The sequence below is a fragment of the Caulobacter sp. Root1472 genome (assembly GCF_001426985.1).
In the GTDB taxonomy this organism is placed as follows: Bacteria; Pseudomonadota; Alphaproteobacteria; order Caulobacterales; family Caulobacteraceae; genus Caulobacter; species Caulobacter rhizosphaerae.
In genome coordinates this window covers 1-57671 of record NZ_LMFX01000024.1, presented here as the reverse complement: position 1 = coordinate 57671, position 57671 = coordinate 1, and the positions used below count along the sequence as shown (strand labels likewise).

43 protein-coding genes and 1 tRNA gene (1 of these 44 running past the window's edge) are annotated in these 57671 nt (G+C 67.4%); 22 read left to right on the top strand and 22 right to left on the bottom strand.

The window, feature by feature from the left end:
* The 3 genes in view from ASD47_RS17085 to ASD47_RS17075 are tightly spaced (at most 9 nt apart) and all read left to right on the top strand, a layout consistent with a single transcriptional unit that may run on beyond the window.
* Window positions 1–1042 carry the 3' portion of a DUF262 domain-containing protein gene (locus ASD47_RS17085; RefSeq protein ID WP_162251667.1) on the top strand. Its footprint begins 116 nt before the window's first position, so only the last 1042 of its 1158 coding nucleotides appear in the window; its start codon lies off the left edge, out of view; its stop codon occupies window positions 1040–1042.
* Window positions 1039–2175, top strand: coding sequence for a DUF3696 domain-containing protein (locus ASD47_RS17080; protein WP_056759165.1), 1137 nt, complete (start codon window positions 1039–1041; stop codon window positions 2173–2175). Before ASD47_RS17085 ends, ASD47_RS17080 begins: the two co-directional genes overlap by 4 nt.
* 9 nt (window positions 2176–2184) lie before the next feature.
* Window positions 2185–3147, top strand: coding sequence for a hypothetical protein (locus ASD47_RS17075; RefSeq protein WP_056759162.1), 963 nt, complete (start codon window positions 2185–2187; stop codon window positions 3145–3147).
* Between the two features lie 158 nt (window positions 3148–3305).
* Here ASD47_RS17075 and ASD47_RS17070 read toward each other — a convergent pair whose 3' ends face one another.
* The 3 genes from ASD47_RS17070 to ASD47_RS17060 are packed head-to-tail and all read right to left on the bottom strand — an operon-like array spanning window position 3306 to window position 5735.
* On the bottom strand, window positions 3306–4535 hold the full coding sequence (locus tag ASD47_RS17070) for a hypothetical protein (protein WP_156402295.1): 1230 nt from the start codon (window positions 4533–4535) through the stop codon (window positions 3306–3308).
* An 11-nt stretch (window positions 4536–4546) separates the two neighbouring features.
* Complete coding sequence (locus ASD47_RS17065) at window positions 4547–5092, bottom strand: hypothetical protein (protein WP_056759158.1); 546 nt, start codon at window positions 5090–5092, stop codon at window positions 4547–4549.
* Complete coding sequence (locus ASD47_RS17060) at window positions 5079–5735, bottom strand: hypothetical protein (RefSeq protein ID WP_056759157.1); 657 nt, start codon at window positions 5733–5735, stop codon at window positions 5079–5081. The genes ASD47_RS17065 and ASD47_RS17060 overlap by 14 nt, the downstream gene beginning before the upstream one ends.
* 1156 nt (window positions 5736–6891) lie before the next feature.
* Between ASD47_RS17060 and ASD47_RS17055 the strand changes: the two genes are divergently transcribed.
* Complete coding sequence (locus ASD47_RS17055; protein WP_056759155.1) at window positions 6892–8205, top strand: tyrosine-type recombinase/integrase; 1314 nt, start codon at window positions 6892–6894, stop codon at window positions 8203–8205.
* A gap of 113 nt (window positions 8206–8318) precedes the next feature.
* Here the strand turns inward: ASD47_RS17055 and ASD47_RS17050 are convergent, their stop codons facing one another.
* Window positions 8319–10538 carry a TonB-dependent receptor gene (locus ASD47_RS17050; RefSeq protein ID WP_235525938.1) on the bottom strand — a complete coding sequence of 740 codons (2220 nt, stop codon included), beginning with the start codon at window positions 10536–10538 and terminating at the stop codon, window positions 8319–8321.
* Between the two features lie 479 nt (window positions 10539–11017).
* Entirely contained in the window at window positions 11018–11356 is a 339-nt protein-coding gene (locus tag ASD47_RS17045) for a MarR family winged helix-turn-helix transcriptional regulator (RefSeq protein ID WP_056759152.1), read from the bottom strand.
* Here ASD47_RS17045 and ASD47_RS17040 point away from each other — a divergent pair.
* Window positions 11345–11824: a plasmid pRiA4b ORF-3 family protein gene (locus ASD47_RS17040; RefSeq protein ID WP_056759150.1), complete on the top strand. Its 480-nt coding sequence runs from the start codon at window positions 11345–11347 to the stop codon at window positions 11822–11824. The genes ASD47_RS17045 and ASD47_RS17040 overlap by 12 nt on opposite strands.
* 223 nt (window positions 11825–12047) lie before the next feature.
* Here the strand turns inward: ASD47_RS17040 and ASD47_RS17035 are convergent, their stop codons facing one another.
* From ASD47_RS17035 to ASD47_RS17025, 3 genes are all read right to left on the bottom strand, one after another.
* On the bottom strand, window positions 12048–14243 hold the full coding sequence (locus ASD47_RS17035) for a glycoside hydrolase family 3 protein (RefSeq protein ID WP_056759148.1): 2196 nt from the start codon (window positions 14241–14243) through the stop codon (window positions 12048–12050).
* Between the two features lie 167 nt (window positions 14244–14410).
* Entirely contained in the window at window positions 14411–15724 is a 1314-nt protein-coding gene (locus ASD47_RS17030) for a cytochrome b/b6 domain-containing protein (RefSeq protein ID WP_056759146.1), read from the bottom strand.
* A gap of 31 nt (window positions 15725–15755) precedes the next feature.
* Window positions 15756–16382: a YceI family protein gene (locus ASD47_RS17025; protein ID WP_056759144.1), complete on the bottom strand. Its 627-nt coding sequence runs from the start codon at window positions 16380–16382 to the stop codon at window positions 15756–15758.
* 344 nt (window positions 16383–16726) lie between these two features.
* Here ASD47_RS17025 and ASD47_RS17020 point away from each other — a divergent pair, with 344 nt between their 5' ends.
* A complete protein-coding gene (locus ASD47_RS17020) occupies window positions 16727–17374 on the top strand; it encodes a DsbA family protein (RefSeq protein ID WP_056759141.1) in 648 nt (215 codons plus the stop codon).
* Window positions 17375–17399: 25 nt separating this feature from the next.
* Here the strand turns inward: ASD47_RS17020 and ASD47_RS17015 are convergent, their stop codons facing one another.
* Complete coding sequence (locus ASD47_RS17015) at window positions 17400–18632, bottom strand: FCD domain-containing protein (protein ID WP_056759140.1); 1233 nt, start codon at window positions 18630–18632, stop codon at window positions 17400–17402.
* A gap of 207 nt (window positions 18633–18839) precedes the next feature.
* Here ASD47_RS17015 and ASD47_RS17010 point away from each other — a divergent pair, with 207 nt between their 5' ends.
* Complete coding sequence (locus ASD47_RS17010) at window positions 18840–20597, top strand: tannase/feruloyl esterase family alpha/beta hydrolase (protein ID WP_082564663.1); 1758 nt, start codon at window positions 18840–18842, stop codon at window positions 20595–20597.
* Between the two features lie 17 nt (window positions 20598–20614).
* On the opposite strand, the gene ASD47_RS17005 is transcribed toward ASD47_RS17010, so the two are convergent.
* From ASD47_RS17005 to ASD47_RS16980, 6 genes are all read right to left on the bottom strand, one after another.
* Window positions 20615–21745, bottom strand: a complete 1131-nt coding sequence (locus ASD47_RS17005) for a M1 family aminopeptidase (RefSeq protein WP_056759138.1) — start codon at window positions 21743–21745, stop codon at window positions 20615–20617.
* 5 nt (window positions 21746–21750) lie between these two features.
* Window positions 21751–22608 carry a DUF6624 domain-containing protein gene (locus tag ASD47_RS17000; protein ID WP_056759137.1) on the bottom strand — a complete coding sequence of 286 codons (858 nt, stop codon included), beginning with the start codon at window positions 22606–22608 and terminating at the stop codon, window positions 21751–21753.
* 200 nt (window positions 22609–22808) lie between these two features.
* Entirely contained in the window at window positions 22809–23750 is a 942-nt protein-coding gene (locus ASD47_RS26205; protein WP_082564662.1) for a pepsin/retropepsin-like aspartic protease family protein, read from the bottom strand.
* Window positions 23751–23977: 227 nt separating this feature from the next.
* Window positions 23978–24916, bottom strand: coding sequence for a pepsin/retropepsin-like aspartic protease family protein (locus ASD47_RS26200; RefSeq protein WP_162251666.1), 939 nt, complete (start codon window positions 24914–24916; stop codon window positions 23978–23980).
* A 140-nt stretch (window positions 24917–25056) separates the two neighbouring features.
* Window positions 25057–25818, bottom strand: a complete 762-nt coding sequence (locus ASD47_RS16985; protein WP_056759134.1) for a hypothetical protein — start codon at window positions 25816–25818, stop codon at window positions 25057–25059.
* A gap of 144 nt (window positions 25819–25962) precedes the next feature.
* Window positions 25963–26856 (bottom strand): alpha/beta fold hydrolase, encoded by an 894-nt coding sequence (locus ASD47_RS16980; RefSeq protein ID WP_056759132.1) that lies wholly within the window; start codon window positions 26854–26856, stop codon window positions 25963–25965.
* A gap of 379 nt (window positions 26857–27235) precedes the next feature.
* Here ASD47_RS16980 and ASD47_RS16975 point away from each other — a divergent pair, with 379 nt between their 5' ends.
* Window positions 27236–29683, top strand: a complete 2448-nt coding sequence (locus tag ASD47_RS16975; RefSeq protein ID WP_056759130.1) for an alpha-L-rhamnosidase C-terminal domain-containing protein — start codon at window positions 27236–27238, stop codon at window positions 29681–29683.
* A gap of 112 nt (window positions 29684–29795) precedes the next feature.
* Window positions 29796–31094: an FCD domain-containing protein gene (locus tag ASD47_RS16970; protein WP_235525937.1), complete on the top strand. Its 1299-nt coding sequence runs from the start codon at window positions 29796–29798 to the stop codon at window positions 31092–31094.
* A gap of 105 nt (window positions 31095–31199) precedes the next feature.
* Here the strand turns inward: ASD47_RS16970 and ASD47_RS16965 are convergent, their stop codons facing one another.
* The 6 genes from ASD47_RS16965 to ASD47_RS16940 all read right to left on the bottom strand — a co-directional run bounded on the left by ASD47_RS16965 (window position 31200) and on the right by ASD47_RS16940 (window position 42486).
* The gene (locus ASD47_RS16965; protein ID WP_056759124.1) at window positions 31200–31550 is read right to left on the bottom strand and encodes a DUF2200 domain-containing protein; all 351 of its coding nucleotides are present in this window, start codon (window positions 31548–31550) and stop codon (window positions 31200–31202) included.
* A 199-nt stretch (window positions 31551–31749) separates the two neighbouring features.
* Complete coding sequence (locus ASD47_RS16960; protein WP_162251664.1) at window positions 31750–33942, bottom strand: TonB-dependent receptor; 2193 nt, start codon at window positions 33940–33942, stop codon at window positions 31750–31752.
* 463 nt (window positions 33943–34405) lie between these two features.
* Window positions 34406–37795, bottom strand: a complete 3390-nt coding sequence (locus tag ASD47_RS16955; protein WP_200945269.1) for a glycosyl hydrolase — start codon at window positions 37793–37795, stop codon at window positions 34406–34408.
* A gap of 236 nt (window positions 37796–38031) precedes the next feature.
* On the bottom strand, window positions 38032–38820 hold the full coding sequence (gene tpiA, locus ASD47_RS16950; RefSeq protein ID WP_056759119.1) for a triose-phosphate isomerase: 789 nt from the start codon (window positions 38818–38820) through the stop codon (window positions 38032–38034).
* Between the two features lie 54 nt (window positions 38821–38874).
* Window positions 38875–40170 carry an L-rhamnose catabolism isomerase gene (rhaI, locus tag ASD47_RS16945; RefSeq protein WP_200945268.1) on the bottom strand — a complete coding sequence of 432 codons (1296 nt, stop codon included), beginning with the start codon at window positions 40168–40170 and terminating at the stop codon, window positions 38875–38877.
* Between the two features lie 198 nt (window positions 40171–40368).
* Complete coding sequence (locus ASD47_RS16940; protein ID WP_056759117.1) at window positions 40369–42486, bottom strand: bifunctional rhamnulose-1-phosphate aldolase/short-chain dehydrogenase; 2118 nt, start codon at window positions 42484–42486, stop codon at window positions 40369–40371.
* A gap of 106 nt (window positions 42487–42592) precedes the next feature.
* Here ASD47_RS16940 and ASD47_RS16935 point away from each other — a divergent pair, with 106 nt between their 5' ends.
* The 4 genes from ASD47_RS16935 (at window position 42593) to ASD47_RS16920 (ending at window position 47551) form a co-directional block, all read left to right on the top strand.
* Window positions 42593–44014 carry an FGGY-family carbohydrate kinase gene (locus tag ASD47_RS16935; protein WP_056759114.1) on the top strand — a complete coding sequence of 474 codons (1422 nt, stop codon included), beginning with the start codon at window positions 42593–42595 and terminating at the stop codon, window positions 44012–44014.
* A complete protein-coding gene (lldD, locus tag ASD47_RS16930; protein WP_056759112.1) occupies window positions 44011–45180 on the top strand; it encodes an FMN-dependent L-lactate dehydrogenase LldD in 1170 nt (389 codons plus the stop codon). Before ASD47_RS16935 ends, lldD begins: the two co-directional genes overlap by 4 nt.
* Window positions 45181–45525: 345 nt before the next feature.
* Entirely contained in the window at window positions 45526–46593 is a 1068-nt protein-coding gene (gene rhaT / locus ASD47_RS16925; RefSeq protein WP_056759111.1) for an L-rhamnose/proton symporter RhaT, read from the top strand.
* Between the two features lie 172 nt (window positions 46594–46765).
* Window positions 46766–47551 (top strand): DeoR/GlpR family DNA-binding transcription regulator, encoded by a 786-nt coding sequence (locus ASD47_RS16920; RefSeq protein ID WP_056759171.1) that lies wholly within the window; start codon window positions 46766–46768, stop codon window positions 47549–47551.
* A 143-nt stretch (window positions 47552–47694) separates the two neighbouring features.
* Here ASD47_RS16920 and ASD47_RS16915 read toward each other — a convergent pair whose 3' ends face one another.
* Entirely contained in the window at window positions 47695–48180 is a 486-nt protein-coding gene (locus tag ASD47_RS16915; RefSeq protein WP_056759109.1) for a DUF3237 domain-containing protein, read from the bottom strand.
* Window positions 48181–48548: 368 nt separating this feature from the next.
* On the opposite strand from ASD47_RS16915, the gene ASD47_RS16910 reads away from it, so the two are divergent.
* The 9 genes from ASD47_RS16910 (at window position 48549) to paoC (ending at window position 57479) form a co-directional block, all read left to right on the top strand.
* Window positions 48549–49391 (top strand): IclR family transcriptional regulator, encoded by an 843-nt coding sequence (locus ASD47_RS16910; protein ID WP_056759107.1) that lies wholly within the window; start codon window positions 48549–48551, stop codon window positions 49389–49391.
* 9 nt (window positions 49392–49400) lie between these two features.
* Entirely contained in the window at window positions 49401–50096 is a 696-nt protein-coding gene (locus ASD47_RS16905; RefSeq protein ID WP_056759105.1) for an SDR family NAD(P)-dependent oxidoreductase, read from the top strand.
* Window positions 50097–50143: 47 nt separating this feature from the next.
* Window positions 50144–50890 carry an IclR family transcriptional regulator gene (locus ASD47_RS16900; RefSeq protein ID WP_056759169.1) on the top strand — a complete coding sequence of 249 codons (747 nt, stop codon included), beginning with the start codon at window positions 50144–50146 and terminating at the stop codon, window positions 50888–50890.
* A gap of 100 nt (window positions 50891–50990) precedes the next feature.
* Complete coding sequence (locus ASD47_RS16895) at window positions 50991–51953, top strand: alpha/beta hydrolase (RefSeq protein WP_056759103.1); 963 nt, start codon at window positions 50991–50993, stop codon at window positions 51951–51953.
* 291 nt (window positions 51954–52244) lie between these two features.
* Window positions 52245–52319 (top strand) — tRNA-Val (locus ASD47_RS16890).
* A 247-nt stretch (window positions 52320–52566) separates the two neighbouring features.
* A complete protein-coding gene (locus ASD47_RS16885; RefSeq protein ID WP_056759101.1) occupies window positions 52567–53475 on the top strand; it encodes a LysR family transcriptional regulator in 909 nt (302 codons plus the stop codon).
* A gap of 226 nt (window positions 53476–53701) precedes the next feature.
* Window positions 53702–54334, top strand: a complete 633-nt coding sequence (paoA, locus tag ASD47_RS16880; protein WP_056759100.1) for an aldehyde dehydrogenase iron-sulfur subunit PaoA — start codon at window positions 53702–53704, stop codon at window positions 54332–54334.
* Window positions 54331–55281 carry a xanthine dehydrogenase family protein subunit M gene (locus tag ASD47_RS16875; protein WP_056759098.1) on the top strand — a complete coding sequence of 317 codons (951 nt, stop codon included), beginning with the start codon at window positions 54331–54333 and terminating at the stop codon, window positions 55279–55281. Before paoA ends, ASD47_RS16875 begins: the two co-directional genes overlap by 4 nt.
* Window positions 55282–55286: 5 nt before the next feature.
* Window positions 55287–57479: an aldehyde oxidoreductase molybdenum-binding subunit PaoC gene (paoC, locus tag ASD47_RS16870; protein ID WP_056759096.1), complete on the top strand. Its 2193-nt coding sequence runs from the start codon at window positions 55287–55289 to the stop codon at window positions 57477–57479.
* Window positions 57480–57671: the final 192 nt, after the last annotated feature.

The following is a 57671-nucleotide window of genomic DNA, read 5'->3' as shown; positions in this document are numbered from 1 at the left end:
AGATATCGATGTTGTCACCAAATCGATGACGGTCGACCTCCTCCTGTCACGCACTCGTTCAGAAATGATCGACTTGCAGCCGGACTTCCAACGCCGCTGGGGCGTCTGGGATGCCAAGCGCCAAAGCCGCCTCATCGAGTCCCTGCTGCTCCGTATACCCCTGCCGGTTCTGTACGCTGCCGAGGACGATGACGAGCGATGGGAGATCGTGGACGGTATCCAGCGCCTCTCGACCATCGCCCGCTTCATCGACGCTTCGGTGATCGACGAGACGCCGTTGACCCTCACGGGCCTTGAGTACCTGGGCGCCTACGACGGCAAGACCTTCGCGGAGTTGAGCGCGAGACTGCAATTGCGGCTGCGCGAAACCGAACTCGTCATCCACCTGATCCGCAAGGGCACGCCCGCCGAGGTCAAGTTCAACATTTTCGCGCGCATCAACACGGGCGGGGTCGCCCTTTCGCCGCAGGAATTGCGGCATGCGATCACACCCGGGTCGGCCCGGAAACTGCTGGAGGACTGGGCCGGCCTAGCCGCATTCACAACCGCAACCGACAACAGCGTGCGGGCCGTGCGTATGGACGACCGGGAGCTCGTGCTGCGCTTCATTGCATTCTTCAAGGTCGGCCTGGCGCAATACCGCCAGCCCGAGATGGACAGCTTCCTCATCCGCGCCATGAAGGTCATCAACGGCCTGAACATCGAGGATATCGCCCAGATGCGCTCGGCATTCGTCCGCTCGATGCAGGCTGCGGCCGCGATCTTCGGCAATGACGCCTTCCGAAAGCGCTACTCGCTCGCCGCGGGCCGCCTGCCGATCAACAAGGCGCTGTTCGAGGCAATCTCGGTGAATCTCGCCGCCTTGGATGATGACCAGATCAAGGGCCTTATCGCCAATAGTGCCAAAGTAAGGGGAGATTTCATCGCTCTGTGCGGGGATCGGGCCTTCGACTCGGCAATCTCCCAGGGCACCGGCGATGTGGCGAAGGTCAATCGCCGGTTTACGCGGATCCAGGAGCTGTTCGCCGGAGCCCTGGTATGATCCACACCATCAGCCTGAAAAACTTCAAGGCCTTCCGTGATACGACGGTTCCGTTGGCGCAGTTGACGCTGTTGTCCGGACTCAACGGCAGCGGCAAGAGCACTCTCCTCCAGGCCCTGGGCTTGATCCGCCAGTCCTGGGATGCGGGCTTCCTGATGGCCGACGACCTTCTGCTGAATGGCGATTTGGTCGAACTCGGGACGGGCTCGGACGTCCTCAATCACGACTTCGAAGAGCCCGTCATCACTATCGGCATCGGCGTCGAGAGGGTCCTCGGCGGTGGAAATCTGGTTTGGCGAGCGCCGATTGAGACCGAAGCCGACGTCCTGAAATGCGACGCCTCCCCCGGCAGGGTCGGCCGGCCCAACGACAACGGCGAGATGCAGATCTTCAATCTGCTCGCTCACGGCTTTCAGTTTTTGCGGGCCGACCGGATCACGCCGTCTGTCACCTTTCCCAAATCGCATCATGCTGTTCGAAAGTGGGAGACCCTCGGTCCCAGAGGGGAATTCACGGCGCACTATTTGCTGGAATTCGGCGGCGAGCGCATCGCCAATACTGAGCTCACCCACCCCAGCGAACCGGAGGCCCAGAGCCTGCTGGCTCAGGTCAATGCGTGGCTGCAGGAATTCAGTCCCGGGGTTCGGGTCGACGCCCACTCAGTGCCGATGACCGACTTCGTCCGCCTGGCCTTCTCTTATCGCGGTCAGGGCGTGAGTTACGGCGCGCCCCTGCGGCCGACCAACGTCGGCTTTGGCCTCACTCACGCGCTGCCCGTCGTCACCGCGTGCCTTGGGGCCAAGCCCGGATCGCTGATCGTGATCGAGAACCCCGAGGCGCAACTGCACCCCCAGGGCCAGGTCGCGATCGGGCGGCTGCTGGCGCTGACGGCCGCGGGCAACGTGCAGGTGATCGTCGAGAGCCACAGCGACCACGTACTGAACGGTATCCGGTTGGCGGTAAAGGACGGCGGCCTGGATCCGACCCGCGCACGGCTCCACTTCTTCCATCGCGAGCCCGGCAACCAGAGCCAGTTCGAGTCGCCGAAGATCACCAAGGAAGGGCGTCTCACGCATTGGCCGTCGGGCTTCTTCGACCAATGGGAGAAGAGCCTGGATCAATTGCTGGATTGATCCGACCACATGGCCATCGAAGTCTTCCTGAACGATCTGTCGCTTCCGAGCGGTGCGGTTCCTCTTGAGACGGCTTGTGGGCACCTGCGATCAATCGTGAGCTCACTACGCGCCCTCAAGAAGCTCAACGGCGACGTGGTCTTGAATTCTGACCTGGGCCTGAACGCGATCACGCTGGGAGATGGTCATTCCGTCGCCGCCTTGAGGAACAGCCAGCTCTGCGTGGAGGAAGGGCAGTTCCTCAAACGGCTCCAGGACCGCTCGCCGTTCGACCGGGTTATTGAAGCGGCCGGCGGCGAGGATTTCGTACTGACCGAGTTCAAGATCTCGGAGGCAGGCGGTGATTTCGCCGGCGCGACCGCCAAGGCTCTAGGGCTATCGTGGGCCCTGGACGGCGTCGGCCTCAGTTTCGAAACTCACGCGGCCTGGCAGATCACCCCCGTGCCGCTGATCCGCTACGAGATGGATTTCGAGACCGGGGAACTCTCCGAACTCGCCATCGACGCCCGGAACATAACGGCGACCATCGGCACGGCACCGTTCGAGGCCTTCTTGCGCCAGCCCCCGCCGCCGGCCGTGGTCGATGGGGCCGATCTCTGGGCGCGCCGCGCCGAGCTATTCCCCAACCTGCTGTTTCTTCCCAGGGTCCGGGGTCAGGTTGAAGCGCTTCTGGCGGGCGATCGCGTCCTCGCCGCGGCGGTTCGCCGATTGGGGGACATCGACGCCAGTGTCGGCGCCTGGGCGGCCGATGGAACCGCCGCGCCGCAATGGACCTGCTACATGCGGCCGGAGAGCGGGACGCGGATCAACAAAGGCTTGGTTGATTTCGCCAACGCCGACGGCGTGACCGAGACTTACAGCGACCATGCCGACTTCGGGCCGGCGGAGGGCCGGATCCACATCTTGCTAAAGACCGAGCCTGCGCGATGCGCCGTCGTGGGCCATATCGGCCGAAAGCTCGGGATAGGATAAGCCTGTCGGCCTTTGGCGATCAGCGCCAACAGCTGACATTGGCATCCAGACATTCGCCTACAGCTGAAGGTGGGCGGTCTGGCGGCCAAGCAGATTTCTTGTCGGAAATCTGGAATGCTCCGACCTCTTGGTAGAGCTGGGTTGTTCGACCCAGCGACCTACCACTCAACGTGCAGATCGTCGTCGTAACGCAGCCCTTGTAGATAGCCGCCGACATAGTGATCCGGAAAGAGCTTACCGACCTTCTGGCGGCGTTCGTCGAAGCCTGGGTAGGAGTCACCCAGGATCATCCAGAGCTGATCCTGCAAATTCGGCTCCAGGGCGCCGGCGATTTCCAAAAGCATCATGTGGGTGGCTTCGTAGTCCGCTACGGCGTCCTGCGGCTTGTAATGCTTGGCGAGCGAGGCCTTGAACTTGCCGATGTGGTCACCGCCCTCCGGGTAGAGCGGCCGCTTTCCATCGAAGTACACCGTCTCGATCCCTTCGCGGGCCGGGTCGATGTTGCCGTGAATGGAATTGTTCCGCTTATCCATGACCCTTTTGAACGCCTTCGCGACATCCGACTTCATGTCGATCGGATGGGCGAAGCCCTGGCACTTGTAGGATAGGTCCGCGATCTTGAGATCAATCTGTTCCCGAACGAACGCGTCGTAACGGCGCTTATCGCTTCGCACTTCCGGACGGCAAAGAACTAGGATCACCATGTTGATGAAGGCTTCCGCCATGATGGGCGTCAGCAGGGCCAGTTGGAGGCAGGCGCCGTAAAGCGCGGCGTCGGCGGACGGAATCACCCGGCCTGTGCCCGGCTCCGTGCCATCGGAGGAATGGGCGGCTACGGCGGCGCGCCCGTCAAAGGCGAACGGGTCGCCGGCCGCCAGGACGTCGGTTATGGTGCCGTGATGGTCAGCGCAGAGACCGGCGATCGCCACGTACTTATTGGGAAACAAGGTCCACTTCTCGAGCCGATCCAATTCGGCCTTCTTCTCCGGACCAACCCGCGCGAAGTCCGCCTTGATCGCCAGGATCAGGGTTTTCCAGTCCTCGTCCGACATGGGCTCGGCGATCATGAACTGGACCTCTCGGGAGGTCGCCATGACGTAAAGATCGGCATCGCCGGCCCTCAGGTTGAAGTCCCAGTGGACGAGGTTGTCGCTGTCGTCGCGGCGAAGAAAGTTCTGAATGCCGTTAGGCGTCCCAAATCGGGCCCTAAGGTAGCAGTACATGTCGAGCGTGCTTAGGCGGTGGCGCACGACAAGCGCGCCGCCGCCAGGGCCCGTCGACGGAGTTCGAGCCTGTAGTTTAGCGATATATTCTAGATGCTCTTCGCGCGTGAACTTCCGCCAGGACGGAACGTCAAGGCAATGCGGCCTGCGCTGTGGCGATGTCATCGACGCTCTCCCTAGACGCCAAGCTCAGCCCGAAGATCAATCAGCTGGCCGCCGGTCAGTTTGAAAGAGTAGGCCTGACGCGTGCGCGCGATTTGGTCCACGATCTCGACGGACTTGGCGATCGCGTCGCCAAAACCTTCCGGAGATTGGGGCAACTTGGGTGTCGCGCTCTGGCCTTCCTTCATATGTCCGATGTAGGCGTTGCGATGCTTGACCTTCATGGTGTTGACCAGAGCCCGGTAGGCCTTGACCGCCGCATCGACGATCTCCTGGTCGGTGCCCTTCAGGATGCCGCGCGCCTTCAAGGTTTTCATCACCGACCGGAACGAACGCTGACCCTTGTCGTCGTCGTCGAGCGCGAGCAGGCGAACGACAAGGTCGCGTTGCAAAGCTTCGAGCATAAACAGTTCCTCTCCCAGACGCTGACTGGACCAGCCGCCAACACCCTCGAACTGCGAACGGCTTCGCATCACGAAGACGCCGATCAGGATCCAGAGGATGTCGTTGGTCAGGTCATCCAGCGGGTCGGTGGGATCAGAGTCCTCATGGGTGGTCACGTGGTGCTACCTTTCGCCGTGGGGCGTCGCTTGGCGGGCTTGCGTGCAGTGCTCCCGACACCGGTGGCGCGGGTCGAGGCGGCGTTATGGCGGCGTCCAGGTCCGCGACATCGAACCGCAAGACGAAATCGATCGACCCGAACGCGGTCCTGAGCCTCGGAAGGTAACCGGCCCTGGAAAAATCGACGCCGCCTGTGACGATAGCGTGGATTAGCGCTGCGCGGATCGGACTCCCGGCTTTCAGGCCCTTCACGTCGCGCGCAACCACCTCCATCAGGTAGGTCTTGAACTCGTCGCCGATCCGGTTGGACATCAGCACCGTCGATAGGGAGCGTCCGAGCGCGATGGTCGCCGACTTGGGGATGTTGCCGTTCTGGTGGCGGCCGCCGGCCTCGACCTGACGATGGGACGAATCCGCAGGCAACTCGTCGATCAGCTTGACCCAATCTCCGAGCATGTCGAACGCGTGATAGATCAGGAAGGCGCCGATCGTGGGGTGCTCATCGGAGGGATCAATCCCCTCCCCCGTGTCGTCGTAGTTGGCCTCAAGGGCTTCGACAATCAGCGGGAAATAGTAGAGCCACATATGCCAGGTCACATCCTGGAAGGCGGCCTCCTTGACCATGATGTCGAAGAAGAACAAGGGCCGCGACCATGATCTCGGACTTGGATCGTCGGGTTCGCCGAGCGGTCTCATCGAGGACTCGGGCGACCTCGCCGGGCAGAAAGACCTTGGCCTGGATCTTCATCGCCCCGGCCTCATAGCGGGATGCCGTCGTCGGGATCGAGCGCCGCCTGGCGCGCCGCGCTTCTGAACCGCCGCTGCACCTCGGCGGCCTGCTGCGCTTCGTCAGGGTCTTGTCGGCTTCCGCGTAGAGCACGTGCAGGATCACGCCGACCAGCAGGCTGTGGCTGGTCTTCTCCCAATGGTTTCGCCGCTCCAGCGCCCCTTCGGGGGTGCAAGCGGAGGGGCGGCTTCGCGGGGACCCGGCTGCAGGGCCTTGCCTGCCCGTCCAACCCGACTGTCCCGTCCGGGCCCGAAGCTGGGCGGAAGCCGATCCGAAGCGCGCCGGGGGCGGAGCCCCAAGCCCTGCGGCCAGCGGCCGCCTCTTCGCAAGATGAAGCCTGCACAGGAGCCCGCGCCAAGCGCGTGGCGGGAGGCGGCGTCGAGCGGCCGGCGGCAGGCCAAAACCTGCCCGCCAGGCGTCGCGCCCGCAGGAGCGGCGAAAGCCGCGGGACCGAGCGTGACCGCCGGCCGCTCTCCCGTCCGGGTGAAGCCGGCCGCGCAAGCGGCCGGCGAGAACCCTTGGCCGCGTCGCCGGCGCGCCGGATCGGTGCAAGGAGGCTTGACGCCTTGGCCCGGCCCCGATGGCGAGGTCGGCCAGGCGGAGCACTATTCCGTCCGGTTGTCTTTGCTTGCCTTTGTCGCCGCCGCCAAGGGGCGCGATTGCGGGCGGGCGCGGCCCGACGATAGTGCCGTCATGCGCCCGCCGAGCGAAATTTATTGGCGTCTCGCCACTGTCCCCCACGCCCGTCCCGTTCGTCTCAGGGGCGGTGACCTTCTTCGCGCCGGCCCCGACCATGCCCGGCCTTGACCGCGTCGCCGCCCGCCCACGTCCCGAGGACTGGGCCGAGGACGATCCGCTGCGGCTGGAGGAGGCCGTGGCGATCTTCGCCGGCAGGCTGCCGATCACGGTGGCCCTGCTGCGCAACGAGATCGCCAAGGGACGGCTCGTCCCGGCCAAGGTCGCCGGGAAGTATTTCGTCACGCCGCTTCAGCTTCGCGAGCTCTTTCGTCCATGCCCCGCTCCGCCAAAGGTCCCCGGCTCTATCTGCGCAAGGCCCGCCGCGATCCGCGCACCGGCCGCGCCTTGCCCGACACCTATTTCATCCGTGACGGCCAGACTGAACTTGGCACGGGCTGCGGTCCTGGCCAGCTCGCGCAGGCCGAAGCCCAACTCCTCGACTACCTGAACGGCAAGCACGGCCTCACGGCCCCGGCGCAGCCGCCCGCCCTTCCCGTCCCCGCATCGCCCCCGCCGCCGGTCCAGGACGAACGGCGCGATCCGGCCAAGGTGCTGGTGGCCGAGGCCCTGGCGCTCTATGCGACGGAGCGGGCGCGAACCTCGGGCCTGGACCCGGCCACCTTCGACGGCTTCATCGCCAAGCTGCTGGATGGGTGGGGCGAGCGCACGCTCGACCAGGTCAAGCGCTCGACCTGCCAGGCCTATGCGGCCCATCGCCAGAGCCAACCCAACGCCAATTACAAGAACCCCAGGACCGCGCCGCGGGTCTCCAGCGAGACCGCCCGGCGCGAGCTGGAAGGACTCAACAGCGCCATCGCCCACTGGGACGGCGAACACAAGCTGACCCAGCGTCCCGCCGTGTGGTTGCCCGACAAGGCGGTCAGCCCGCGCGACGCCCTGACCCGCGACCAGGCCGCCCGGCTGCTCAAGGCGGCCCTGGGCTGGCGGCGCGAGGCCGACGGCGCCTGGGTGCGGCTGGGCCCCTCGGCCCGCGCCAACCGCGCGCACCTGCGACGGTTCATCCTGATGGGCCTCTATACCGGCACCCGCCACAAGGTCATGCGGCTGCTGCTCTGGGAGGAAGCCCTGCACCAGGCCTGGGTCGATCTGGACAAGGGGATCGTCTACCGGCGCGGCCGCGGCGAGCGCGAGAGCAACAAGCGCCGTCCGGTCGTCCGGTTGCCGCCGCGCCTGCTGGCCCACCTGCGCCGTTGGCGGGCCATGGACCAGGCCCGCGAGATCGCCCTGCGGCGGACCGACGAGGCCTTCCGACTGGTCAGCGTGCTGCATCACGGCGGCAAACCGCTGGCGAGCAAGATCCGCCGAGGGTTCGAGGGCTGCGTGCGCGACGCGGGGCTGGAGGCGGAGATCACGCCGCACTGGATGCGCCACACCGCCGCCACCTGGCTGATGGAGGGCGGGGCGGACATGTGGCTGGCGGCCGGCTATCTGGGCATGAGCGTCCAGACCCTGGAAAAGCACTACGGCCACCACCGGCCCGGCTACCAGGCCGAAGCCGTCGCCGCGATCGGCCGCCGCGCGCCGCCGCGTCCTGGTCCGGAACCAGCAAGCTTGGCGCGGCGCTGACCCCGGCCGCAAGTGAGATCCTATGATCGCACGACGGCCGGCTGGCGGGCCACGGGGTCCTTGTCGGGACCTTGCGCGGCCCGCCAGTCAGCGCATCGGCGACAGGCCTGGCGTCAGAACGTCCGGCGCAGGGTCGCGCCGATTTCACGATCGTTGGTGACCGTGCCGATGCGCAAGCCCGACGGGACCCCGAAGATGGTCCAGGGACCGCCGTCGGTGTCTTCCTGCACCTTGTTGAAGATGTTCTTGGCCCACAGGCTCAGTTCCCAGTCCCGCGAGGGATTGAAGACGCCCACCGAGCCGTTGACGGTGGTGTAGCCCGAGAAGGTCCGGCCGGTCTGCGGGAAGTAGGAGCTGCTGCGCGTGAACGAGTTCAGGCGCACATAGGCCGGGAACTGGCCGAGGTTGAAGTCGTAGCTCGTATTGGCGCTGAAGCTGATGCTGGGCAGCGAGCCCAGCGGCCCGTTGGACCGGCAGAGGCTGACGAAGCGCCCCTTCTGGACCATCGGCGTGCCGTTCACGTCCAGGACGCCGTCGCCATTGTAGTCGTTGCAGGGCAGTTCGGCGTCGGCGAAGTGGGCCTTGGTGTAGGTGAAGATCCCGCCGATCCGCCAGTTGTCGGTCACCTTGGCGTTGAGCTCCAGCTCGAAACCCTTACTCACCGCGTCGCCGTTGCCGGTCATGGTGCCAAAACACAGGGGCCCGTTGGCCAGGCCGTTGTCGGTGCCGTAGGCCAGGCCGTTGGGGTTGGGCACGCCGGTGCAGGCGACGTTGAACTGCGAGGTGATGTAGCCGTCGTACTTCTGGTCGAAGTAGGCGATGTTGGCCGTCACGCGCTCGAGCCACAGGGTCTTGAAGCCCACTTCCATCGACCGCGAGTGTTCATCCTCGAAATTGCCGAAGCTGGCCGGGATGACCGGACGCGGCGCGGCGTTGGCGCCGCCCGAGCCGGGACGGAACGAGGTGCCGTAGGAGACGTAGCCCATCACGTCCGGGGTGAACTGGTGCTGATAGCTGGCGTTGCCGGTGGTGGCGTTATACGAGCGCTTGGAGCCGTTCACCCGATTGGTGATGTCGACCTTGCTGTAGCGCACGCCGACCTGCAGGCTGTCCTTGTCGGTGAAGGCGAACTTCTGGGTCGTGAAGACGCCGAAGTCCTTGGTCGTGTTCCGGTTCAGCTGGCCGGTGAACAGCGGCGGCAGGTTGGCCACCCCGTTGGTGCGCGCGTTCTGGGCGAAGACCCCGTAGGTGAAGTTGTAGAAGCCGTCTCCGTTCGACTGCACGCGCAGCTCGTTGGAATAGCTGCGGCGCTTGGTCAGGACGTCGATGTAGCGGCCGAAGTTGTTGGCCTCGCCGATGCCGGCGAAGTCGAAGTTCAGCATGGTATAGTACTTGGTGTCGTTGTAGCCGCCGACATAGTTCAGATCGATGTTGTCGGTCAGGCCGTAGCGCGCGTTGAGCGTGGCCAGCGCGCCGCGATAGGAATTGGGGTTGGCGCCCTGGGTCAGGGCGATCTTGTCCTTCAGGGTGAAGGTGCGTCCGCAGGCCACCGAGCTGACCAGGATCGCGCCGCCCTGATCGCCGGCGCAGGGCGCGCGGCCGCTGATCTGGCGGTAGAAATCGCCTTCCTGCTTGGTGTACTGCGCCATCAGGTCGGCCGAGAACCGATCGGTCGGCGCCCAGTTCAAGCTGCCGCGCAGGACCTTGGTTTCCTGGTAGGTGCTCTTGCCGTTGTTGATGTTCTTGACCTCGGTCAGGCCGTTGTGGTCGTAGACGCCGGCCAGGCGGAAGGCCAGGGTGTCGCTGATCGGTCCGCCATAGGCGGCTTCCACGCGCTGGCCGTCATGATCGCTGACCGTGGCCGTCGCATAGCCGCTATATTCCGAGAAGCTGCCCTTCTGGGTGGCGATGGTCAGGGCGCCGGACGGCGAGGGCCGGCCGCGGAGCGTGCCTTGCGGCCCCTTGAGGACTTCGATCTGGCCGATGTCCAGCGTGGCGGCGAAGGCGTCGAACACGGTGATCGGCACTTCGTTCAGATAGGTCTCGACGGTGTTGGTCGAGGGGCCGCCGCCGCTGGGCATCTTGATCCCGCGCAGCGAGATCGACTGCTCGGAGGGGGTCGTCATGGTTAGGGACAGGCCGCCGACCACCTGGGTCAGCTCGATCGTGTTCTGGACGTGCAGATCAGCGATGGTCGAGGCCGAAACGACGTTGATCGTCTGGGCGACCTTTTGCACGGGCTCGGCCCGCTTGTTGGCCGTCACGATCACGACATCCAGTTCGGTCGCCGGTCCCGAGCCCGCGACGGACTGCGCCGAGGCGGCCGAAGCCATGACCAGGAGACTCGCGCCGACCATGTAACCCACGGCCGCACGCGGCGCCAGAAAAGCACCTCTCAACATATCTTGTTCCCTCCCGAATGGGGCTTGAGCGCCCCTATTTCGATTGGACGACGCCGGTTCGACCTCGTCCCCGATTGATTATTATCGAAAATGACAAATACGCAATCATAAACGGTAAAATTCCGTCGCCCATGATGGCGCATAGCCATCATATCCGCGCCTGACCTCGCATTCCGTGGCGGTGCGACGACGCAACAATTCCTTATTTGTCAAGGGCTAACGGCCCGATTGGCCTCCCCGGCCTTACGCCGAAGACCTCTCCACCCGCACGAAATTGACGCTCAAAATAGATCACATTGGCGCACAAGGAGACGGCAAGCGTGAGCGATGAGCGCCATAAGCGCGCGGCGACACCCCCCGCTCCCGGCGATGCGGCGCGGGACGGTCGACTCAAAGACCGGGCCCCGCGCCTAGAGCGCCGCGATCCGCTTCAAGGCCTCCAGGACGGCCGGAACGTCCGCGTCCCCCAGACAGGCCAGCAGACGGCGATCGTGGCCGGCGTGGGCTTCATTGGCCAGGGCCAGCAACCGCTGGCCTTGCGCGGTCAGCGACAGGGCGCGCAACCGCCGGTCGGCGGCCACGGACGAGCGCCGCACCAGCCCCTGGCGGCGCAGCCCGTCGATGATGGTCTTCAGGTTCGGCGGCTGGATCTGCAACGCCGCGCTGATGGCCTGCTGGGTGAGGCCTGGCGTCTTGCCGATGACCACCAGCACCGAGAACTCCGTCACCCGCAGCCCATGGGGCCGCAAGGTCGTGATCAGGTCTGGCAGGACTATCACCTGTGGGAGTTCGAGATCGGGCCGCACCGCTACGGCGATCCTAATCCGGAGTATCCGACCGATCCGCCGACCCAACGCGCCGCCGGCGTCAAGCTGGCCGCCCTGATCGCGCGCGGTGACCTAGCCTTCAGCTATGTCTATGACTTCGGTGACAACTGGCGCCACGTGGTCCAGGTCGAAGGCGTCGAGCCGGCCCAGCCTCACGCCCCGTATCCTCACTTCATCGAAGGATCCCGGCGCTGCCCGCCCGAAGATGTCGGCGGAACACCAGGGTTCGAGGGCTTTCTGGAAGCGGTCACCACGCCGCGTCACCCGGAGCGCCGCACCATGCTCGATTGGTACGGCGGCCCCTACGACCCAAAGGACATCAACCGTCAGATGATCGAGTACCGGTTCGCTCAGATCGCCAAGCGGCGCATGAAGCCGAGCCCTCGCTAGCCTGATCATCAGGCCGTGGCCTCTGAACACCGCTTACGTCCTTGCGTACTTGGGCGTGGGTGCGCCGGACACGATTCGAACGGTTAGATTGCCAGAGCGTGTTCGTGTGTTCAGAAACCTGCGCGGATCCTTCAACCCGTCCGCGGATCAGCCCCGTTTTGGATCGCCCATCCGCCTGGACGCCAGCGCATCGCGCCGGCGTCCACTTTTCGTTCGCCCGCGATCAGGGCCTGATCCGGCCGGGCGAGAGCTGGGCCGAACCGGTCAGTTGCGCGTCGCCGGCGAAACGGCCGACCTTAACGCTCCAAGGACCGGCCGCCAGGGTCCAGCCGGGCTTGGCCGTGTCGAAACGCGACAGCAGGCGTCGGTCGGCGGCGAGCGTGACGCGCTGGGTCTGGCCCGGCTTGAGGGCCAGTTTCTTGAAGCCGATCAGCCGATGCGTCAGCCCCTGGCCGGCGGCGTAGACCTGCGGGGTTTCCAGGCCGACGCGCTGGCCGGCATTGGTCACGTCGAAGCTGACCGTCAGGGTCTGGCCGCCCGAGACCTTGAGGTTGGCGTAGCGGTACTGGCTATAGGACAGGCCATAGCCGAACGGGAACCGCGGCGCGGCCTGGGTTCGCTCGTACCACCGGTAGCCGACGTCCGCGCCTTCCGGATAGGGCGCGTCGAACGGCGGCGGCTTGTCGGTGACCACGACCTCCTCGCGCCGCGCGACGTCTGCGCCGGGGATTTTCTGCCGCGGCAGTTCGGCCTCGGTGCGGGGGAAGGTGACCGGCAGGCGGCCTGAGGCGTCAACCTTGCCAAACAGCACCTTGGCGATGGCTTCGCCGCCGCGCGCGCCAGGATACCAGGCCTCCATCAGGCCCGCGACCTTGTCGACCCAGGGGGTGAACACCGGCCCGCCGGTCTCCATGACCACGATCGTGCGCGGATTGGCCGCCGCCACGGCCTCGACCATGGCGTCCTGGCCGTCGGCCAGGGCCAAGGGCGCATCGAGCGCCTCGGTGGTCCATTGGGTGACGAAGACGATGGCGACGTCGGCGTCCTTGGCGGCCTGGGCCGCCTGGGCGGCGTTGGTCCCCGCATCGAAGGTCACCGCCGCGCCAGGCGCCTGTCGCCGGATGGCGTCCAGCGGCGAGGAGGCGTGATAGACCACGCCCGCGCCCCAAGCCGGCGCGCCCTTGGGCGGGGCCATGCGGATCGCGTCCTTGGGAATGACCTGCGAGGAGCCGCCGCCCGACAGCACGCCGATGTCGGCATGGCCGCCGATCACGGCGATGCGCCTGGCGCCGGCCGCCAAGGGCAGGGCGCCGTCGTTCTTCAGCAGGACGACGCCCTGTTCGGCCGCCTGTTCGGCCACCGGCGCGTCGGCGGCGATGTCCAGGCCGCCGGCCTTGACCGGATTGTCGTAGAGGCCGCTGGAGAACACCCCCCAGGCGATGCGCTGGGCCATGTCCGTCAGCCGCGCCTCGGGGATCTCGCCCGACTCGATGGCGGCCTTCAGCGGGGCGCCGAAATAGGGTTTTTCGTCGAGTTCCTCACCCGACTGCTGGTCCAGGCCGGCCATCACCGCGGCCTTGGTCGAATGGACCGCGCCCCAGTCGGACATCACCCAGCCCTTCCAACCCCAGTCGCCCTTGAGGGCGTTGAAGATCTCCGGGTTCTCGCAGGCATAGGGCCCGTTGACGCGGTTATAGGCGCACATCACCGAGCCCGGCTGGCTCTGCTCGATGACGAACTGGAAGGCCAACAGGTCGGACTCGCGCAGCGCCCCAGGGTCGATCACCGCATTGAGCACGTGGCGACCGGTTTCCTGGGCGTTGAGCGCGAAATGCTTGGTGGTCGAGACGATCTTGTTGCTCTGGATACCGCGGATCGAGGCGGCGGCGATCTGGCTGCTGAGCAGCACGTCCTCGCCCAGATATTCGAAATTGCGGCCGTTGCGCGGGTCGCGCACCAGGTTCACCCCGCCGGCCAACAGTACGTTGAAGCCCTTTTGCCGCGTCTGCTTGCCGATCATCCGTCCGCCGTCATAGGCCAGTTGCGGATTCCAGGTCGCCGCCAGCGACAGACCCGAGGGCAGGGGCGTGGCCTCGTCATCGTCGCGCTGGGCGGCGGCCACGCCTAGACTGGCGTCGCTTTCCAGCAGATCGGGCAGGCCCAGGCGCGCGATCCCGGGCACCAGGCCCGCCGACTTCTGAACGCCCGGCGGCCGCTCTTTCATGATCATCGGGAAGACGCCGTGCACGATCCGCAGCTTCTCCTCGCGGGTCATCGCCTTGACCAGCAAGGCCGCCCGCTGATCGGCCGGCAGGCGCTTGTCGCGCCAGGGCTGGCTGGACGCGGCCAGGGCCGGCGCGGCCATCACCGCCAGCGTCGCGCCCAGCATCAGGCCGGCGCGCAAGGAACGAGGCATCATCGAGACTCTCCAGTTGGGCCGCCACGCGCCATCAGGCCAGGCGGGCTTTCCGAGGGGCGCGGGCCTTGGCGGCGGCGCGCGCGGTGGGGGTGAGATCGGCCTTGGCGCCGGCCCGTCGCGCGCGGCCTTCGGCGATGGGAGCGGGGTGATCCTCATCGCCGGGTCGATCATGGAAGGGGGCGACCCGGCCGCGGCGCGGACGGCGCGGTCGAACCGCGCTTGGCCGTCAGCGAGAAGCTGACCTTCACCTTGGCGGCGATGGCGTCCGTCGAGGCCCATTCGCCCTGTCCCACCCCGAACAGGGTCCGGTCCAGGGTGGTGGCGCCGCGGGCGCTGGCCGTGTCGCCGTCGATTTTCAACGAGAACGGCAGGCTGAGCGGCTTTTTGACGCCACGCAGGTCCAGGGTTCCGTCGGCGACGAACCTGCCTTCGCCGGTCTGACGGAACTTGCTGGCGGTGAAGACGGCCTTGGGGTGCTCGGCGGCGGCGAAGAAGTCGCCGCTGGGCAGGCTCTGGTCGCGCTGGTCGTCGCCGGTGGCGGCCGAGCCCATGTCGACGGTCACCGTCAGCTTCGAGCGGTCCAGGGCCTGCGGCGAAAACAGGATGTCGGCGGTCCAGGTCTTGAATTGGCCTTCGATGGCGCTGCCCGACCAGGTGGCGGTGAAGGCCAGACTGGAGCCCTTCTGGACGGTCCAGGCGACGGGGTCCTCAAGGTCGGAGACCGGCGCGGGGGCCTGGCCGGCCGGCTCGGCCGGCGCGGCCGCGATGTCGATCGGGGCGGCGGCGGGCTGGGGGACCCTGGCGACCTCGGCCGGGGCGGCGGCCTTGAGGGCGGGCCTGTAGAGATAGCCGGCCGCGATCACGGCGACGAGCGCCACGGCGGCCAGCCAGGCGCGCGGCTCCTTCCAACCGGGGCGGGCGCCGGGGGCCATGCGGCCGAACACCGCGTCGCGGTCGAGCAGCTGGTGCTTGGCCACCGCGCCCAGGTGCAGGGCCAGCAGGACATAGGCCAGCCAGACCAGCGCCTGGTGGCCGCCCTCGCCGATCTCGCGCCAGGTCTCCTTGGCGCCGGCGGCCAGCTGCGGCAGCAGCGGCAGGTGCGGCCAGGGGACTGTCCCGTAGAGCAAGGTCGGGATCGGCACCCGGCTGGCCGAGACCATGACCCAGCCGGTCAGCGGCAGGCCGATCATGATCACGTAGAAGCCGATGTGCACCAGCTTGGCCGCGATCCGCTCCCAGCCGGGCTGGTCGTCCGGGGCCAGCGGGACGGGATTGACCAGCCGCCAGCCCAGCCGCAACAGGCTGAGGAACAGGATGGTGATGCCGATCGACTTGTGCAGCTGGAACAGGGCGTAGGTCGTGGGGCCCTTGGGACCGTCGCCCATCCGCCAGCCCAGGATGATCTGGAAGAGGATGGCCGCGGCGATCAGCCAGTGAATGACGATCGCCACCGTCGTGTAGCGCGTACGGCTCTTGGCCATGGACACCTCCCCCAGACTTCCCGCGCCCGACCTATTTCTTGTCGAATTCGATTTCGATGTTCAGCGTGACGTCGTCGCCGACCAGCGGCGCGTACTTGCTGATCCCGAAGGCCGAGCGCTTGAACGTCGTCGTCGCCGAGAAGCCGGTCTTGACGCCGGGGCCAAAGCCCGCGCCGACGCCGTTGAACGTGACGTCCAGCACCACCGGCTTGGTCACGCCATGCAGGGTCAGGTCGCCGGTGATCTTACCGGTCTGGCCTTGGCCCGGCTCGACCTTGGTGGAGACGAAGGTCGCGGTGGGGAACTTGGCCGCGTCGAACCAGGCCTCGCCGGCCAGTTCCTTGGCGAACTTGAGGCCGGCTTCGTCGCCGCCCGTGGCGGTCTCGATCGAGGCCGGATCGACGCTGACCTTCAAGGCCGCGTTCTGCGGCGCCTTGGGATCATAGTCGAAGCTCGCGTCGACCTTGGTGAACCGGATCTGGTAGAGCGAAAAGCCCAAATGGCTGATCTTGCCGACGATCGTGGTGTGGGTCGGATCGACCCCATAGTGGCCGGCGGGCAGATCGGCCGGCTTGGTCGAGGTCACGCCCGGCGCGGCCATCGCGGCGGGCGCGAGCAGCGTGGCGGCGAGCAGGGAGCAGGCGAGGCGGCGGATCATCAAAGAGACTCCAACGAAAGCGGCGCCGGGCACGATCGTCGTGGGCGCGAGCCTCAGTCGAGCTTTCGCGGCGACCCGAAACAAGGGCCCGGAATTGGACATTGGCGTTTGACGCCCAGGCGGCCGCGGCCGCCGTGGACGCGCGAGGTCCCCGCGATCGCTCGCCAGATTGGACGCCCGCCTTTCGAAAAACGCCGCGCCCAAGGCGATGACATGGCTCTGGGCGGGCGAGCGTGGGCGGCGTTGGCGGTCTGATTGTATGCCAGGGGCATACGCCTGGTCGCTTTTTATCGACCTACAGCCGCGCGGTTCGCGCCGCTATCTGACCGTCGAGAGGATTTCCCATGGGCCAAGCGGTCACCTATCTCTTCGATCCCCTTTGCGGCTGGTGCTACGGCGCCGCGCCGGCGCTTGATCGCCTGCGGCGCGCGGGCGTCGCGCTTCGAACGGCCCCCACGGGCCTGTTTTCGGGCGAGGGCGCGCGCCGCATGGATGCGGCGTTCGCCAGCTTCGCCTGGACCAGCGACCAGCGGATCGCGCGGATGACCGGCCAGGTCTTCTCGGAACGCTACCGCGACACGGTCTTGGCCGATCGCGGCTGCTTGTTCAACAGCGGTCCGGCGACCTTGGCCCTGAGCGCGGTGGCCTCCGTGGAGCCCGATCGCGAGTTCGAGGCGCTCAAGGCCCTGCAGGCGGCCCGCTACGTCGAAGGCCTCGACATCACCGCCACGCCGGTGCTGCGGGCGGTGCTGGAAACGCAAGGCCTGGGCTGGGCCGCGGAGGCCGCCGCCAAAGCCGGTCCCGCCCTGCTCGAGCGCCATCGGCTGCGGATCGCGCAGGCCCGCGGGACGATGAGCCGTTTGGGGGCCAGCGGGGTTCCGACCGTGGTGGTGGGGCAGGGCGCCCAGGCCAGGCTCCTGCCGACCGGCGTGCTGTTCGGGCCGCCGGAGCAACTGACCCAGCATATGGCCGCCGCCGGCGCCGGCGGGTGAGCCTCCAGCCCCCGCCCCGGGCCGATCAGGCGGCGGCGGCGCGCTGAGCCGGAGACCGCTCGTCCAGCACGCGCCGGGTCAGGCATTGGCCCTGCTCGGCGCCGGCCGCGTCGCCGGCCCGGATCGCCGCGACCATCACCCCGGTGGCCTGGACCATGTTGTCGAGGAAGCGCGGGTCGAGCGGCTGAGCGTCGATGGCGCTCGATCGCACCGTATAGGCCGCCAGGCATCGGGTGATCAGATGTAGCGCGCGGTTGCCGGCGTGATCGTGCAGGGTCTTTTGCAACGCGTACCAGGTGGTCATGACGCTGTCCCCCTGGGCGCTGGCCATGCGTCGATGGATGTCCTCGACCAGGGCGATCAGCTCGGGGGACCGGCTTTCGGCGACTTTGCGCGCGGCGCGGATGTTGAGCTGATGGCAGACGACCACACATTGCTCCTCGGCCGCGCCGGCGGCGGCCAGGTAGCCGTGCATCAGGGCGATGACCGCCTCGCTCTGGGGGAGCCTCAGGTTGACGCCGCCGCTTCGGCCCTTGACGCAGACCACCACCCCGGCGTCCTCGAGAATCCGGATCGCGTCGATCGCCACCGCCAGGCTGACACCGTGCTTTTCGGTCAGGTCCCACAACGACCCCAGCCGGTCGCCGTTTCGGCAGCGCTCGTGGGTGATGCCCTGGCCGATGATCCAGGCCATGTGGCTGGCGCGGTTGGCGCGGATCGTCTCCGGAAGCTGCAACTGCATGCGCAGGGCCTCGGAGGGACCGGCGACCGTGGCCAGGAACCGTTCGAAACCGGCCAGGGCCAGGGCTCGTCCCGGATCGATCGCGCCGCCGGCTTGCGACGGGGCCAGCACCTCGCGCGCCTCGCGCACCTCCTCGGGGGTCACCCCGCTCCAGCGCAGGTTGTCGGACAGGGCGGCGGCCGCGGCGTCCAGGTCCGGGCGCAGAACCACCAGGCCGCCGTTGCGGCCGCGTTGCGGCCGCCCCGCGCCCCGCGCCTGCAGGATCCGGAAGGCTTGCCGCATCAGCCGCACGCCGACCCCGAAATGCTCGGCCATGGTCTTTTCGGATTCGCAGACCGCGCCCGCGGGCCAGCCTTCGCGCTGGATCGAATCCTCGAGCGCCATGGCCGTGGCCGGGCCCAGCCGCCAGGGGGCGATCGAGCCCTTGGCGATGGCGGCATATTCGGGGCCGCGGGTTTCCAGGTCTTGCGGTTCGAGGACGAGGCGAGCGCCGCCGCCCGGATCGATCGTGCGCATGATGGCTTCCTCCCGGCCCTCTGAGGGGCGGTTTGGACGATTAGCTCTCCGGCCAGGATTTGAAGTCAAGTTATTTGGTATAACTATTTTGTCGCAGCGCTTCGCGCCAAGTCGGACAAATCCGGCGCCTGTTTTTGTCCAGGCCGCGTCCCTAGCGTGCCGCGAGCGCCTCGGAACAGCGCAGCGCCAAGTGTGGGGAGGCGGCCGATGGCCATCGTATTGAAGAGGCTGCTCTGCGCCACGGCGGCGTGCGCCGCGACGTTGCTCGGCGGCGCGGCCGCCCTGGCCCAGGGCCAGGATCAGGCCGCCGCGGCGGCGTCATCGCCCGCCTCGGCCAGCGCCTGCGCGGCGCTGGCGCAGGGGGGCCTGTGGCCCGATCCGACCACCAGAATCGACTCGGCGATCCTGCGGCCGGCCCAAGGGTCTCGCGCGCCCGCCCATTGCGAGGTGATCGGCCATCTGCAGGCTCGGACCGGCGTCGATGGACAGGGCTACGCGGTGGGCTTCCATCTTCGCCTGCCGCTCGACTGGAACGGGCGGTTCCTGTTCCAGGGCGGCGGCGGCAGCAACGGCGTCCTGGGCGACGCCATGGGCGCGGTCCCGTTCTTCGGCGGCCAGGTCGCCCTGGCCCAGGGCTACGCAGTGGTCAGCCAGGACTCGGGCCATGACAACCAGCGCAACGCCCTGGCCGAGCACGGCGGCGAGCTGTCCTTCGGCTTCGACCCGATCGCGCGCCTCAACTATGGCCACGCCTCGCTGAAGCTGACCACCGACGCGGCCAAGGCCGGCGTGCGCGCCTTCTATGGTCGCGCTCCGGTGCGGTCGTACTTCGCCGGCTGCTCGAAGGGCGGCCAGGAGGGCATGGCGCTGGCCCAGCGCTATCCCGACGCCTTCGACGGCGTCCTGGCCGGGGCGCCCGGCTTTTCACTGCCGCGCGCGGCGCTGGCCGAGGCCTGGAGCACCCAGACCTTCGGACGGCTGGTCGCCAACCCCGCGCCGAGCGTGCGCGACCTGGTCGGGACCTTTTCCGACACGGACCTGGGCCTGGTGCAAAAGGCGGTTCTGGCGGCCTGCGACCGCGCCGACGGCTTGGCCGACGGCGTCGTCGGCGCCTTTGAAGCCTGTTCGACCGCCAAGGTTCGCCCGCGGCTCAAGCGCGTCACCTGTTCCGGCGCCAAGGCCGACGGATGCCTGACCTCGGCCCAGGTGGGGGCCATGCTGCGGGTGTTCGCCGGCCCCAAGACCAAGGCCGGCGCGGCGCTCTACAGCGACTGGCCCTGGGATGGCGGGCTCGCCGCGCCGGGCTGGCGGCTTTGGACCCTGGGCCTGACCCAGCCGCCGCTGCCGGCCTTCAACGTCTCCCTGGGCATGGGCTCGCTGGCGGCGGTGTTTTCCACCCCGCCGCGCGGCCTGCCGGACGACAAGGCCAAGATGGCCTTCGCGATGGCCTACGACTTTGATCGCGACGCGGCCAAGATCTACGCCGTGGCCCCGCCGTTCACCCGTTCGGCCTGGGAGGACAACGCCGCGCGCTCATCCGATCTGGCCGCGTTCAAGGCCCGTGGCGGCCGCCTGATCGTGCCGCATGGCGCCTCGGACGCCGTCTTCTCGATCAACGACACCCTGGCCTGGTATCGGGAGGTCGATGCGCGCTTCGACGGCCGGGCGGCCGAGTTCGTTCGGGTCTTTCCCGTCCCGGGCATGAACCACTGCATGGGCGGGCCGGCGACCGACCAGTTCGACGCCTTCACCGCCTTGGTGGCCTGGGTGGAGCAGGGCCAGGCCCCGGATCGGATTCTCGCCACGGCCGGGCGCGACGCGCCGTGGCCGGGCCGCACCCGCCCGCTGTGCGCCTATCCCGCCATCGCCGTCTATTCGGGGCGCGGCGATCCCGAGCGCGCCGAAAGCTTCTCTTGCCGGCGCGGCGGGCCTGGCAAGGGGCCGCCCAACAAACGCTCTTCCTAGTCGAAGGCCCGTCCCGATCACGACGATCGGTCAGACGGGGCGGCGCGGTGACCTTCCCAGGCCAAGGGCTTGTCGAACCCCGCGGCTCGGGCCTTCTCCAATCGCCCGCGCGCCACCGCCAGTTCCGCCTCATAGGCCGCGGGTCCGTAGCGATGCTCCTTCCAGGCGGCCGTCATGAACGTCGTGACGCCTTCGTTGAGCCAGAAGTCCTTCAACGTCGCGCTGGTGACGAGATTGCCCCACCACTGGTGGGCGAGTTCGTGCGCGATGGCCCAATTCTGGCTGGGTTCGTCCGCTCGCGTCGGCAGCGCCTCGACCCCAAGCACGGAATAGGACGCCGCCTCCTGAGCCTCGCGCCCCTCGACCAGGAGCTGGCTATACGCCGCGACCGGAAGCGGCGCGCCGGCCTTGTCGGCGAAGAAGCGGACGATCCCACCGGTCTCGGCGAACCGCTGCCTCAGTTCCCCCTCGTCGGCGACGTCGCTCAGATAGACGAGTCTAGCCGCCCGGACACGCGCGTCGACGCGCTCTTCGACGCGGGCGAACCGTCCTACCGCGAAGCCGAACAGATAGGCCGAATAGGGGCGGGGCGCCGTCCATCGGTGAATTTCACGGCCGTCGGAGGTTCGGATCCTGGCGACCCTCCGGCCGACCGACAGCGTGTCTATTCCGACTGGGACCTTGAGCGCGAGCGAGAACGCGGCCTTGTCGCCGAACGTCTCCTGGGCGCAGATCATCCAGTCGCAGGCAAAATAGCTCGTGTAGAGCGACGTCGCCGAACCGGACAGGCCGCGCGCGGGGCGGCCGTGATAGGTCAGCTCCAGCCTAACGGCGCGCCCCCGCGCCAGCGGCTCGGCGAGCCTGATCGAGAGCGTCTCTTCCCCGGTTTCGACGACCACGGGGACGCCGTCGAGCGTCGCGCTGTCGATGCTGAGCGCACTACCGGAGAAGATGAGGCTCCGTAGCCGGTCTTTGGTCGCCCGCAACGTGATGACCTCACGGCCCGACAGGGTCCTGTTCTGGATGTCGGGCGTCAGCGCCAGGGCGTAGTGCGTGACGTCGAAGCCCTCGCCGGGTCTCTCGGCGCCGAGCGTGGATCCGGCCTGTAGTAACCAGGCGACCAGAACCAGGATGCTTGATGGGCGCACGTAGCCTATCCCGGCGTCTTAGGCGTCCCAGCGGGGACACAACGTTTGACGTACTCCTGGTGCGGCGGCAGGCCCACGGCCGCTCGGCGGGCTTCCAGCCCGCCGACGTCCTCGATCGCGACGACCGGCGTCCAGCCCGTCGGCAGGCAACGACCTTGCGTGCCGTATCTCTGCGGTCGGTTGTTCGCGGCCGCGACGCGATCGAACAGATAGGCGAAATTCAGGGGCTTGGTCTCTCCAGCGGCGACCAGGGGTTCCAGGAGCGTCAACACCTGACTCTGGAAATCAGGATCACGATCGGCGTGCTGGACCAACAGAAATGCCGCGCCGTCAGCGTCCGCGCCATGGGCGCTGATCTTGAACCAGCCCCGGGAGGCGATGCGATCCCGAATCCAACGAAGGTTGTCGATTTCGACGCCGCACCCTTCGCTGGAGAGACGTTGAAATGCGTAGGCAAGCGAAACATCGTTCAAGCCTGTCGCCCAACTTGCCTTCCGCATCGCTGCGGTGAAGATACTCCGGTTGAGTTGATCACGAGCGGTCCGGCGGTACAGCTCGGCGATTTCCGGATCCGTCGCTGTCTTGGCCAAGGCGCCGAACCGGCTCGCTGATCTATAGGGGTCATCGACCGGCTGCCCATCGAGAACGTTGGCATGTTGGGCCTTGCCCAGCGCGATGGCCCGGGTCGCCGCCGCAAGGTCGACATCAGGCGTTGAACTGTTGGAGAGCTGGGCTTTCGCGGCCTGCTCCCTCTGGTCCGGAGTGCCGCAGTTGACGGACAAGAAGGGCGCTCCGGAAGAGGGCGTTTGCGCGAATGCCGCGCCGGCCGACAGCGAAATGACGGCAGCCAACAGAAACTTCACCTACGCCCCCATCGATAACCTCTAGTTGCCAACCTTACCCCTTTGCGCGGTGCAATAACAACGAGGCGGCGAGCTCGTCCGGCTTAGCCGGCCGCGGCCTCTCCAGCTCTTGGGTAGAATACAGCGGCCCCTTCGCAGGTCCGCACCGGGTGGAAAGCGCTAATAGACGTTTCGGGCAGGCTTCAGTTTTATTCGCCCTATCAGGGCACCGGCACAGGACGAGCGAGCCACATCCTATTTACACCGGCATCAATGATGACCAGATACCGCTGCAGCAGCCCATAACCTATGGACCCGTCTCCTTGCGAGATAGGCCAGGGCTTGATCGAAGCGGTGACATTGTCAGCTTGTATAGGGCCGAGCTTAACCTGCGGCAGTCGCTCGATCTGAACTTGAGTTGATTTGGTGTGGTCCGTGACGTCGCGGTTTCGCACCGACACGCCGCTGTTCACGCCCTCGCCAACACGCGCCCAAGCTTCGGGCGTAAGGACCAGCATATCGTTGGAGCCGAGATCCACCTCCAGGCTGACCGGCCGGTCATTGACCAGAACCTGAATGTGCGGCCTCTCGCCGCTTAGGTCGAAGGCTGGAATTGTGGGCGGCAGCCGTGCGCCGCCGCGTGGTCCAATTCGTAGCATTCGCCGCGCCGGATCGATGGCAAGCACGTTGATCCCGAAGAAATCGGCGCCAAAAACAAAATCGATCTTCCTACCAACGATCTTAGAAAGGGCGGCCATATCCATTGTCGCCATTGCGGGCACTTCCGTCTCGAACGCACCGGGTACCGATAACGGGACCTTCGAGACGCGCCTCTTGGGCGCCGAACCATTTAGCGTAACGATGGTGCCATCGGGTGCGCCAACTTCGAGACCGGCAGCCCGCGCAAAGGCCTCATCCAATAAGCTTTGTTGCGCTCCATTATCGAGGATCGCCGACGCTTCTCGCCCCGCTACTGTGAGTTTGAAGACGATAACACCCTTCACGACTTCAAAAGGAACGGGACGCTCGGCCTCCCGCCCGGCGTAGCGCAGGCTAATTTTCGCCCTCGGCAGGGGAATGGCCGAAAGCGAAGGAGGAGAAGGCGCTGAGGTCGTTAGTTGGGCCAGCGCTGCGGCAGCGAAGATCACAGTTGGAACTGGCATCTAGCGTTACCCCGTGGCTCATCCATAAAGCCTAGCCGACGTAGAACTGGTCGGGAAGAAGACCTTCCAAAGGTCCTAACAGGGTCGGGAGCGGAAGGTCACCTCGTTCCGGAAACCGGACGCTCGCGGCACGCCGCCTCGCGCAGCTGAAGGTCGGCTTTGCGGCGGTCGGCTAATTTCCCCTCCCGCCCCAAGTCGGACCTTGGCGTTTAACCCAATCTAGGCCTTCAATCTCGCGGCATGGCAGCCCGTGGTGCGAGCCACATCTTGCCGGCTTTGGCATCGAGCACGATGAAAAGCTGATCCAGGAGATCCATGCCGATCGTCCCTTCGGTGTCGTCACTAGGCCAGGGGAATATCTTGGTTCTAACGTTCGAGTAGCGATTGGCACCAAGGCTGACGACGGGGAGGACACCGAAATCCGCAGCCTGCTTTAGCCCATCCACGCCAACGGTTTCCCCCCGCTGGACGCTAGCATTGGGTGGTCCGACCCGCTGCCAGGCATTCGGCTTGAGCGTGAGGGCGCCGGCGGCACCCAGATCAACTTGCACCACGACGGGCTTGCCATCGACGTCGATCTCAATCCGATAGCCGTCTTTGAGGGGCAGAGATGGAAAGCCCGCCGGAGGTCGCAATACGCCCGATGGGTAGAGGTCGAGGCTTCGTTTTGCCGGGTCCAGCTTGACCGAGAGCTGGGATAGATAGTCTGCTCCCAGAACGAATTCGATCTTGCGGCCCATCGCCGCCGATAGCGCGGCCATGTCAAAACCGGCCACAGCGGGGCTCTGAATCTCAAGTTGATCAGGAATCCTGATCTGGACGTCAGACACCCGCCGTTTCGGGATCGAAGACCCAGTGGACGTTCGCACCGTCCCCTGCGGCGCACCGATTTGCAGACCGGCGTCAGCTGCCAATGTTGTGTCGATCAGGCTGCGCTCCGCCCCAGTATCCAGCAGAGCCCAAACGCTGCGTCCAGCCACTACGGCCTTGAAAGTCACATGGCCATGAACGAGCTCATAGGCCGTTGGCTTGTGGGCAGCCGGGGGCTCGAAACGCGCCTTAACTTGAACGTCGGAGCTCGTCGCGGGCGGAGAAGGCGACGGATTCGGTGATGAGACGCTTTGCCCCGCCAACAATCCAATGAGGATTAGAGCCAAAACCGACACGCCAATCTCCACGATCGCCACTGCTCAGTGAGGCTAATCCGCCCGCATTTAACGTCAAGGTTGAGAGCGTCTAGGCCGACTTTCCACCCTTGTGAGACCTTTAAGGCGTCAGGTCACCGGCTTCTAACGCTCCACGAGCCTCACTTTGAGGGGTTTATCTCGGCGGGAGCTGTGAACAATCCAAAGGCCGACGCGGGAATACGGCTGGAGTGCAGGCCGTTTGTGATCCAGGCAGCTTGCAGACCAGCATCTGCCGCGAAGTTCGCCATGAACTGGGCATCCGCTTCGCTTGGCGCCAACACGCCGTCGAGCGATGGCTGACCCGGGTGAAAGCTGTGATTGTGCAACATGATCTCCATGCGCCAGCCAGCCCTGATGTCGACCATTGCGGGCGCTGTGAGCGGCGACATGCGGCCGATCCCGTCCTCATTGATTGTGAGGTAGTAGATCCGCAGCCGGTCGCGCTCGGGCGAGCGCAATACTAGAGCGGCGAACTCGGTCGGACGTTCGAAGAGGTTTACGCGTCCGTGCTGCACCGATAGCAGCAGCTTCTCCAGGCAACCGGCTGGACGAATCCATTCGCTAGCCCGGTCGGCCACCAAGGCGTTGCCCTGCTTCAGTCGTGGATTGTCCCAGGCCGGCGAGGTCCGAAGCAGCCGGACGGGATCGGTCGACGGGACGCGTTTTGCCACGTCGGCGACGAAGGTTCGAAAGACTGGATCTGCCGGGTCCGCCGTCGTCCAGTAAATCCGCGCGTCGGGAACATCCCAGACTTGAAGGAGCCGGGAGCCCTTGGCGCTGCTCACGCCCTCGTTGGCGATGACGCGAGGCGGCGTCGGAAAAGCGCAAATTTCGGCCGCCGACGCCTGCATGGCGCCCGGAGCAAGCGCTAGCAGCGCCATTGCGATCGATACGGCCCAACGGCCAACGCACCCAGTCTTCATAAAGCTAAGTACAGGCGGCTGCTGTATCGCCGTCAACGTCGCGCTTCCACCCCTGACTGCCGCTCGGAAGGGCCGCTCTCTGGCGATAGAGCGGCCCGCGCGTCAAGTCCGGACGAAATCCGTCAGGGCCTTGAGGAAGGCCTGCGGTCGCTCGACGGACGGGATGTGGCCGCTGCCCGCGATCAGGCTGAAGCGGGCGCCCGGGATCACCTGGGCATAGGCGCGCCCGCGCTCGGCGGGGAACAGCTCGTCGGCGTCGCCCCAGATCACCAGGGTGGGGGTTTTGATCTGGGCCAGGCGCGCATCGTCCAGCGACTGGCGAATGATCGAGCCGCCGACCACGCGCGAGGTCACCAGGCTGTTGTCGGGGCGCGGGCGTCCTTCGAACACCGCGCCCGCCTGGGCGCCGATCGCCGGGTCGTTGATGCTGCGCGGCGGGTTGGGGCCGGCGGGGGGCGGCCCCTTGATCTGCAGGGCGCCGTCGACGATCACCAGCTTCGAAATCGCCGGCACAGTCCCGCCCAGGCGCGAAGGCCCGCCTTGGGCCAGCGCATAGTGGCCCACCACCCAACCGCCGAAGGATTCTCCGACCATGACCGGACGGTCCAGGCCGAGCGCGGTGATCAGGCCGCCAAGATAGCTGACGAAGGTTTCGGCGTCGTAGGGCAGATCGGGCTGCGACGAAGGGCCAAAGCCGATCTGGAACGGGGCGACGACGCGGAAGTCGCGCGACAGAGGACCGATCACCCGCCCCCATTCCAGGCTCGCCGACCCGCTCATGCCGTGCACCAGAACGATGGCCGGGCCCGAGCCCTGATCGTAGTAGGCGATCGATTGGCCGCCGATCTGAAGGGTCTTCATCTCGGGCAGGCGCCAAGGCAGCGCATCGGCCTGGGCGCAGCCGAGGCTCGGCGCCAAGGCCGTGGCCGCCCCGGCGACGATCAGTCCGCGGCGCGACAACGAATGGCGTCCGGCGGCCTGGCTGATGGTCTTCATGGATCCTCCTCCAAAACGGGCGAAGCGCGAGCCTCGACGCCATGCCGCGCCCGTCTCGGTTCGTCTCTTGGTCAAGGCGTGCCTTGGGCCACCCCCCGAGTCAATCATTTTGCTTCATATTAGCGCAAACAATGATCGATCTTGCGCGCCGAACCCGAGGCGCGCCGCCGTCAAACTTCCTGGGCCAGACGACCTTTCGTCGCCGAAATTGCGTCCGCGCGGCGGATAACCCAAGCATTTCCGGCATATCGCCGTTCTTCCCCGCCCGCTTGACCGTTCAAACGAGCGGTTGCTAATTTGTCATTTTCGAGCAAATTTGATCGCAACAACATCGGCTGATCGACCGGATCCAGCCGGGGACTTTCTTCCGGGAGGACAGATGCACGACCCCTCGTCGACACCCCAGGCCGCCGACCGCCCCAAGGCGGTTCATGCGTCTGCGGCGCGCCCGAAGTCCCTCCTGGCCGTTGCGGTCCTGCTGGTGCTGGGCGTGTCCGCGCCCCTGGTCGCTCGGGCGGAGAGTCCGTGGATCACCCACCCTGCCGCGCCGAAGGCCGACGTGGAAGCCGCGCCCATCGCCCTGCAATTTCGCCGCGAGGTGACCCTGAAGGCGGCGCCCAAGACGGCGCTGGTGCGGGTCAGCGCCGACAATCGCTTCGTGCTGTTCGTCAACGGCCGTCGCGTCGGCGCCGGCCCGGCCCGGGGCGACCTCAAGCATTGGCGCTACGAGCGGTTCGACCTGGCCCCCTATCTCAAGCCCGGCGTCAACGTCCTGGCCGCGCGCGTTTGGAACGACGCCTCGATGGCGCCGCTGGCTCAGGTGAGCGCCCGAACCGGCTTTTCGATGACGCCGGAGACCTCGGCCCTGACCTGGGCGTCGACGGGACCGGCCTGGCGGGTGCGGCGCGACGAGAGCCGAACGGTGGCGCCGGGCATGGCGCAGGTCCAGGCCGCGGTGGGCCGCACCTTCTACGCCGCCGGACCGCCCGAGACCCTGGACGGGGCCAAGGCCGACTGGAGCTGGACCGCGACGCGGAGCACGGCGACGGACTGGGTCGCCGCCAGCCCCGCGCTCGCGCCCGGCGAGGCCTCGCCCTGGACGCTGGTCTCCGACGCCCTGCCCCACATGGCCTACACGCCCGCTCCGATCGGACGCCTGGCGCGCGCCGAGGGCGCGGGCCAGACCACTTTTCCCGACGCGCCGTTGACCGTGCCGGCCAACAGCGAGGCGGTCCTGCTGCTGGACGCGGGCAAGGTGGAAGCCGCCTACCCGGCGCTGACCGTCACCGGCGGCCAGGGCGCGCGGATCACCCTCACCTATGCCGAAGCGCTCTACGCCGCCGACAAGACGCGACTGAGCGACCGGGCCCAGGTCGAGGGCGGCCAGGCCCTGGGCCTGTCGGACACCATCTTGCCCGATGGCGGCGCCCAGCGCCTCTATCAGCCCTACTGGTGGCGCGTCTGGCGCTTTCTGGAAGTGCGGGTGAAGACCGGCGCGCAGCCCCTGACGCTGAACAAGGCCGAGCGCTTCAGGACCGGCTATCCGTTCCAGGCCAAGGCCCGCTTCGCCAGCAGCGACCCGGCGCTGGATCAGATCTGGCGCATTGGCTGGGACACCGCGCGGGTCGATGCGCACGAGACCTATCAGGACTCCTCCTACTGGGAGCAACTTCAGTACATCGGCGACACCCGCCTGCAGGCCCTGATCACCTATGCGGTGACCGGCGACACGCGCCTGCCCGTGCAGGCGATCGACGCGATCGAGCACTCGACCCTGAACGGCCTGCCCCGTTCGGCCTATCCCTCGCGCAGCGACCAGTCGATCCCGCCCTTCACCCTGCTGTGGATCGGCATGCTGCATGACTACTGGATGCACGCGCCCGACACCGCGCCGCTGAAGCGCAATCTGGCCGGCATGCGCGGGGTGCTGAACTGGTATGGCGGCTATGTCGGCGCCTCGGGCCTGATCAAGCACACGCCCGGCTGGCAGTTTGTCGACTGGCGTCCAGGCCTGAGCGAAATGCCGCAGGCCGGCGAACCGCCGCGTCCGGACTCCTGCGTGATCAGCCTGTCCTATGTCGGCGCCCTCAAGCAGGCGGCGCAGTTGGAGACGGCGCTGGGCGACCCGGCCAGGGCCAGCGCCGACCTGGCCAAGGCCAAGGCCGCCGCGGCCGCTGTTCGCGCCCAATGCTGGGACGCGGGACGGGGATTGTTCGCCAACACGCCCGAGAAGAAGGCCTTCAGCCAGCACGCCAACGCCCTGGCGGTGCTCTACGACGTCGCCGACGCCGCCCAACAGGCGGCGATCCTCGAGCGCGTCACGGTCCGCGGAAAAGGGCTGGAGCCGCCGCCCGGGATCACCGGCGTCTCCTACTACTTCGCCTTCTACCTGGCCCGCGCGTTCGAGCACGCTGGCCTGGGCGATCGCTATCTGGAGCTCCTCGACACCTGGCGCGGGATGTTGGGCAAGAACTTCACCACCTGGCCCGAGAGCGACGATCCCTCGCGTTCGGACACCCATGCCTGGAGCGCGCACCCGACGGCCGACCTCCTCACCCTGGTCGCCGGCGTCCAGCCCGCCGCCCCAGGCTTCACCAGTGTCCGCGTGACGCCGCATCTGGGCGCCTTGACCAAGCTGGACGCGGCGATCGCCCATCCCCGCGGCCTGATCGAAACGCGTTACGTCCGCGACGGCGATCACCTGACCGCGACCGTGACCCTGCCGGCCGGCGTCGAGGGCGTGTTCGAGTGGAGGGGTCGCCGCATGGCCCTCAAACCCGGCGCCAATCGCCTTGACCTGACGCAGGCGATCGCGCCGGCCCCATAGGCCGGCGCTCCGGCCTGGACTGGAACCTGGCCGAGCGATCCCGACACGGCCGCCCTGGAGGGCTGAGCCGGTTCTTCGAATGGCCCAGGCGATCTCGGGAGGTAGGATGACATTGACCAGTCCAGTCGGCGGCGCGCGCCGATCGCGGCTCGAGCCGCCGCGCCGCTTGCTGCCAGGGCCGCACCGCGAATACGAGGCGATCGCCCGCGGCGAAGCCATCGCGCGGGGCGAAGAGACCCCGCGGCGGCTGGGTCCGCTGACCGCCATGCAGGTTGAGGATTCCCTGCAAAGGCAGGGCTGGCCCGAAGGCGCGGTCTATGGCCCGGAAGACGTGATCGCCGCCGACTTCGGGGTTGGCGTGCGCCTGATGCGCCAGGCCTTCCGCATTCTGGAATCGCGCGGCGCCTGTCGCCAGCAGCGCGGCCGCAGCGGCGGCTTGATGGTGTTGCGTCCCTCGCCGTCCGCCACGGCCGCGGCGCTGGCCAATCACCTGCGCTGGACCGGCGCGACCCTCGAACACATCCGGGAGGCGCGAACCTTCTTCGAGGCGCTGAGCGCCGAAGCCACGACGCGGCGGCGCGGGCGCGGCGAGGAAGACGATCCGGTCCTGAGCCTGATCCTGACATGCCTGGACGAATTTGCGGGCCGCCTTTCAGCGCCGGCCGGCGCACCGGCGCCGCCCGCCCCCGCCTCGCCGCCGCTGGCGCAGGATCCCACCAACCTGGCCGCCATCGTCGCTGCGCGCATCGCCGCCTCGATCACCCATGAGGCTTGCCTGGCGCGGACCCGGCTGGGCTCGTTCTGGGAGCTGGCCGAGATTCATGAGGTCAGTCTGGCGGTGATCATCGCGGCCGTGCGCATCCTCGAGGACGCTGGCGTGGTGATCTGCCAGAAAGGCCGCGCGGGCGGGGCGCGCCTGAGGATCCCCGACGGCGACGCCCTGGTCAGCCTCGTGCACGGCTATCTCGCCGCCTCGCAGGCCAATGAAGCCCAGTGTCTTTGGGTCTGCCACAAGCTCAATATGCGCGCCACCGAGCGCGTGGCCGCCACGCGCACCGATCGCCTGTTGGACGCGCTCGAAGCGATCCATCGGCGGATGAGCGCCGCCCACGATTTTGGGGTCATGGAGGCCTGGTACGCCCTGCAAAGGCTCCTGCACGAGGCCGCCGCCAATCCGGCCCTGCACGTGATCACGCGATGCCTGGCGGGCTATTCGGTGCGCGCCTTCGCCGACCCCGTCACCCCGCCCTCCCCGGATCTGCTGGCCAGGATCGTGGACGCCGCGGGCGCCCTGGTCGAGGGCGTGCGTCGAGGCGACGCGACCTTGGCCCTGGACGCCCAACTGCGCACGCGACTGGCGCTCGACGAGCGTCGCCGCCGCCAACGCGCGCCCGCGATGTTGGCTTCCTAGTCCGCCGCGCCCTGGCCGACCTTCTGGCGCCTGCGTCCATGATCGGTGCGGCCCGCCCGCGGCCAAGGACGCGGTCGGCCCGGCGCGTCTCCACCTCGGGGGGTGTTATCGACGTAGGATCTTCTCCATCGCCCTGCCCTTGGCGAGTTCGTCGATGAGCTTGTCCAGGTAGCGGATTTCCCGCATCAGCGGTTCGGCGACCTCTTCGACGCGCACCCCGCAGACCAGGCCCGTGATCTTGGTCCGGGCCGGATTCAGCAAGGGCGCCACGCCAAAGAACGTCTCGAAGTCCGTTTGCTTGGCCAGATGGGCGTCGAACTCTTCCTGGCTGAAGCCGGTCAGCCAAAGGATGATGTCATCGACCTCGGCTTTGGAGCGCCCTTTCCGGTGCGCCTTGGCCAGGTAGTGCCCGTAAACGATGGCGAAGCTGGTCGAGTAGATTCGATGCTTGGTCATTTCGATCCAATCGGCCCGCGCGCCAGCAGGAGACCGTCAGCTGGCCTTCCTGAGGCGCTGGTCAAGGTCCTGGCGACGATAGCGCCAGGCCCGCCCGCGTCCAACGCCCGGATCGGGTCGGGGTCCTGTCCGAGCGTCGGGACCGGCCCACCGCGGCTTCGCGGGCGGGCCGGCCTGTTTCAGGGGGCGGCGCTCAAGATCAGAACGCCACCCTGGCCCTGAGGCCGTACTCGCGCGGCGCGCCGTAGAACTCGTTGTTGCCGCCCTGACCCAGGACATACTGTTTGTCCGTGAGATTGCGCCCGTAGGCCTCCAGTTGCCATTGGCCGAAGTCCAGCGTGGCCAGGGCCGAGAGCAGGCCGTGCGCCCGGATGCGATCGGTGACCGGCGAATAGAACAGGTTGGTGAACTGCTCGCCGACATAGGCGTAGTTCAGCCGCGGCGTGAAGGTCACGCCATTGGCCAGCTGGAATTGGTACTGGGCCCCCAGATTGTAGGTCCACTTGGGCGACAGCAGGTTGGGGCCGCCGCCGGCCTGGCCGGTGAACGGCACATAATTAAAGCAGGTCGGCGGGTTGGAGGGGGTCCCGGTCGGGCACTGCGGTCCCAGCGCCCCGGAGGGGAGCGGGACGGTGTTGACCGTGACGAAGCCCGGCAGATGGCTGTCGACATAGGCCACCGAACCGTCAGCGGAGAACCCGCCAAACTTGAGCTGGATCTGGGCCTCGACGCCCTTGATCGTCGCGGTGGGCAGATTGGCCACGCCGTTCTGCCCCGAGGTCACATCGACCAGCCCGAACTGGAAGCCGTGATAATCGTTCCAGAACGCGTCCAGCTGCGTGCGAACATGGCCGTCGGCCAGGGTGGATTTCCAGCCGATCTCATAGTTCCAGACCGTTTCGGGACGGAAGGCCGACACGGTGGAGTTGAAGCCGCCGGGCTTATAGCCCCGCGCGGCGAAGGCGTAGATCAGGTTGTTGTCGTCGAACTTCCAGTTCAGCGCCAGCTTTCCGGTCGGCCGGCTGTCGCTGTGGCGACCGGCCAGATCGGCAACCACCAGACCCGCGGCCGGGAAGCCCGGGATCCCGGCCCCGATGGCCACCGCGCCGTCGCCTGACAGCTTGAAGTGCGAATAGCGCACGCCCAGCTGGACCTCCAGCGTGTCGGTCAGTTGGTAGTTGCCCTGGGCGAACAGGCCGGTGGTGACCTTGGTCTGGTTCTGAAGGACGTCGAGCGGAAAGCCGCCATTGACCTGGTGGAGCCGGACGTTGATCCGGTTGCGCTGGTAATAGGTTCCCAAGATCCAGTCGAAGCGACCGTCGGTGGGCGAGATCAGGTTGAATTCCTGGCTGGCCTGGCGCTCCTGGACGTTCTGGTCGGTCCGCACGTCGGCGATCGCGGTGGCGTCATTGTCGATCAGGAGCCTGGACTCCTTGTCCTGGTAGCCGCTCACCGAACGCAAGGTCACGCCGTTGGCGAATTCGTAGCGCAGCTCGGCGCTGTTGATGAACCCTGTCTCGTGCTGGGAGGTGGGCGCATTGTAGCTCAGGGTGCGAATGTCGCCCACGCGGCCAGCCGCCAGGCCGGTGCCCAGGACCGGCCGGTAGGCGAAGCCGCCGGTGTTGAGGTCGAGGACTTCGGTCTTCAGCAGGGCCTCGAAATTGCCCGGCTTCCACAGGACGCCAAGCCGCACCGCCTTTTCATTGAGACGTCCGGCGTCATTGTGAGCCGGGCCGACGTCTTGATAGTAGCTGTCACGACGACGAAGTTGTCCGGCCAGGCGGATGGCCAGGTCGTCGGCGACGGGAAGGTTGATCGCGCCTTGGGCCTCCATGGCGTCGTAGTTGCCGTAGGTGGCGCCGGCATACCCGCTGACGCCGGCGAGCTTGGGACGCTCGCTGTTGATGAAGATCGCGCCGCCGGTCGAATTGGATCCGACCAGGGTGCCTTGCGGCCCGCGCAACACCTCGACGCTGGCGATGTCGAAGAAGCTGTTGGTCTGGACGATCGGCGGCTGGAAGACCCCGTCGACATAGGTCGCCACGCCGTTGGCCACCGACGGCGAGCCCGAGGCGATGCCGATGCCGCGGATGTTGACCGACTGAACCAGTCCCCCTTCCGAAACGCTCAGGGACGGGGCGGCGAACTGCAGGTCGGACAGGCGCGTGACCGCCTTTTCGACAAGGGCTTGGGCGCTCAGGGACGTCGCGGCGATCGAGACGTCCTGCAGGCGCTCCTCGCGGCGCTGCGCCGTGACGATGACGTCCGGCAGGATATTGGCGTCCGCCGCCTGCGCACTGGCGGGACGGGCGGTGTCCTGGGCGAAGGCGGGCGCGGCCGAGGCCAGACCGACGGCAAGCATGGTCGTCGTCAGAAGCAGTGATTTTTTCATTTTTCCTCCTCGGTGAAGACCGGCCGCTTTTCTTCTTCCGCCCTGCTCAGTCCCCGCGCGGGTCATCAAAAACAACCCGCGCGGATAGACTTCACCTGGACGTTCTTGCGTGGCCAAATCTCAATCTAAACAGCTTGGTATAGTTAAAGGGCCTGGAGTTTCGGCCGGCCATCGCCGCGCCTCTTCCGTGTTCCAGGCGACTGTCGCTGGAACGGTCGAGCTAAACTAGGCCCCGTATTTATCGCCTGCCCCGCCTTGGCCCCGGTCGCCGTTGCACGGCCCCGCGTCAGGACCGGATGGACCGCGCGGCGGCGCCGCTCGAACCTTGGGGGGCTCTGGCGTCAAAGGCTTCAAGCCTGGGCTAGGCCGCGTCATCGCCGTTTCAGACGAAAAAAAGCCCGGCCTTGGGGAAAGGCCGGGCGCAGGTGAGGGGCTGTCGCCGAACGGTCCGGCGGCGCGCGGGCTAGCGGCCTTGCGGCGCCAGCAGGGTCACAGGTCCGATCAGGCCTGATGTGCGCAAGGGCGCGTCGGGACGGTAGGTCGGCATGGCCGTGAAGGTGAGCGGTTTGGCGCCCGGCTGGGCGTCGCCGACCAGGCGGTTGATCCAGAGGTTGGCCACGCGAACCTCGAGGCTGTTCTTGCCGGGCTTGAGCGCCCGCGAGACGTCGACACGCCAGGGCGCCTTCCAGGCGTAGCCCGCCGACTGGCCATTGACGATCACCTCGGCCACGTCGCCGACGCGGCCAAGGTCGAGCTGCAGCGGCTGGCCAGTCCGCCACTTGGCCGGGGCCGTCAGCGTCGTCTTGTAGGCGGCCACACCCGAGAAGTACTTCACCCCCGGATCGGGATTGTCGTTGAGCGGCGCCAAGCTGGCCAGGGTCACGGTCGCCGGGGCGCCGCGACCAGGCTGGAAGGCGACCGTCCAGGGACCGCTGGCCTGGGCCGCGGGGGCCCAGCGCGGCGTGGGGAGCGTGACCTGCGGCTGGTCGGCGGCCTGCCGGAAGACCACGAACAAGGCGTCGTGGGCGCTCAGCTCCAGCGGGACCACGGTGCGCTCGCCCTCGGTGCGATAGCTGGTCGGCGCCACCCCGCCCGTATCGGCGCGCCAGATCTCGGCCTTGCGGCCGCTGACGCGGAAGCGCGCGTCGAGCGCCAGGGCCCGGTCGCTCTGGTTGCTGACGAAATAGACGTCCGAGCCGTCGTCCAGCCGCCGATGCAGGAACTGGACATCGCCGCCACCGGGGTCGGCCTCGAAATCGGGCGCCTGACCAAGGTCGAGCAGCGCCTTTTCGACGTCGTCGCCGGCCACCACACGGCCTTGGCCGACGGTGGTCACCGCGCCGCCGGCCCAAAGCCTTGACACCAACGCCGTGAACGCGCCGGCGTCGTCGGCCAGGCTGGGCGAACTGAGCGGCGCCTTGCCGACGACGGTGACCCCGCCCTCGACCAGGGCCGCCAGGCGCTTGAGCACCGGCAAGGTCATGCGCTGGCTGGTCCCGCCCAGATAGAGCACCTTGTAGCGGGCGCCTGACGGCGCGGCGAGCGCGCCGCCATCGGCCTTCAGGGTGTTGAGCAGCATGTCGCCATTGACCAGGTCGTAGCCGTAGCGCCGCGGCGCGTTCTGCGGGACCTTGGCCTGGTAGAGCACGGTCACCGGCGAGTCCTCGCCATAGAAGTAGGCCACGTCGGCGAAGTAGCGGCCCTGCTGGAGCATCAGGCTGGTGCGCGAGAGGTAGTCCACCCAGGGCTTGGCCATTTCAGCCCAGGTCTCGTGGCGATTGAAGTACTGGCCGAACGGACCCAGCGAGAGGCCGGGCTGCTTGTCGTCGACCGGCTGGTGCACCGAGGTATGGATCACCGGCCGGTTGATCCCGTTGACGAACTCCAGGTCGGCGATCGGCTTCAGGTCGACGGGGGCGAACGCCCAGGGCGAGAACGCCGCGGTCATGGACTCGGCCGCGGCGATGTTCTGCCCCATCACGTGGGCCACCGAGGCCGCGCCGCGGATGTCGCCGATATAGCCGGGGCGCGGACCGTCCTTGGGATCGTAGGTCCAGATCGCCGCCATCGGGAAGTCGGCGTGCTGGCGCATCTGCAGGTCGTCGCCGAGGCTGGGCCGCCCGGCCTCCAGGGACTCGCCATAGACCGCCAAGCCGCGCGCATGGGCGACCTCGGCCACCTGGCCATAGTGGGCCTCGGCGATCAGGTCCGCCAGCGTGCGCCGAAAATCGTAGAGGAAGGCGTCGCTCTGCTGGCGCGAGCCGACCACCACACCGGTCAAGGCCAGCAGCCAGGGCTTGGGATCGTAGCCCCGCAACGCCTTGAAGCGCCCGACCATGTCGCCGGTCCAGTTGGAGGCGCCCACCTCGATACTGTCGGTCAGCAGCGCGCGCACCCCGCGCTCGCCGATCAGGTCCGGCCCGGTCGCGGTCTGGTACATCGCCAGATAGTGTTCGAGATAGGCGCGCACCGCGGCCGCGTCGTACTTGTCGACCTCAAAGCCGGTGGCCTCGGCCGGCGCGGGGTGATTGGTCGTTCCCAGCAGCGAGTAGCCCAGACGAACGATCCGCCAGTCGCCCGGCGGCGGTGTCCAGTCGAACTTGCCGTCCGGTCCCATCCTGTCGGTGAGATCGATGATCGCGCCCGGCGCCACGCCCGGCGCGGCGCCGCCGCGTTCGAGGGCATAATAGTCGGGCGCGATGGCGAAGCCGGCCTTGGCCTCGAAGCGGTCCAGGCGTTCTTCGCCGAAGAACCGCAGCTCGCCGATCGCCATGACGCTGGCCGCCTGGCTCGGGCCGAAGGCCATCTTGACCGCCCCGGGCACGCCCTTGAACAAACCGCCGAGGTTGGGGTCCGGCGCGACCGGCGTCAGCACCACGCGCAGACGCTGGGCGGTGACCGGCTCGAAACTGATGGTCGATTGCACGCCTTCGAGCGGCAGATCGGCGACCTTGCGCCAGCCCCCGGCCCCGTCCTCGGCCTCCAGGGCCGCCCGCGCGCCCGATTGGTCGAACACGCCGCCGCCCTCGGGGCGGCCCAGGGTCACCGAGCGCACCGTCACCGGCTTGCCAAAGTCGGCGAGGATGTAGCCTGGCCCCTCGCCGGCCTTCAGCGGCACATCGACCGTCGTCTGAAGCCGTCCGTCGGCGAGCTTGCCGCCCTCGGCCACCGCGCCCAGGCTCGTGGCGAAGACCGGTGGCGGCAGGGGTTTGGCGGCGGCCGGCGCGGGATAGGCCAGCACCATCACGTCACGATAGAGCTCGGCCGGCGCCTTGCCGGTGTCGGCGGCGGCGAAATTGGCGCGGAACGGCGCGTCCTGAAACGGACCGGTGACCTGAGGCGGCGCGGCCAGAACCAGCGACAGGCGTTTGCCGCCGACGGCGGAGGTTTCGCTCCAGACCAGCTTCTTCATGGCGTTCTGAGGCGTCACCCAGGGCCCGCCCGTCTCGCTCCAGCCCGGCGACGCGGCGATGGTCAGCTCAAGTCCGTGCTGGTCGGCGCTCTGGGCCGCGAAGCGGAAGGCGTCCTTCCATTCGGGCGTCATATAGGCCAGCCGGCGCTGGACGATCTGCGGCGTTGCCAGGTTGACGTCGAAGTTGGTCACCCCGCCCAGGCCGACACGGGCCATCCAGTCGAAGTCCTTCTCGATCCCCTCCTTGGTGATGTTGCCGTTCATCCAATGCCACCAGGCGCGCGGCCGGGCGCTGTTGGGAGGATTTTGGAACGCCGCTTCCAGCGTGGCGGGCGCCACCGAGCCAGGCAGGGCTGTGGATTGGGCGCGGGCGACGCCGCCCAAGGCCGTGGTCGCCAACAAGGCGCCCAACACCGCGCGGGTCATGTGTCCGTGTTTCATTCGTCTCTCCCCGGGGCGCCTGGCGACGGCGCCGTTTGATGGGCGTCGCCGCGTTGGACGCAGAGCCCTCTTCAGAGGGCCTCGCAGCTCGCTTTGCGCGAATATGACCAATAGTGAAGCCGACAACTTCAAGGTCAACCATTATCGATCACAGATGATCACCTCGACGAAAGATCCTCGCGGCGGCCCAATCACCCCGCGCCGGCTCGGGCGCTCGGCGCGCAATCATCGCTCGCCTAGTGCAGCGCGAGGGCGGGGACCTTGGCCCAGGCCGCCTCGATGATCGGCACGAAACTGTCGGCCCTTAGGCTGGCGCCGCCCACCAGGACGCCATCCACCTCTGGCAGGGCCATCAGCCGCTGGGCGTTGGCGGCGGTGACCGAGCCGCCATAGAGCAGCGCGATGTCGTCCCCCGAACGTCCCAAGGCGGCGCGCAGCGCCAGGCGAAGCGCGCCGTGCATTTCGACGACGTCGACTTCGCTGGCCGAGCGCCCCGTCCCGATCGCCCAGATCGGTTCATAGGCGACCGCCAGCCAAGCCCCGTCGGCGCCTTGCGGCAGGCAGGCGGTCAGTTGGCCGACCACCGCGCCGAGCGCCTCGCCGCCCTCGCGCGCCTCCAGGCTCTCGCCCACGCAAAGAATGACGCCGAGCCCGGCGCGGTGGGCGGCCTCGGCCTTGCGACGCACCAGCGCGTCCGTCTCGCCCTGGCGCAGGCGCGCCTCGCTGTGACCGACGAGGGTGAAGACCGCGCCGGCTTCGCGCAGCATCGCCGCCGACACGCAGCCGGTGTGGGCGCCCGCCGCCTCGGCATGCGCGTCCTGGGCCCCGACGATCAGATTGGGAAACAGGGCGCCGGCCGCGGTGATCAGGGTCGCGGGCAAGGCCAGGGCGACGACCACCGTGGGAAAGCCGCGCGAGGCTTGGCCGATGGCGTTGAGTTCGGTCAGCGCCGAGAGACTGCCGTTCATCTTCCAGTTGCCCGCGACCAGCTTGCCGCGTTCGCCTTCGCGAAAAACCACTCGCATTCGGTCAGCCTTTCCGTCGAGGGCCGGGTGGCCCGTCCCGCCCTTGGCGCGGTCTCAGACGATGCCCGCGCCCAAGCCCACGGGCTTGCGCTCCTGGGCCTTGCGCGCCCGCCAGCCCGCGTGGCGATAAGCCCCCAGCATGTCGATCGCCCCGCCCGCCTCCAGCCGCGCCATGGCCAGGATCGGCGAGACGTCGACCTTGTAGGCCCGGCGCAAGGCCTGGAAGGCCATCATCACGTCGTTGTCGGCCTGGGCCGCGTGCAAGGCGCTTCGGTCCACGAGCAGGGCCTTGGCGAAGGCCGCGGCGATGGCTTCGGCCGAGGACAACATGCTCTCGATCGGGTCGGTGACGTTGTGCGACTGGTCGATCATGTAGGCCGGATCGAAACCCTCGCGCGGGTTGTCCTGAGCCTCGATCAGTTCGTTGAAGACCAGGAACAGCTGATGGGGATTGATCGAACCGGAATCGAGGTCGTCGTCGCCGTACTTGCTGTCGTTGAAATGGAAGCCGCCGAGCTTGCCGAAGCGGTGGAGTCTGGCGACGATCTGCTCGATGTTGACGTTGGGCGCGTGGTGACCCAGGTCCACCAGGCACCGGGCCTTGGGTCCCAGCTCCTGGGCGGCCAGGATCGAGGACCCCCAGTCGGAGATGACGCTCGAATAGAAGGCCGGCTCGAACATCTTGTGTTCGAGCAGCATGCGCCAGCCCTCCGGCAGGGCCGCGTAGACCTGGGAGGCCGCTTCCAGGTAGCGGTCCAGCGAGGCGGCCAGGTCCTGCTGCCCTGGGAAGTTGGTGCCGTCGCCCACCCAGACGGTCAGGTCGCGCGCGCCCAGTTGCCGGCCGATCTCGATGCACTCGATATTGTGCTCGACCGCCTGCTGGCGGGTGGCCTCCGAGGTCGAGGACAATGAGCCGGTGGCGTAGGTGTGGGCCTGGCCCGGTTGATCTTGAAAGGTGTTGGAATTGATCGCGTCGAAGCTCAGGCCCAGGCTTTGCGCCTCCTGGCGCAGGCCGGCGTAGTCGCTGACCTTGTCCCAGGGAAAATGCGGCGACACCCGCGGGGTCACCCGCGAGAGCTGATTGATCACCGCGCAATCCTCGAGCTTCTCGTGGATGTTGGTCGGCTCGCCGGCGAGCGGGAACTTGGCGAAGCGGGTGCCCCCGCGCCCCGCGCCCCAGCTGGGCACGGCCACCGAGAAGCCGGCGACGCGCGCCTTGACCGCGTCGATGTCGACGCCCCGGCGGTCCAACTGCCGGCCCAGGCTGGCGTAGTCGTCCTCGAGCGCGGCGCGGCGCTCGGCGTTGTGGCTGTCGATCAGGTCGCTCGAAAGCGGCAAGGAAATGGCCATGGGTTCTCCCCGAGAGCGGACCCGTGGCCCGCCCCCTGTTTTGTTGTCGTTGGTTGTTCGGCGCTGGAGCGCTCTGGGATTTTGGCCCCTTAGAACGCCCTATAAGCTCTTGAAACTAGGGCTCGTTTTTAAGATTCAGAGGGATCTTGCCGCCTCCGCCGCTCCGCAGGTTCAAAGGATCCGACATGCGCCGCGACCCTAGCGGACGAAGGCCTGGGCGTTGCCGGCGTCGACATTGAGCATGTTGCCCGTCGACTTGGCCGAGGCCGCCGAAGCGAAGAAGAACACCGCCTCGGCGACATCCTCGGGCAGCACGTCGCGCTTGAGCATCGAGCGTTTGCGGTAGTGCTCCTCGAGTTCGGCGCCCGCATCGATGCCGTGGGCGCCCGCACGCTCCTTGCGCCAGTCGCCGTCCCAAATGTGCGAGCCGCGGATGACCGCGTCGGGGTTGACGCTGTTGACGCGGATACCGAACGGCGCGCACTCCAGCGCCAGGCAACGGGCCAGATGCAACGCCGCGGCCTTGGCCGAGGCATAGGCCGCAGCGTTGGTGGCGGCGGCCACGCCGTTCTTGGAGCCGATGAAGACGATCGAGCCGTCCTGATTGGGTTTCATCAGCTTGATCGCCTCGCGGGCGGTCAGGAAGTAGCCCAGGGCCAGGACGTCGTAGTTCTTGTTCCACAGCGCCACCGAGGTTTCCTCGATCGGCGCCGAGGAGGCGATGCCGGCGTTGGCGACCATCACGTCGAGGCCGCCAAACTCCAGCGCGCAGGCCGCGAAGGTGGCGATGACCTGGGCTTCGTCGGTCACGTCGCAAACGGCCGAACGAACGACGTCCTTGCCGAACTTGCTCTCGAAGGCCGCGCGGCTCTGGTCGAGGCGATCGCCGTCGCGGTCGACCAGCATCACGCAGGCCCCGTCGGCTAGGAAGCGCCGGGCGGTGGCTTCGCCGATGCCGCCGGCCCCGCCGGTGACCAGGGCGATCTTGCCGGCCAGCGGCTTGGGCTTGGGCATCCGCTGAAGCTTGGCCTCTTCCAGCGCCCAGTACTCGATGTCGAAGGCCTCCTGTTCGGGCAGGCCCAGATAGCCGCCGGTGGCTTCGGCGCCGCGCATGACGTTGATGGCGTTGCCGTAGAATTCGCCAGCCAGACGGGCGGTGACCTTGTCGGCGGCGAAGGTCAGGCGGCCAACCCCGGGAACCAGCACCACGACGGGGTTGGGGTCGCGCATCTTGGGGTCTGACGGGCGGGCGCAACGCTGGTAGTAGCCCCCATAGCCTTCGCGATAGGCCGCCAGGGCCCCGGCCAGATAGGCCTCGTCTTCAAGCTTGGCCGGGTCCAGCGTCAGCGGCGCGATCTTGGTGCGCAGGAAGTGGTCGGGACAGGAGGTGCCGACCGCGGCCAGGCGCAGGAAGTCCTTGGAGCCGACGAATTCGAGCGCCTCGGGATCGTCCGAAAAATGGCCGACCTTGGCCCGCTCGCCGACCATCAGGCCGCGCAGCCTGGGCATCAGGGCGCTGGCCACGGCGGCGCGCTCTTCGGCGGGCAGCGGCGGGCGGACCTGGCCGCCGAAGGCGGCCTGGCCGGTCAGCTTGTCATTGAGATAGCGCGCCGCGTCGGCGATCAGGCCGATGGTGTTTTCGTAGCAGGCCTTGGCGTCGTCACCCCAGCAGATGACGCCATGCCCCGCGAGCATGACCCCGCGCAGGCCGGGATTGGCGGCGACATAGTCGCGGATCTGCACGCCGAGCTCGAAGCCCGGGCGCTTCCAGGGCAGCCATCCCACCGTCCCTTTCCAGATCTCGCGCGTGGCCGCTTCCCCGCCGCGCGCGGCGGCCAGGGCGATGATCGAGTCGGGGTGGACATGGTCGACATGCTTGAACGGCAGCAGGCCGTGCAGCGGGGTGTCGATCGAAGCCGCGCGGGGGTTCAGGTTGAAGGTGCAGTGCGGCAGATAGCCGACCATCTCGTCTTCGAACGCCACGCCGCGATAGAGCTTCTCGGTCGCCAGGAATTTGTCGAGATAGAGGGTGGAGAAGCCGTCGAGCTTCATCGATCCGATGTCGCCGCCCGAGCCCTTCACCCAAAGTACGTCCACGGCCTGGCCGGTGAGCGGGTCTTTCTCTTCCAGCTTGGCCGAGGTGTTGCCGCCGCCGAAATTGGTGACCGTCAGATCCGAACCCAGGAGATTGGAGCGATAGAGCAACAGCTCGGCGGGCGACTTGGTCGCGGCCTGGGCATCAGACCAGCGGCTCTCCGGCTCGGGGAACAACAGCGCGTTCGCCTCGGCCGCGGCCGTGGTGGTGATGTCGTTCATTAGAGGGCGCTCCCGATGAGTGGATTGATGCGACATTATCGATTGTGATGGCGCCAATCAATCATTTTCGATAAGATTTAATCAAAAGCGGAAATGAGGAGGAACGGTGCGGGACGATCTGATCGCGGTGCTCGACGTTGGTAAGACGTTGGCGAAATTGAGCCTTTGGACGCGGAGCGGCGATCTGCTCGCCAAGGACTCACGCCCGAATGCGCGCATCGACGCTGGCGCCTATGTCGCGCTCGACGCCGACGGCATCGAGGCCTGGCTGGCGCAGACGCTGACGGCTTTCGCCAAGCAGGGCCGCATCGGCGCAATCATCCCGGTCGGGCATGGCGCGGCGGCGGCCATCGTCCGGGACGGCAAATTGGCTTGCCCGCCGATCGACTACGAAGAACCGGGGCCCAACGCGGCGCGCGGCTCCTACGAGGCCGCCCGCGACGCTTTTCGCCACACCGGATCGCCCGCCCTGCCCGGCGGCCTCAACCTCGGCGCCCAGTTGCACTATCTCCAGGGCCTGAGACCGGGCCTGCTGGCGCCGGGCGCTCAGATCCTGTTGTGGCCGCAATATTGGGCCTGGCGGCTTTCGGGCGTGGCGGCCAGCGAGGTGACGAGCCTGGGTTGCCACAGCGACCTCTGGCGCCCCAAGGACCGTCGCGTCTCGGACCTGGCCCGCGAGCGGGGCTGGGACCAAGCCTTGCCGCCCCTGGCGGAGGCGGGCGCGGCGCTAGGCGGGCTGACGGACACGTGGCGCGCGCGCACGGGCCTGGACGAGGCGGTGCGAGTCTATTGTGGTCTGCACGATTCCAACGCCGCCCTGCTGGCCGCCCGCGGTTTCGCCGAGATCGCCCAGGCCGAATCGACGGTGCTTTCGACCGGCACCTGGTTCGTGGCCATGCGCTCGCCCGAGGACGACGCCAGCGTCGAGCTGTCCCGGCTGTCCGAGGACCGCGACTGCCTGATCAATGTCGACGCGTTCGGCAAGCTCGTGCCGTCGGCCCGCTTCATGGGGGGTCGCGAGATCGAGATCCTGGCCGGCGTGGACACCCGCCGCGTCGACATCAAGCCCGACCAGCCCGCCTTGCTGGCGGCGGTCCCGGCGGTCCTGGCCGCGGGCGCGCGCGTCCTGCCCACCTTCGCGCCGGGCTTTGGCCCCTATCCGGGCCATCGCGGGCGCTGGATCAACATGCCCACCGACCAGGCCGAGCGCCGCGCGGCCGTCTGCCTCTACGCGGCGCTGGTGGCCAACGAATCTCTGGACCTGATTGGCGCGCGCGAGCGCATTCTGGTCGAAGGCCGCTTCGCCGAGGCCGAGGTCTTCGTGCGCGCCCTGGCCTCGCTTCGCCCCCGCGACCAGATCTACGTCTCCAACGCCCACAACGACGTCTCCTACGGCGCGCTGCGCCTGATCGAACCGACGCTCAAGCCCGCCACGGCCCTGACCCCGGTCGCCCCGCTCGAGGTCTCGATCGCCCGTTACGCCCAGGACTGGCGCCGCGACGTCGAACGCACGGAACACGCGGCGTGAGGGCGGCCTCGATCGACGACTATCGAGACCTGGCGCGCAGCCGCCTGCCCCGCTTCCTGTTCGACTATATCGACGGCGGCTCCTATGCCGAGGTGACGCTGCGCCGGAACATCGCCGATCTGGAGGCCGTGGCCTTGCGCCAGCGGGTCCTGTGCGACGCGGCTGATCTGAATCTGTCCACCGAGCTTTTCGGCCAGAGGCTGGCCATGCCCGTGGCCCTGGCGCCGATCGGCCTGGCCGGCATGAATGCACGACGAGGCGAGGTCCAGGCCGCGCGGGCGGCCCAGGCCGCGGGCGTGCCGTTTTGCCTGTCGACCGTTTCGGCCTGCTCGATCGAGGAAGTGGCCCAAGGCGTGGACCAGCCCTTCTGGTTTCAGCTCTACATGATCCGCGACCGCGGCTTCATGCGTGACCTGCTGGCCAAGGCCCGCGCCGCCCGTTGCTCGGCCTTGGTGTTCACCGTCGACATGCCCGTGCCCGGCTCGCGCTATCGCGACTATCGCTCGGGCCTGGCGGGCGCCTCGGGTCCGATGGGCGATCTTCGTCGCTTCTGGCAGGCCGCCCAGCGTCCGGCCTGGGCCTGGGACGTGGGGCTCAAAGGTCGCCCCCACAGCCTGGGCAACGTCGCCCCGGTGTTGCAGCGGAAGACCGGCCTGGAGGACTTCTTCGCCTGGATGCGCGACAATTTCGATCCGTCGATCACCTGGAAGGACCTTGAGTTCATTCGCCAGGAATGGAGCGGTCCGCTGATCATCAAGGGCGTGCTCGACGTGGAGGACGCCCGGGCCGCCCGCGACCTCGGCGCCGACGGCCTGGTCGTCTCCAATCACGGCGGCCGCCAACTCGACGGCGTGCTTTCAAGCGCCCGGGCCCTGCCGGGCATCGCCCAGGCCGTGGGCTCGGACTTGACCGTGCTGGCCGACGGCGGCGTGCGTTCGGGCCTGGACGTGGTTCGCATGCTGGCCCTGGGCGCGCGCGGCGTGCTGCTGGGCCGGGCCTGGGCCTATGCCTTGGCCGGCGGCGGCCAGGCCGGCGTGGCCCATGTGCTCAAATTGATCGAGGCGGAGATGCGCGTGGCCATGACCCTGACCGGCGTCCAGAACGCCGCGGCGATCACCGGCCGCGCCTTGGCCGAGCCGCCCGCGGACCTCCGTGTCGCGATTTGAGCAAAAGAGATCGTTTTCAATCATTCTCCACTTGCAATCACCTCTAGATCCGCTCAGATAAGCGTCGCCCGTTTCCTGCGCGGCGAAACTCCTCCCGATCGAAATATCGGCCTGCGCCCTTAAGGCGCAGGCTTTTTTCGCGCCGCAAGCCTTCCAGAGCGGCGGCCTGGCTTAGCGATTGACAGCTGAAGCAAGCCGTCCATAGTGATCGATAATGCGCGATATAGAACGCATGTTAATCACAATCGGTCACGCCGAGCCCCTGGCCGCGGACGCGCCGGTGCCGTCTCGCGCGGCCCGTGCCCGGCCCAGCGCATCGCCGGTCCGACGCATTACGGAGATCTCATGAACCCGCTCATCGGCGTCGTCTTCCATTGGCTGGGGGGCCTGTCCTCGGCCAGCTTCTATGTGCCCTACAAGCGCATCAAACGCTGGTCGTGGGAGATCTTCTGGCTGACCGGCGGGGTGTTCTCCTGGCTGATCGCCCCTTGGCTGTTCGCATCGCTCAAGACCCACGATCTGCTCGGCGTGCTCGCCGACACGCCCCAGCGCACCCTCTTCTGGTGCTGGTTCTGGGGGGCGGCCTGGGGCTTTGGCGGCCTGACGTTCGGCCTGACCATGCGTTATCTGGGTCTGTCACTGGGCATGGCGGTGGCCTTGGGCCTGACGACGGTGATCGGCACGCTGGGGCCGCCGATCTTTCACGGCACGCTCCTGGAGCTGCTGGCGACGCCGAGCGGCAAGGTGACCTTGCTGGGCATCCTGGTGACCCTGGTCGGCATCGTCGTGGTGGCGCGCGCCGGTCACGCCAAGGACCAGGAACTGCAGGACAGCCACGCCACCAGCGCCATCGCCGAGTTCGATCTGAAACGCGGCCTGGCCGTGGCGGTGTTCTCCGGCGTGATGAGCGGCTGTTTCGCCTGGGGCCTGGATGCGGGCCAGCCGATCCGCGCCCTGACCCTGAAGGCGGGCACCGAGCCTCTCAGCCAGGGCCTGCCCGTGCTCTGCGTCGTGCTGCTGGGCGGCTTCACCACCAACTTCATCTGGTGTCTCTACCTGATCCTGAAGAACCGCTCGGCCGGCCAGTTCATCGGCCGGCCCGGCCCCGCGGCCGACGCCGACGCAGCCCCGCCAAATCTGCTGGCCAACTACCTGCTGGCGGCGCTAGGGGGCGTCCTTTGGTACTTCCAGTTCTTCTTCTACACGATGGGCGAGAGCCAGATGGGCAAGTACGGCTTCTCCAGCTGGACCTTGCACATGGCCTCGATCATCCTGTTTTCGACCCTCTGGGGCTTTGCGCTCAAGGAATGGGCCGGCGCCAGCGCCCGCACCCGGCTGCGGGTCTGGCTGGGGATCACCCTGCTGGTCGGCTCGACCGTGATCATCGGCGTGGGCAATTTTCTGGCTCGGTAGGCCCTAAGAGCATGACCAAGGCGGACGGAGGCGCGGCGTCGGCGTCCGCTCATGGCCCCCTCGCGGCCGCGGGTCGCGCGGGGGCAAACTTCTTGGTCATGATCGAAAATGCTTGTAGGGGACGGGTGCGCGTAGAAAAATGAATCACCAGGCCCCAAAGGGGAGCACCTTCATGCATGCCAACGATCGCGAGCAGCTGATCGCGGACCTGATCCAAAATCGCGGCTTCGTATCGTTCCAGGAACTGGACCAAAAGCTGGATGTGTCCGCCGCGACGATCCGGCGCGACCTTGACCGTCTGGTCGAGCGCGGACTGGTCACGCGTGTTCGGGGCGGGGCGCGACTGGCTTCGCCGGAGCTAACCGCGCCTTCGGGCCAGATAGAACTTCTCGGCGCGCCCTTTCACGAGAACATCGGGCGCCACACCGCTCAGAAGGAAGCGATCGGCCGTGCGGCGGCCGCGCTCTGCCGGCCCGGCGAAGGGGTGATGATCGACGGCGGTTCGACCACCCTGCAGATGTGCCCGCACATCGCCAGCCTGAACCTCCAGGTCCTGACCAATTCGCTGCATATCGTCAGCGCCCTGCTGCCCCAGCCGGGCACTCGCCTCCTGTTGCCGTCCGGTTCGGTGTTCCGTGAGCAGAACATCATCCTGGCCGCCTCGGGCGAAGACAGCATGCCGCGTTTCCACGCCCCGCGCCTGTTCATGGGCGCGGCGGCCATCGGGCCGCAGGGCCTGATGCAGGCCGACGTCGTCCTGGTCGCGGCCGAGCGTCGACTGATCGAACGCGCCGACGAGATCATCATCCTGGTCGACAGCTCCAAGTTCCAGGGACCGTCGGGCCATCTGGTCTGCGACCTGTCGGAGGTCGATATCCTGGTCACCGACGCGGGCATTTCCGATCACGATCGCAAGATGGTCGAAGCCGCCGACATCAAGCTGATCATCGCCGAATAGGCCGAACGGCCAACGCGCCCTGGACGCCCGCCCATAACCAGAGACGGCGAGGATCGGCGCGCCATCCCAGCGATGGGGCGCCCGGGTCATCCATCGCCCTTCGCGGCCGATGAGCGCGGCCCTAAGGCCTCAAGCCGGCAGGCTCAATCGACCTGATAGATCAGGATGCGGGCGGCGGGATGGTCCTTGTCTCCGGCCGCCTCGACCTTGCTCACGAAGATCGCCTGGTTGAGCCAGTCATAGCGCCCGATCGGCGCTTCGAAGGTCGGCGCGGCCCACATGTAGAACTTGTCGCCGTCTTTCTTCGGAAGACGCACGATCCCCACGTTGTGGACGTGGATCTGCACCTTGTCGTCGGTTTCGATCATGTATTCGGCGTTGATCGTTATCGTGCCGTCGGCCCGCACGAGCTGCCAATCGGCGCCGGGCAGAACGCGGCCGGCGAGCTTCTCGCCTTTGAACGTGCCGCCGGTGATCGGCATGCGTTGGCGCCGCCCCAGCGGCGTGTCGCCGATGATCTGAGTTGGCCCCATCGTGACGACCTCTTCGAAAACCAGCCGGGTCGGGGCCGTATCGGCGGGGGCCTGAGCCGCGACGGGCGTCGCCAGACCCAGGGCTACAGCGAACAAGATCGATTTCAAGACAGCATTCCCCGCGCGTCATACCGCCAAGGACCGGCGACGGACGCGAAGTTGGCCACTGGCCTCCCCCTTAAAAAGAGCCCGGATTTGCCAAGCGTCACATCCACGCAGCGGTCGCCGCATCTCCCGCGCCCAGAAAGCAGGACGCGGGGATCGCGCCTTGGGCCTGCCCGTCAGATAGGACGCTGTCCCACGCCTTGGCGCTCGGGTCCCGGCCCGCCGGCGCCGTAAATCCGCGCCCTATTTAACGCGTCCCGGGAATTTTAGGCTCCTGGCTGGTGTCTGGGGCGCGCCGAGCGGATCCCAGCGCCGTCGCGACATCTCATGGGCCAGATCGCCTCGTCAGAGAGTGGGATATGTCCTCAGCCGAAATCGACAGGGACGATACCGACGAAACCCGTTGCGGCGCTCAAAGCCGCACCCTGGTTCGTGGTTTGGAGGTCCTCCACGCGATCAGTTGCGGCCATGGCGAGCTGGCGGATTTGGCCTCGATCCTTGGCCTGACCCGCAGCACCACCCATCGCCTGGCCGCCACCCTGGTCGATCATCGCTACCTGACCTTCACGCCGCGCCGGGGCTACACCCTGGGACCCAAGCTCATCGAACTGGGCTATGTCGCCGGGCGCCAGATGAGCTTGACCAAGGCCGCGCGCGAGCACCTGGAAATCCTGGCCAGCGACACGGGCGACACCGTGCATCTGGGCGTCCTGGACGATCGCAAGGTGCTCTATCTCGACAAGATCCCCGGCAGCCGCCGCGTCGAGGTCAGCTCCCGGGTCGGCGAGCGCCAACCCCTGCGCTCGACAGGTCTGGGCAAGGCCCTGCTGCTGGACGCGCCGGCCGCCCGCTGGCGGGAGATCTATGAGGCCGAGCATCGGGAAGGTCGCCGCTACCCGGTCGAGCTGGCCGAGTGGCTGCGACGCATGGACGGTTATAGCCGCGCCGGCGTCGCGCTCGATCTCGAGGAGAACGAAGACCGGATCCGCTGCGTGGCCGCGCCGATCCGCGACGTCAGCGGCAAGATCATCGCGGCGATCAGCCTTTCGAGCGCGGGCCAGTACATGGACGACGAGCGCATGGCGCGCCTGGGGGCCGACGTCCGCGCCACGGCCGAGGCGATCAGCCGAGCCTTCGGCTGGCGATGTCCCGCGCCCCCGCCGTCCTCAGGTCCCGCCTTTGCCCATTCTCCGCCCGAATAGGAAGCTGCCATGTTGCTCAAGGACAAGGTCGTGCTGGTGATCAACGCCGAGCTTCCGGTGGGCAAGGCCATCGCGATCGACTGCGCCCGTCACGGCGCCCACGTGGCGATCAACGCCGATCCGATGACAAGGCAAGCGGCCGAGATCCTCTCGGCGATCGCCGCATTGGGCCGCCGCGGCTACTGCGTCGAAGGCCAGGCGCTTGAGGCGAGCAGCGCCCAGGCGCTGGTCGTCGACGTCGTCCAAGCCCTTGGCCGTTTCGACGTGCTGATCAGTTGCGCGGCCGTCGCGCCGCCCCACGACTTTCTGACGACCCCGGCCGACGCCTTCCAGCGCGCCGTCAAGGTGGGGGTCACCGGGACCTACGCCGCCCTGCAGGCCGCCGCGCGCCAGATGATCGCGCAGGGCTGGGGCGGGGCGATCATCGCGGTCAACACCGAGCCGCCCGGCCAAGCCTTCAACGCGATCGCCTACGCCGAAACCCAGGACTTGATGCAGATGTGGGCCGACACCCTGCGCAAGGACGAGGTTCGTTGCAACATGGTGCGCCTGGATGCGCCGCGGGCCCAAGCCGGCGCCGACCTGACCGCGTTCGACGAGTTGACGGGTCCGGTGGTTTTCCTGGCCTCGGATTTGGCCAGGAACGTCTCGGGCACCACCATCCGCGTCGGCGATGGGGCTCCGCTCGCCATGGTGACCGCGTGACGGACGCCAGCCCCCAGGACGCGGGCGGTCAAGGCGCGCAGACCCTGATGCGCGGCCTGGATGTTTTGGACATCGTCGCCCAGAACGGCCCGATCGCCCTTCGGGACCTGATCGATCGGATCGGACTGTCGCGCAGCACCACCCATCGGCTCGCCAGCGCTCTAGTCGAGCGAGGCATGTTGCGGCCCGAGAACCAGGGTTATGTCCTGGGCTCCAAGCTGCTGTGGCTCGATGCTCAGGCCCGTGACGCGCTGTCGCTGCCGGCCGTGGCGCGTCCCCATCTTGAGCGCCTCGCGCGTGAGCAGTTCGACGCGGTCAATCTGGCGATCCGCGACGAACTGCTGGTGCGGTACGTCGATCAGGTTCGCGGCTCGCGGCGGATCGAAGTCCGATCGGTGATCGGCGAAACCCGTCCCTTGGCGTCGACCGGCTTGGGCAAGGCCCTAATGCTCGACGAGGGCGAAGGCGCCTGGCGCGCGGCCTACCGAAGATCCAAGCGCGACACGCACGCGGCCGAATCCGAAGAGGCTTTCGTGGCCCGGATGGCGACCTATCGGGACCTGGGCGTCACCTTCGACATCGAGGAGAACGAGGACCGCGTTCGGTGCGTGGCCGCGCCGATCCGTGGCGCCAGCGGTCGGATCATCGGCGCGCTCAGCCTCTCCAGCCTGCCGCAGTACATGGACGACGCGCGCATGAAAGCGCTCGTTCAACCGGTCCGCGCCGTTGGCGAGGCGATCGGCCTCGACCTTGGCTGGAGCAAACAAGATCCGGATGGCGCTCGTCGCCACTAGCCGGGGCTTCGGACCGCGCCCGCCTGCCCCTATGCCGCCCGCGCAAGAGGCCCCCCGCTGGTCGGGCGCTCGTTTGGCGGCCGTCGCTTGGAGACGAACAATGTCGAGACTTGGCTTCTTGTTGCTGCTTCTGGGCCTGGCCACCGGCGCCCAGGCTCAGACTCAGCAGACCCCGCATGGCCTGGCGCCCGACGCGCCAACCCCCGCGGCGCTCGGCACGGACACCTATCGCCTTTGGCCGGGCGCTGCCCCCGGCGCGGTCGAAAATACGCTGGAATCGACCCCGACCCTGACCCTCTATCGCCCGCAATTTCCGCGCCCTGACGGCGCCTCGGTGGTGATCGCCCCGGGCGGGGCCTATATCGGCTTGGCCGCACGGCTTGAAGGCGTCGAGCCGGCGGCCTGGTTCACCGCCCGCGGGATCACCGCTTTCGTGCTCACCTACCGGGTCGGGCCCAAGGCGCGCCTGCCGATCCCCTTGGCGGATGGCGCCCGGGCGATCCGCTTTGTCAGGTCCCACGCCCATGATTTTGACCTCGATCCCAACCGCATCGGCATGATGGGGTTCTCGGCCGGAGGCCATCTGGCGGCGACGACGGCCGTGGACGCCACGCCGGGGCAGGCCCAGGCGCAAGACCCCGTCGAGCGGGCCGGCAGCCGCCCCGACTTCCTGGTCCTGGTCTATCCGTGGCTCGAAGGAACCAAGCCACGGCCCGACGGAACGTCTTCCTACTGCGACTTCGCCAAGCTGGTCGGCCCGGCTTGCGAGCCGAGCGCATATGCCAGGTTCGCCCCCCTGGCCCATGTCAGCGCACAGGCCCCGCCGACCTTCATCTTCCATACGACCAACGACGAGCTGGTTCCTGTCGGGGGAAGCGCGAGGTTCTACCAGGCGCTCGTCGATCATGGCGTCCCAGCTGAATTCCACGCGTTCGCGGAGGGCCGTCACGGCGCTGGACTGGGCGGTGCGAGCGCGGTGCTGCAAACCTGGCCCGCCCTGCTGGACCTGTGGCTGCGCGCCAAGGGGCTGATAGAGCCTGCCCCGGTTCAGCCAGGCCAGTAGATCGCTTTTTGGGGTGCGAATCTGCTCCCCAGATATTCCCCAGAAACGTCCCGAAAAGGAGCGAATAGTCGCCCCAAAAAGCTGAAGGGCGGTTGCCCGAGCGCAACGATCATGACCGCTCCCACAGCCGCGAGACGCCGCGAATTTCTGTCCTGGCCGATCGTCGGCGCGCGGCGCTTGGTTTTGGCAACTGGCAGGCCAGTAAGGGAATTTCGCCTCTTGCGCGTCCCGAGGAGCCGGGCTATACGCCGCTCCTCTCGCGACGAGGTCCATGTTTTGGGCACGCGATTGGGATGCTTAGCTCAGCGGGAGAGCACCTCGTTCACACCGAGGGGGTCGCAGGTTCAATCCCTGCAGCATCCACCAAAATTTCCCCAACAAACCAAGTCACTCTCGAAATCGCCGCGCCGCACGCCTGCCTAAGGCGGCGCTTGCTCCCCGATATTACCCAAACGACCATTTTCCCGTAACATCTCCTACTGAGCGCGCGCCCTACGGTCCGCACACGGGTGTCGCGAACCTTTCCGAGGTCATTGACGGCCCGCGCGATGGCCGTGGACGGGAAGCTCGCAGCGGAAGACCTTCAAGCCATTCCACAAAGGTCAAAATCCCCATGCTGTTTGGCCGTTCAGACTTGGCGGACTTTTCGTATTTCCTCGTGACCGCCAAGCACCGGAGCTTTCGCCGCGCGGCGCTGGAGCTGGGGATCAGCGCATCGGCGCTAAGCCACGCCATCAAGGGTCTGGAGTCCCGCCTAGGCGTGCGCTTGCTCAACCGCACCAACCGCAGCGTGACCTTGACCGCCGCCGGCGAGCAATTGCAGTCGGCGATCAGCTCGCCGTTCGAAGAGATCGGACAGGCCGTGGAGGACCTCAACCGGTTCCGGGACGGACCCTCCGGTCGCATCAGGCTGAACGTGCCGACCGACGCGGCCACCTTGTTGCTCGCACCTGTCCTGCCCGCCTTCGTTGATCGGTACCCCGATATCGAGGTCGACGTCGCCGTCAGCAATCAGATGATCGACGTGATCGACGGCGGGTTCGACGCGGGCATACGCTATGGCGGCACCGTGCCCGAGGACATGATCACCCAGCGCCTTTCGGCCGACCTGCGCTGGGTGGTGGCGGGCTCGCCGACCTATCTTGATCGGTTCGGCGAGCCCGAGCATCCCGATGACCTCCATCAGCATCGTTGCCTGCGGTTTCGCTTGGGCGACGAGCGCATGTATCGCTGGGAATTCGAACGTGGCGGCGAAGAGATCCTGATCACCGCGCCGGGAAACCTGGTCCTCGACGAGTCGGGGTTCATCCTGTCCCTGATGGTGGGCGGCGCCGGCCTCATGTACGCGCCGCAAGCCGTCGTCGCGCCCTTGGTGGCGCAAGGCAAGGCCAGGCTCGTGCTTGAGGATTGGATGACGCCCGGGCCCGGCTTCCACATCTACTACTCAAGTCGCCGGCACGTTCCGGTGGGCCTGCGGCTGTTGATCGAGCTGATCCGCGAAATGCGTCCCCTCGGCCTTTAGCCGCGCGGCGCGTTCCGGAAGCTCGATATCGGCCGCGCGCGAACCCTCGCGCGATCGCGACGGTGAATTTACCTCATCGCGTCGTCAACCTCCGCGCACCTAACCACCGGCGGCCAGCAGCGTTAGACTCCCGGCGAGAGCGCCCGGCTCGTTCTCCCCAAGCCTGCCGCTGAGCGTCTCATCCGGGAGACTGCTCTTGGGTCGGCAAAGAGGACCCGAACGCCACATGCCTCCCACCGACCTCCCCTCGATTTCCCGACGTGACTTGATGGTCGTCGGCGCGGCCTCGGCCGCGGCGTCAGCGTCGCCCCTGAACGCGAACGCCGCCTCAAACCCCGACGCGCCGGTCCTCGCCAGGGTTTCGATCGACATCAACGGCAAGCGCCAGACGCTGGAGCTCGACACCCGCACGACGCTGCTGGACGCCTTGCGCGAACACCTCAAGCTCACCGGAACCAAGAAGGGGTGCGATCACGGCCAGTGCGGCGCTTGCACGGTGATCGTGGAAGGCCGGCGGATCAACGCCTGCCTTTCGCTGGCGGTGATGCACGAGGGCGACAAGGTCACCACGATCGAGGGCCTGGGCCAGCCAGACCGCCTGCACCCGATGCAGGCCGCCTTCGTCAAGCACGACGGCTACCAATGCGGCTACTGCACCCCCGGCCAGATCTGCTCGGCGGTCGCGGTGCTCAACGAAATCAAGGCCGGCGTTCCAAGCCATGTCACCGCCGACCTCAACGCCTCCCTGAAGGTCACCGAGGCTGAACTGCGTGAGCGGATGAGCGGCAACATCTGCCGTTGCGGGGCCTATTCCAACATCATCGAGGCGATCAGCGAAGTGTCGGAGAGGACGGCATGAAGCCCTTCAGCTACGAGCGGGCCCGCACCCCCAAGGACGCCGCCGCCATCGCCGCGCGCACGCCGGGGGCCAAGTTCATCGCCGGCGGCACCAACCTGCTCGACCTGATGAAGTTGCAGATCGAGACGCCCGGACATCTGATCGACGTCAACGGCCTGGCGCTCGACAAGATCGAAGCGACCCCGGCCGGCGGCCTGCGGATCGGCGCCCTGGTCCGCAACACCGACATGGCCGCCGATCGGCGCGTGCGCCGCGACTATGGCGTGCTGAGCCGAGCCTTGCTGGCGGGCGCTTCGGGTCAACTGCGCAACAAGGCCACGACCGCGGGCAATCTCCTGCAGCGCACCCGTTGCCCTTATTTCTACGACACCAACATGCCGTGCAATAAGCGCAATCCCGGCGCGGGCTGCTCGGCCATCGGGGGCGCGACGCGCGCTCAGGCCGTTCTCGGGACCAGCGACGCCTGCATCGCCACCCATCCCAGCGACATGGCCATCGCCTTGCGCGTGCTGGACGCCACGGTGGAGACGGTGGCGCCCGACGGCGCGACCCGCTCCATCGCGATGGCCGACTTCCATCGTCTGCCGGGCAGCACCCCGCACCTGGAGACAGCCCTGGCTCCCGGTGAACTGATTACGGCGGTCACCCTGCCCCGGCCCATCGGCGGGACCCATGGCTATCACAAGGTCCGCGACCGAGCGTCCTACGCCTTCGCTCTGGTTTCGGTGGCCACGATCGTCCAGCCAGACGGCTCGGGTCGTGTGGCGCTCGGCGGCGTGGCCCATAGGCCCTGGCGGGTCGAGGCGGCCGAAAGCCAGATGCCGCGGGGTGCCAAGGCGGTCTCCGAAGCCCTGCTCGCCGGCGCCAAGACGACGCCGGACAACGCCTTCAAGCTAACGTTGGTCGAGCGCACGCTCGGCGCGGCGCTGGCGCAAGCCCGAGCCTGACGCCCATGAAGTTCGACACGCCCGCCACCACCAATCCGATCGATCAGCTGAAGATCATCGGCAAGTCCACCGACCGGATCGACGGTCCGTACAAGACCAGCGGCCTGGCGACCTACGCCTATGAACATCACGATGTCGCCGCCAACCCCGCCTACGGCTTCGTGATCGGCGCGGCGATCGCCAAGGGCAGGATCGCCGCGATGGACAAGAGCAGGGCTCTGGCCGCGCCGGGCGTCCTGGCCATTGTCGACGCCGCCAACGCCGGCAAGCTTGGCAAGGGCAACTTCAACACCGCGAAACTGCTCGGCGGCCCCGAGATCGACCACTATCACCAAGCCGTTGCGATCGTGGTGGCCGAGACCTTCGAGCAGGCTCGCGCCGCCGCGGCGCTCGTGAAGATCGACTATGTTCGCGCCGAGGGCCGCTTCGACCTGGCTCAGGCCAAGGCGGGCGCGACCAAACCCAAGGGCGGCGCGGACGCCGTCGTGGGCGACTTCACCGCCGCCTTCGCCACCGCGCCCGTGCAGTTGGACGAGACCTACGCCACGCCCGACCAGAGCCATGCGATGATGGAACCGCATGCTTCGATCGCCATCTGGCAAGGCGACAAGCTGACCTTGTGGACCTCCAACCAGATGATCAACTGGAGCGCTGGCGACGTGGCCAGGACGCTGGGCATTCCCCAGGCGAACGTGCGCCTGGTGTCGCCGTTCATTGGCGGCGGGTTCGGCGCCAAGCTTTTCGTCCGCTCCGACGCCATCCTGGCCGCGCTCGGCGCTCGCGCCGCCCGCCGCCCGGTGAAGCTGGCCCTGACCCGCCCCCTGATCTTCAACAACACCACCCACCGACCCGCCACGATCCAGCGCATACGCCTGGGCGCGACCAAGGCGGGCATGCTCACGGCCATCGGCCATGAGAACTGGTCAGGCGATCTGCCAGGCGGCGGCCCCGAGGACGCCGTGCAGCAGACCCGCCTGCTCTATGCCGGCGCCAATCGCCTGTTGACGACCCGCCTGGCGGTGCTCGACCTGCCCGAAGGCAACGCCATGCGCGCGCCCGGCGAGGCGCCCGGCCTGATGGCCCTTGAGATGGCTATGGACGAGCTGGCCGATAAGCTCGGCCTTGATCCCGTCCAGCTGCGCATCCTCAACGACACCCAGGTCGATCCGGAAAAACCCGAGCGCTCCTTCTCCCAACGACAGTTGATCCAGTGCCTGCGGACCGGCGCTGAGACCTTCGGCTGGGACAAACGCCGCGCGCCGGGTCAGACCCGAGATGGACGCTGGCTGGTCGGCATGGGCGTGGCCGCCGCCTTCCGCAACAACCTCTCCATGACGTCGGCCGCGCGGGTGCGGCTGGACAAGGACGGTTTGGTGACGGTCGAGACCGACATGACCGACATCGGCACCGGCAGCTACACGATCATCGCCCAGACCGCCGCCGAAGTGATGGGCGTGCCGCTCGATCGGGTGGCCGTGAAGCTGGGCGACTCCGCTTTCCCGGTCTCGTCAGGCTCCGGCGGCCAATGGGGGGCCAACAGCTCGACCGCCGGCGTCTACGCCGCCTGCGTCAAGCTGCGCGAAATGGTGGCGCGGAAATTGGGGCTGGACCCGGCCCTGGCGCAATTTTCCGACGGCAAGGTCAGCGCCGGCGCACGTAGCAGCCCCCTGGCGGAGGCCGCCCGCGAGGCCGGCTTGGTCGCGGAGGACAAGATGGAGTATGGCGACCTGGCCAAGACTCATCAGGTGTCGACCTTTGGCGCGCACTTCGTCGAGGTCGGGGTCGATGCGGTCACCGGCGAGATCCGCATCCGGCGGATGCTGGCGGTCTGCGCGGCCGGACGGATCTTGAACCCCAAGTCGGCCCGCAGCCAAGTGCTCGGCGGCATGACCATGGGAGCCGGCGGCGCCCTGATGGAAGAGCTGGTCGTCGACAAGCGCCTGGGATTCTTCGTCAACCACGACTTGGCCGGATACGAAGTGCCCGTGCACGCCGACATTCCGCACCAGGAGGTGATTTTCCTGGAGGAGACGGATCCGATGTCCTCGCCGATGAAGGCCAAGGGCGTCGGGGAATTGGGGATCTGCGGGGTCGCCGCCGCGATCGCCAACGCCGTCCATAACGCCACCGGCGTGCGCGTGCGCCACTATCCGATCACGTTGGACAAGCTGCTGGACGGCTTGCCCCAGCTCGCCTAGCGCGCCCCTTCCCAAGCCTTGTCGGGCCGGCCCCAACGCCGCCTCGACAAGGCTTGGAAGCCAGAGGTTCGCGACTTGGCCACGACGCCACCGTCCCAGCCATGATGAGCAGAACTCACCGCCCCGATTAGGTCGCGGCGGATCGACCCTCCAGGCCAAAGACCTATTTTCCGCACCATGACGACACACGCC

Bases quoted from the DNA above. Each gene is read 5' to 3' on its own strand.
- ASD47_RS17080 (WP_056759165.1), top strand. From the start codon at position 1,039: ATGATCCACACCATCAGCCTGAAAAACTTCAAGGCCTTCCGTGATACG.
- ASD47_RS17075 (WP_056759162.1), top strand. From the start codon at position 2,185: ATGGCCATCGAAGTCTTCCTGAACGATCTGTCGCTTCCGAGCGGTGCG.
- ASD47_RS17070 (WP_156402295.1), bottom strand. From the start codon at position 4,535: ATGACATCGCCACAGCGCAGGCCGCATTGCCTTGACGTTCCGTCCTGG.
- ASD47_RS17055 (WP_056759155.1), top strand. From the start codon at position 6,892: ATGCCCCGCTCCGCCAAAGGTCCCCGGCTCTATCTGCGCAAGGCCCGC.
- ASD47_RS17050 (WP_235525938.1), bottom strand. From the start codon at position 10,538: ATGGCTTCGGCCGCCTCGGCGCAGTCCGTCGCGGGCTCGGGACCGGCG.
- ASD47_RS17040 (WP_056759150.1), top strand. From the start codon at position 11,345: ATGGGGCCGCAAGGTCGTGATCAGGTCTGGCAGGACTATCACCTGTGG.
- ASD47_RS17035 (WP_056759148.1), bottom strand. From the start codon at position 14,243: ATGATGCCTCGTTCCTTGCGCGCCGGCCTGATGCTGGGCGCGACGCTG.
- ASD47_RS17030 (WP_056759146.1), bottom strand. From the start codon at position 15,724: ATGGCCAAGAGCCGTACGCGCTACACGACGGTGGCGATCGTCATTCAC.
- ASD47_RS17025 (WP_056759144.1), bottom strand. From the start codon at position 16,382: ATGATCCGCCGCCTCGCCTGCTCCCTGCTCGCCGCCACGCTGCTCGCG.
- ASD47_RS17020 (WP_056759141.1), top strand. From the start codon at position 16,727: ATGGGCCAAGCGGTCACCTATCTCTTCGATCCCCTTTGCGGCTGGTGC.
- ASD47_RS17015 (WP_056759140.1), bottom strand. From the start codon at position 18,632: ATGCGCACGATCGATCCGGGCGGCGGCGCTCGCCTCGTCCTCGAACCG.
- ASD47_RS17010 (WP_082564663.1), top strand. From the start codon at position 18,840: ATGGCCATCGTATTGAAGAGGCTGCTCTGCGCCACGGCGGCGTGCGCC.
- ASD47_RS26205 (WP_082564662.1), bottom strand. From the start codon at position 23,750: ATGCCAGTTCCAACTGTGATCTTCGCTGCCGCAGCGCTGGCCCAACTA.
- ASD47_RS16985 (WP_056759134.1), bottom strand. From the start codon at position 25,818: ATGGCGCTGCTAGCGCTTGCTCCGGGCGCCATGCAGGCGTCGGCGGCC.
- ASD47_RS16980 (WP_056759132.1), bottom strand. From the start codon at position 26,856: ATGAAGACCATCAGCCAGGCCGCCGGACGCCATTCGTTGTCGCGCCGC.
- ASD47_RS16975 (WP_056759130.1), top strand. From the start codon at position 27,236: ATGCACGACCCCTCGTCGACACCCCAGGCCGCCGACCGCCCCAAGGCG.
- ASD47_RS16965 (WP_056759124.1), bottom strand. From the start codon at position 31,550: ATGACCAAGCATCGAATCTACTCGACCAGCTTCGCCATCGTTTACGGG.
- ASD47_RS16960 (WP_162251664.1), bottom strand. From the start codon at position 33,942: ATGAAAAAATCACTGCTTCTGACGACGACCATGCTTGCCGTCGGTCTG.
- ASD47_RS16955 (WP_200945269.1), bottom strand. From the start codon at position 37,795: ATGAAACACGGACACATGACCCGCGCGGTGTTGGGCGCCTTGTTGGCG.
- tpiA (WP_056759119.1), bottom strand. From the start codon at position 38,820: ATGCGAGTGGTTTTTCGCGAAGGCGAACGCGGCAAGCTGGTCGCGGGC.
- rhaI (WP_200945268.1), bottom strand. From the start codon at position 40,170: ATGGCCATTTCCTTGCCGCTTTCGAGCGACCTGATCGACAGCCACAAC.
- ASD47_RS16940 (WP_056759117.1), bottom strand. From the start codon at position 42,486: ATGAACGACATCACCACCACGGCCGCGGCCGAGGCGAACGCGCTGTTG.
- rhaT (WP_056759111.1), top strand. From the start codon at position 45,526: ATGAACCCGCTCATCGGCGTCGTCTTCCATTGGCTGGGGGGCCTGTCC.
- ASD47_RS16920 (WP_056759171.1), top strand. From the start codon at position 46,766: ATGCATGCCAACGATCGCGAGCAGCTGATCGCGGACCTGATCCAAAAT.
- ASD47_RS16910 (WP_056759107.1), top strand. From the start codon at position 48,549: ATGTCCTCAGCCGAAATCGACAGGGACGATACCGACGAAACCCGTTGC.
- ASD47_RS16905 (WP_056759105.1), top strand. From the start codon at position 49,401: ATGTTGCTCAAGGACAAGGTCGTGCTGGTGATCAACGCCGAGCTTCCG.
- ASD47_RS16900 (WP_056759169.1), top strand. From the start codon at position 50,144: ATGCGCGGCCTGGATGTTTTGGACATCGTCGCCCAGAACGGCCCGATC.
- ASD47_RS16895 (WP_056759103.1), top strand. From the start codon at position 50,991: ATGTCGAGACTTGGCTTCTTGTTGCTGCTTCTGGGCCTGGCCACCGGC.
- ASD47_RS16885 (WP_056759101.1), top strand. From the start codon at position 52,567: ATGCTGTTTGGCCGTTCAGACTTGGCGGACTTTTCGTATTTCCTCGTG.
- paoA (WP_056759100.1), top strand. From the start codon at position 53,702: ATGCCTCCCACCGACCTCCCCTCGATTTCCCGACGTGACTTGATGGTC.
- ASD47_RS16875 (WP_056759098.1), top strand. From the start codon at position 54,331: ATGAAGCCCTTCAGCTACGAGCGGGCCCGCACCCCCAAGGACGCCGCC.
- paoC (WP_056759096.1), top strand. From the start codon at position 55,287: ATGAAGTTCGACACGCCCGCCACCACCAATCCGATCGATCAGCTGAAG.